General features: G+C 46.6%; 31 protein-coding genes, 10 tRNA genes, 10 rRNA genes and 1 pseudogene (2 of these 52 cut by a window edge). 10 read left to right on the top strand and 42 right to left on the bottom strand.

Annotated features, from left to right (window positions below):
- From J4N44_RS15890 to J4N44_RS15905, 4 genes are all read right to left on the bottom strand, one after another.
- Nucleotides 1–816, bottom strand: a 16S ribosomal RNA gene (locus tag J4N44_RS15890) (it extends 735 nt beyond the left edge of the window).
- A gap of 370 nt (nucleotides 817–1,186) precedes the next feature.
- Nucleotides 1,187–1,303 (bottom strand): 5S ribosomal RNA (gene rrf, locus J4N44_RS15895).
- A gap of 129 nt (nucleotides 1,304–1,432) precedes the next feature.
- Nucleotides 1,433–4,322 (bottom strand): 23S ribosomal RNA (locus tag J4N44_RS15900).
- Nucleotides 4,323–4,599: 277 nt separating this feature from the next.
- Nucleotides 4,600–6,151: ribosomal RNA gene (locus tag J4N44_RS15905) — 16S ribosomal RNA — on the bottom strand.
- Together the 16S, 23S and 5S rRNA genes form the textbook arrangement of a ribosomal RNA operon.
- Nucleotides 6,152–6,823: 672 nt before the next feature.
- On the opposite strand from J4N44_RS15905, the gene adhP reads away from it, so the two are divergent.
- A complete protein-coding gene (adhP, locus tag J4N44_RS15910; RefSeq protein ID WP_252044643.1) occupies nucleotides 6,824–7,840 on the top strand; it encodes an alcohol dehydrogenase AdhP in 1,017 nt (338 codons plus the stop codon).
- 275 nt (nucleotides 7,841–8,115) lie between these two features.
- Here the strand turns inward: adhP and J4N44_RS15915 are convergent, their stop codons facing one another.
- The 4 genes from J4N44_RS15915 to zntR all read right to left on the bottom strand — a co-directional run bounded on the left by J4N44_RS15915 (nucleotide 8,116) and on the right by zntR (nucleotide 14,668).
- Nucleotides 8,116–10,251, bottom strand: coding sequence for a lysine decarboxylase CadA (locus tag J4N44_RS15915; RefSeq protein WP_005451159.1), 2,136 nt, complete (start codon nucleotides 10,249–10,251; stop codon nucleotides 8,116–8,118).
- Between the two features lie 117 nt (nucleotides 10,252–10,368).
- The gene (cadB, locus tag J4N44_RS15920; RefSeq protein WP_005434864.1) at nucleotides 10,369–11,712 is read right to left on the bottom strand and encodes a cadaverine/lysine antiporter; all 1,344 of its coding nucleotides are present in this window, start codon (nucleotides 11,710–11,712) and stop codon (nucleotides 10,369–10,371) included.
- A gap of 829 nt (nucleotides 11,713–12,541) precedes the next feature.
- Nucleotides 12,542–14,113 carry a lysine decarboxylation/transport transcriptional activator CadC gene (cadC, locus tag J4N44_RS15925; protein WP_252044645.1) on the bottom strand — a complete coding sequence of 524 codons (1,572 nt, stop codon included), beginning with the start codon at nucleotides 14,111–14,113 and terminating at the stop codon, nucleotides 12,542–12,544.
- 156 nt (nucleotides 14,114–14,269) lie between these two features.
- Nucleotides 14,270–14,668 (bottom strand): Zn(2+)-responsive transcriptional regulator, encoded by a 399-nt coding sequence (zntR, locus tag J4N44_RS15930; RefSeq protein ID WP_005451151.1) that lies wholly within the window; start codon nucleotides 14,666–14,668, stop codon nucleotides 14,270–14,272.
- A gap of 266 nt (nucleotides 14,669–14,934) precedes the next feature.
- On the opposite strand from zntR, the gene purH reads away from it, so the two are divergent.
- Both purH and purD read left to right on the top strand, forming a co-directional pair.
- Nucleotides 14,935–16,542, top strand: a complete 1,608-nt coding sequence (gene purH / locus J4N44_RS15935) for a bifunctional phosphoribosylaminoimidazolecarboxamide formyltransferase/IMP cyclohydrolase (protein WP_252044646.1) — start codon at nucleotides 14,935–14,937, stop codon at nucleotides 16,540–16,542.
- 133 nt (nucleotides 16,543–16,675) lie between these two features.
- Nucleotides 16,676–17,965, top strand: coding sequence for a phosphoribosylamine--glycine ligase (gene purD, locus J4N44_RS15940; RefSeq protein WP_005451146.1), 1,290 nt, complete (start codon nucleotides 16,676–16,678; stop codon nucleotides 17,963–17,965).
- 90 nt (nucleotides 17,966–18,055) lie between these two features.
- Here purD and J4N44_RS15945 read toward each other — a convergent pair whose 3' ends face one another.
- On the bottom strand, nucleotides 18,056–18,754 hold the full coding sequence (locus J4N44_RS15945; protein WP_009697538.1) for a DUF1481 domain-containing protein: 699 nt from the start codon (nucleotides 18,752–18,754) through the stop codon (nucleotides 18,056–18,058).
- A gap of 39 nt (nucleotides 18,755–18,793) precedes the next feature.
- Nucleotides 18,794–19,066, bottom strand: a complete 273-nt coding sequence (hupA, locus tag J4N44_RS15950) for a nucleoid-associated protein HU-alpha (RefSeq protein ID WP_005433627.1) — start codon at nucleotides 19,064–19,066, stop codon at nucleotides 18,794–18,796.
- 253 nt (nucleotides 19,067–19,319) lie between these two features.
- On the opposite strand from hupA, the gene J4N44_RS15955 reads away from it, so the two are divergent.
- On the top strand, nucleotides 19,320–20,453 hold the full coding sequence (locus J4N44_RS15955) for a CNNM domain-containing protein (RefSeq protein WP_005451141.1): 1,134 nt from the start codon (nucleotides 19,320–19,322) through the stop codon (nucleotides 20,451–20,453).
- Nucleotides 20,454–20,532: 79 nt separating this feature from the next.
- Here the strand turns inward: J4N44_RS15955 and J4N44_RS15960 are convergent, their stop codons facing one another.
- Complete coding sequence (locus tag J4N44_RS15960) at nucleotides 20,533–21,120, bottom strand: YjaG family protein (RefSeq protein WP_005451139.1); 588 nt, start codon at nucleotides 21,118–21,120, stop codon at nucleotides 20,533–20,535.
- A 66-nt stretch (nucleotides 21,121–21,186) separates the two neighbouring features.
- On the opposite strand from J4N44_RS15960, the gene J4N44_RS15965 reads away from it, so the two are divergent.
- On the top strand, nucleotides 21,187–22,110 hold the full coding sequence (locus J4N44_RS15965) for a D-2-hydroxyacid dehydrogenase (RefSeq protein ID WP_252044648.1): 924 nt from the start codon (nucleotides 21,187–21,189) through the stop codon (nucleotides 22,108–22,110).
- Nucleotides 22,111–22,117: 7 nt separating this feature from the next.
- Complete coding sequence (locus J4N44_RS15970) at nucleotides 22,118–22,690, top strand: uracil-DNA glycosylase family protein (protein WP_222327401.1); 573 nt, start codon at nucleotides 22,118–22,120, stop codon at nucleotides 22,688–22,690.
- Nucleotides 22,691–22,910: 220 nt separating this feature from the next.
- Here the strand turns inward: J4N44_RS15970 and hemE are convergent, their stop codons facing one another.
- From hemE to nudC, 4 genes are all read right to left on the bottom strand, one after another.
- Nucleotides 22,911–23,978, bottom strand: coding sequence for a uroporphyrinogen decarboxylase (gene hemE, locus J4N44_RS15975; RefSeq protein WP_005433634.1), 1,068 nt, complete (start codon nucleotides 23,976–23,978; stop codon nucleotides 22,911–22,913).
- Nucleotides 23,979–24,282: 304 nt separating this feature from the next.
- On the bottom strand, nucleotides 24,283–25,023 hold the full coding sequence (locus J4N44_RS15980) for a hypothetical protein (RefSeq protein ID WP_045490586.1): 741 nt from the start codon (nucleotides 25,021–25,023) through the stop codon (nucleotides 24,283–24,285).
- 4 nt (nucleotides 25,024–25,027) lie between these two features.
- Nucleotides 25,028–25,519: a hypothetical protein gene (locus J4N44_RS15985; protein ID WP_005451133.1), complete on the bottom strand. Its 492-nt coding sequence runs from the start codon at nucleotides 25,517–25,519 to the stop codon at nucleotides 25,028–25,030.
- A 121-nt stretch (nucleotides 25,520–25,640) separates the two neighbouring features.
- A complete protein-coding gene (nudC, locus tag J4N44_RS15990) occupies nucleotides 25,641–26,423 on the bottom strand; it encodes an NAD(+) diphosphatase (protein ID WP_252044650.1) in 783 nt (260 codons plus the stop codon).
- Nucleotides 26,424–26,601: 178 nt separating this feature from the next.
- Here nudC and J4N44_RS15995 point away from each other — a divergent pair, with 178 nt between their 5' ends.
- Nucleotides 26,602–27,093, top strand: coding sequence for an Rsd/AlgQ family anti-sigma factor (locus J4N44_RS15995; protein ID WP_005451131.1), 492 nt, complete (start codon nucleotides 26,602–26,604; stop codon nucleotides 27,091–27,093).
- Nucleotides 27,094–27,414: 321 nt separating this feature from the next.
- Here J4N44_RS15995 and rpoC read toward each other — a convergent pair whose 3' ends face one another.
- The 13 genes and pseudogenes from rpoC to J4N44_RS16060 form a co-directional block, all read right to left on the bottom strand.
- A complete protein-coding gene (gene rpoC, locus J4N44_RS16000; protein ID WP_005451130.1) occupies nucleotides 27,415–31,617 on the bottom strand; it encodes a DNA-directed RNA polymerase subunit beta' in 4,203 nt (1,400 codons plus the stop codon).
- Nucleotides 31,618–31,722: 105 nt separating this feature from the next.
- The gene (rpoB, locus tag J4N44_RS16005; RefSeq protein ID WP_005451129.1) at nucleotides 31,723–35,751 is read right to left on the bottom strand and encodes a DNA-directed RNA polymerase subunit beta; all 4,029 of its coding nucleotides are present in this window, start codon (nucleotides 35,749–35,751) and stop codon (nucleotides 31,723–31,725) included.
- 250 nt (nucleotides 35,752–36,001) lie between these two features.
- Complete coding sequence (rplL, locus tag J4N44_RS16010) at nucleotides 36,002–36,370, bottom strand: 50S ribosomal protein L7/L12 (protein ID WP_005433642.1); 369 nt, start codon at nucleotides 36,368–36,370, stop codon at nucleotides 36,002–36,004.
- Between the two features lie 57 nt (nucleotides 36,371–36,427).
- The gene (gene rplJ / locus J4N44_RS16015) at nucleotides 36,428–36,922 is read right to left on the bottom strand and encodes a 50S ribosomal protein L10 (protein ID WP_005451126.1); all 495 of its coding nucleotides are present in this window, start codon (nucleotides 36,920–36,922) and stop codon (nucleotides 36,428–36,430) included.
- A 293-nt stretch (nucleotides 36,923–37,215) separates the two neighbouring features.
- Nucleotides 37,216–37,917, bottom strand: a complete 702-nt coding sequence (gene rplA, locus J4N44_RS16020; protein WP_005384683.1) for a 50S ribosomal protein L1 — start codon at nucleotides 37,915–37,917, stop codon at nucleotides 37,216–37,218.
- A 4-nt stretch (nucleotides 37,918–37,921) separates the two neighbouring features.
- Nucleotides 37,922–38,350 carry a 50S ribosomal protein L11 gene (gene rplK / locus J4N44_RS16025; RefSeq protein WP_005451125.1) on the bottom strand — a complete coding sequence of 143 codons (429 nt, stop codon included), beginning with the start codon at nucleotides 38,348–38,350 and terminating at the stop codon, nucleotides 37,922–37,924.
- Nucleotides 38,351–38,493: 143 nt separating this feature from the next.
- Nucleotides 38,494–39,042, bottom strand: a complete 549-nt coding sequence (nusG, locus tag J4N44_RS16030) for a transcription termination/antitermination protein NusG (RefSeq protein WP_005451123.1) — start codon at nucleotides 39,040–39,042, stop codon at nucleotides 38,494–38,496.
- A 13-nt stretch (nucleotides 39,043–39,055) separates the two neighbouring features.
- A complete protein-coding gene (secE, locus tag J4N44_RS16035; protein ID WP_005451121.1) occupies nucleotides 39,056–39,436 on the bottom strand; it encodes a preprotein translocase subunit SecE in 381 nt (126 codons plus the stop codon).
- Between the two features lie 267 nt (nucleotides 39,437–39,703).
- A pseudogene (tuf, locus tag J4N44_RS16040) lies at nucleotides 39,704–40,838 on the bottom strand (elongation factor Tu).
- Between the two features lie 153 nt (nucleotides 40,839–40,991).
- Nucleotides 40,992–41,067 (bottom strand) — tRNA-Thr (locus tag J4N44_RS16045).
- A 13-nt stretch (nucleotides 41,068–41,080) separates the two neighbouring features.
- Nucleotides 41,081–41,155: transfer RNA gene (locus tag J4N44_RS16050), tRNA-Gly, on the bottom strand.
- Between the two features lie 35 nt (nucleotides 41,156–41,190).
- Nucleotides 41,191–41,275: transfer RNA gene (locus tag J4N44_RS16055), tRNA-Tyr, on the bottom strand.
- Between the two features lie 53 nt (nucleotides 41,276–41,328).
- Nucleotides 41,329–41,404: transfer RNA gene (locus J4N44_RS16060), tRNA-Thr, on the bottom strand.
- Nucleotides 41,405–41,610: 206 nt separating this feature from the next.
- Between J4N44_RS16060 and coaA the strand changes: the two genes are divergently transcribed.
- Nucleotides 41,611–42,534: a type I pantothenate kinase gene (coaA, locus tag J4N44_RS16065; protein WP_017817494.1), complete on the top strand. Its 924-nt coding sequence runs from the start codon at nucleotides 41,611–41,613 to the stop codon at nucleotides 42,532–42,534.
- 25 nt (nucleotides 42,535–42,559) lie between these two features.
- On the opposite strand, the gene birA is transcribed toward coaA, so the two are convergent.
- Together birA and murB are read right to left on the bottom strand one after the other, a co-directional pair.
- On the bottom strand, nucleotides 42,560–43,525 hold the full coding sequence (birA, locus tag J4N44_RS16070; RefSeq protein ID WP_005451112.1) for a bifunctional biotin--[acetyl-CoA-carboxylase] ligase/biotin operon repressor BirA: 966 nt from the start codon (nucleotides 43,523–43,525) through the stop codon (nucleotides 42,560–42,562).
- A complete protein-coding gene (gene murB, locus J4N44_RS16075; protein ID WP_005451110.1) occupies nucleotides 43,522–44,565 on the bottom strand; it encodes a UDP-N-acetylmuramate dehydrogenase in 1,044 nt (347 codons plus the stop codon). Before murB ends, birA begins: the two co-directional genes overlap by 4 nt.
- 101 nt (nucleotides 44,566–44,666) lie before the next feature.
- On the opposite strand from murB, the gene J4N44_RS16080 reads away from it, so the two are divergent.
- On the top strand, nucleotides 44,667–45,098 hold the full coding sequence (locus J4N44_RS16080; RefSeq protein WP_017191164.1) for a GNAT family N-acetyltransferase: 432 nt from the start codon (nucleotides 44,667–44,669) through the stop codon (nucleotides 45,096–45,098).
- Nucleotides 45,099–45,169: 71 nt separating this feature from the next.
- Nucleotides 45,170–46,510, top strand: a complete 1,341-nt coding sequence (gene pssA / locus J4N44_RS16085; protein WP_005451105.1) for a CDP-diacylglycerol--serine O-phosphatidyltransferase — start codon at nucleotides 45,170–45,172, stop codon at nucleotides 46,508–46,510.
- Between the two features lie 593 nt (nucleotides 46,511–47,103).
- Here pssA and J4N44_RS16090 read toward each other — a convergent pair.
- From J4N44_RS16090 to J4N44_RS16145, 12 genes are all read right to left on the bottom strand, one after another.
- Nucleotides 47,104–47,180, bottom strand: a tRNA-Trp gene (locus J4N44_RS16090).
- Nucleotides 47,181–47,248: 68 nt separating this feature from the next.
- Nucleotides 47,249–47,325 (bottom strand) — tRNA-Asp (locus J4N44_RS16095).
- Nucleotides 47,326–47,393: 68 nt separating this feature from the next.
- A 5S ribosomal RNA gene (gene rrf, locus J4N44_RS16100) occupies nucleotides 47,394–47,510 on the bottom strand.
- Nucleotides 47,511–47,599: 89 nt separating this feature from the next.
- Nucleotides 47,600–50,489, bottom strand: a 23S ribosomal RNA gene (locus J4N44_RS16105).
- 319 nt (nucleotides 50,490–50,808) lie between these two features.
- A tRNA-Val gene (locus J4N44_RS16110) sits at nucleotides 50,809–50,884 on the bottom strand.
- A gap of 30 nt (nucleotides 50,885–50,914) precedes the next feature.
- A tRNA-Lys gene (locus tag J4N44_RS16115) sits at nucleotides 50,915–50,990 on the bottom strand.
- Between the two features lie 2 nt (nucleotides 50,991–50,992).
- Nucleotides 50,993–51,068 (bottom strand) — tRNA-Glu (locus tag J4N44_RS16120).
- A gap of 88 nt (nucleotides 51,069–51,156) precedes the next feature.
- A 16S ribosomal RNA gene (locus J4N44_RS16125) occupies nucleotides 51,157–52,707 on the bottom strand.
- A gap of 316 nt (nucleotides 52,708–53,023) precedes the next feature.
- Nucleotides 53,024–53,140, bottom strand: a 5S ribosomal RNA gene (gene rrf, locus J4N44_RS16130).
- 89 nt (nucleotides 53,141–53,229) lie between these two features.
- Nucleotides 53,230–56,119: ribosomal RNA gene (locus J4N44_RS16135) — 23S ribosomal RNA — on the bottom strand.
- Nucleotides 56,120–56,384: 265 nt separating this feature from the next.
- A tRNA-Glu gene (locus J4N44_RS16140) sits at nucleotides 56,385–56,460 on the bottom strand.
- Nucleotides 56,461–56,549: 89 nt separating this feature from the next.
- Nucleotides 56,550–57,671 (bottom strand): 16S ribosomal RNA (locus J4N44_RS16145); it runs 430 nt beyond the window's last position.

Here is a 57,671-nt window from a genome sequence, read left to right on the forward strand (position 1 = left end):
GGACTACCAGGGTATCTAATCCTGTTTGCTCCCCACGCTTTCGCATCTGAGTGTCAGTATCTGTCCAGGGGGCCGCCTTCGCCACCGGTATTCCTTCAGATCTCTACGCATTTCACCGCTACACCTGAAATTCTACCCCCCTCTACAGTACTCTAGTCTGCCAGTTTCAAATGCTATTCCGAGGTTGAGCCCCGGGCTTTCACATCTGACTTAACAAACCACCTGCATGCGCTTTACGCCCAGTAATTCCGATTAACGCTCGCACCCTCCGTATTACCGCGGCTGCTGGCACGGAGTTAGCCGGTGCTTCTTCTGTCGCTAACGTCAAATGATAGTGCTATTAACACTACCACCTTCCTCACGACTGAAAGTGCTTTACAACCCGAAGGCCTTCTTCACACACGCGGCATGGCTGCATCAGGCTTGCGCCCATTGTGCAATATTCCCCACTGCTGCCTCCCGTAGGAGTCTGGACCGTGTCTCAGTTCCAGTGTGGCTGATCATCCTCTCAGACCAGCTAGGGATCGTCGCCTTGGTGAGCCATTACCTCACCAACTAGCTAATCCCACCTAGGCATATCCTGACGCGAGAGGCCCGAAGGTCCCCCTCTTTGACCCGTAGGTATTATGCGGTATTAGCCATCGTTTCCAATGGTTATCCCCCACACCAGGGCAATTTCCTAGGCATTACTCACCCGTCCGCCGCTCGACGCCGTTATCGTCCCCCGAAGGTTCAGATAACTCGTTTCCGCTCGACTTGCATGTGTTAGGCCTGCCGCCAGCGTTCAATCTGAGCCATGATCAAACTCTTCAATTTAAAGTTTTTGATTCCCTAAATAAATAGGGAGAGGCTCAATGAATACTGACTTCAAAACTACTAATGTAATTTTAAAGCTATTATCGTTCCAACAGAACGATAATGAATTGACTGTGCTGAATCTTTCGATTCAATGGTCACTTCGTTTCATTGAAACCTAATTTGATACCGAAGTATCTAATTGGATTATCATCAACGAGTGCCCACACAGATTGATAGGTCTATATTGTTAAAGAGCTTGGCTTTCAGTGCCTTAGCACTTAAGCGAGGTGCGTATAATACGCTTTCCACTTTGAAAGTCAACATAAAACTCTAAATTTATTTAGAACTTTATGGTGACTCGTCTGTATTCAGACAAGTCGGAAATAAAGCCTGGCGATGTCCTACTCTCACATGGGGAAGCCCCACACTACCATCGGCGCTAATTCGTTTCACTTCTGAGTTCGGAATGGAAATCAGGTGGGTCCAAATCGCTATGGTCGCCAAGCAAATTCTTGCTTTTACTTTCAGCTTTTTCTAAAAACTGAAGGCAAAAAACTTGGAAAACTGATTTAAGTTCTACTTACACACATTCAATGTTCTTACATTGAGTCCATCAAAACCCCTTGGGTGTTGTATAGTTAAGCCTCACGGGCAATTAGTACAGGTTAGCTCAACGCCTCACAACGCTTACACACCCTGCCTATCAACGTTCTAGTCTCGAACAACCCTTTAGGATACTTAAAGTATCAGGGAAGACTCATCTCAGGGCTCGCTTCCCGCTTAGATGCTTTCAGCGGTTATCGATTCCGAACTTAGCTACCGGGCAATGCGTCTGGCGACACAACCCGAACACCAGAGGTTCGTCCACTCCGGTCCTCTCGTACTAGGAGCAGCCCCCTTCAATCTTCCAACGCCCACGGCAGATAGGGACCGAACTGTCTCACGACGTTCTAAACCCAGCTCGCGTACCACTTTAAATGGCGAACAGCCATACCCTTGGGACCGACTTCAGCCCCAGGATGTGATGAGCCGACATCGAGGTGCCAAACACCGCCGTCGATATGAACTCTTGGGCGGTATCAGCCTGTTATCCCCGGAGTACCTTTTATCCGTTGAGCGATGGCCCTTCCATTCAGAACCACCGGATCACTATGACCTGCTTTCGCACCTGCTCGAACCGTCATTCTCGCAGTCAAGCGGGCTTATGCCATTGCACTAACCTCACGATGTCCAACCGTGATTAGCCCACCTTCGTGCTCCTCCGTTACGCTTTGGGAGGAGACCGCCCCAGTCAAACTACCCACCAGGCACTGTCCGCAACCCCGATTAGGGGTCGACGTTAGAACATCAACACTACAAGGGTGGTATTTCAAGGACGGCTCCACACAATCTAGCGACCGTGCTTCAAAGCCTCCCACCTATCCTACACATGTAGGGTCAATGTTCAGTGCCAAGCTGTAGTAAAGGTTCACGGGGTCTTTCCGTCTAGCCGCGGGTACACTGCATCTTCACAGCGATTTCAATTTCACTGAGTCTCGGGTGGAGACAGCGTGGCCATCATTACGCCATTCGTGCAGGTCGGAACTTACCCGACAAGGAATTTCGCTACCTTAGGACCGTTATAGTTACGGCCGCCGTTTACCGGGGCTTCGATCAAGAGCTTCGACCGAAGTCTAACCCCATCAATTAACCTTCCGGCACCGGGCAGGCGTCACACCGTATACGTCATCTTACGATTTTGCACAGTGCTGTGTTTTTAATAAACAGTTGCAGCCACCTGGTATCTGCGACTCTCAATAGCTCCATCCGCGAGGGACTTCACCGTCGAGAGCGTACCTTCTCCCGAAGTTACGGTACCATTTTGCCTAGTTCCTTCACCCGAGTTCTCTCAAGCGCCTTGGTATTCTCTACCCGACCACCTGTGTCGGTTTGGGGTACGATTCCTTACAATCTGAAGCTTAGAGGCTTTTCCTGGAAGCATGGCATCAATGACTTCACTACCGTAGTAGCTCGACGTCGTGTCTCAGCCTTAAAAAGAGCCGGATTTACCTAACTCTTAAGCCTACGCACTTGAACCTGGACAACCGTCGCCAGGCCCACCTAGCCTTCTCCGTCCCCCCATCGCAATTGTAAGAAGTACGGGAATATTAACCCGTTTCCCATCGACTACGCCTTTCGGCCTCGCCTTAGGGGTCGACTTACCCTGCCCCGATTAACGTTGGACAGGAACCCTTGGTCTTCCGGCGAGGAGGTTTTTCACCCCCTTTATCGTTACTCATGTCAGCATTCGCACTTCTGATACGTCCAGCATGCGTTACCACACACCTTCAACCGCTTACAGAACGCTCCCCTACCCAATGCACTAAAGTGCATTGCCGCAGCTTCGGTTTACTACTTAGCCCCGTTACATCTTCCGCGCAGGCCGACTCGACCAGTGAGCTATTACGCTTTCTTTAAATGATGGCTGCTTCTAAGCCAACATCCTGGCTGTCTGAGCCTTCCCACATCGTTTCCCACTTAGTAGTAATTTGGGACCTTAGCTGGCGGTCTGGGTTGTTTCCCTCTCCACGACGGACGTTAGCACCCGCCGTGTGTCTCCCGGATAGTACTTACTGGTATTCGGAGTTTGCAAAGGGTTGGTAAGTCGGGATGACCCCCTAGCCTTAACAGTGCTCTACCCCCAGTAGTATTCGTCCGAGGCGCTACCTAAATAGCTTTCGGGGAGAACCAGCTATCTCCAGGTTTGATTGGCCTTTCACCCCTAGCCACAAGTCATCCGCTAATTTTTCAACATTAGTCGGTTCGGTCCTCCAGTTGATGTTACTCAACCTTCAACCTGCCCATGGCTAGATCACCTGGTTTCGGGTCTATATCCAGAGACTGAACGCCCAGTTAAGACTCGGTTTCCCTACGGCTCCCCTAGATGGTTAACCTTGCCACTGAATATAAGTCGCTGACCCATTATACAAAAGGTACGCAGTCACACCACGAAGGTGCTCCTACTGCTTGTACGTACACGGTTTCAGGTTCTATTTCACTCCCCTCACAGGGGTTCTTTTCGCCTTTCCCTCACGGTACTGGTTCACTATCGGTCAGTCAGTAGTATTTAGCCTTGGAGGATGGTCCCCCCATATTCAGACAGGATATCACGTGTCCCGCCCTACTCGATTTCACTTTAAATGCGTTGCCGGTTACGGGGCTATCACCCTGTATCGCACAACTTTCCAGAAGTTTCACCTGACGCATAAAAAGCTTAAGGGCTAGTCCAATTTCGCTCGCCGCTACTTTCGGAATCTCGGTTGATTTCTTTTCCTCGGGGTACTTAGATGTTTCAGTTCCCCCGGTTCGCCTCGCTGCGCTATGTATTCACGCAGCGATACTAGCTTATGCTAGTGGGTTTCCCCATTCGGAAATCCCAGACTCAAATGGTTTTTACTACCTAATCTGGGCTTATCGCAAGTTAATACGTCCTTCATCGCCTCTGACTGCCAAGGCATCCACCGTGTACGCTTAGTCACTTAACCATACAACCCGAAGGAGTTTCGAGTTGATGAACAAGTCACCAAAGTTGTCTGCAATTTTTATACATGATGCAGACTCGATTTTGCCGGACTCAAATTCCAAGAACACTTGAATGTGTTGTATTGGTGTTTGTCATAAAGACAAACATTGAGAACTTTACAAACAAACTTAAAAGTTTGTTTTGTCAGCTTTCCAAATTGTTAAAGAGCTATGTTAGCTACAAGCTTGCGCTTGTGAACTATCAATCTGTGTGGACACTCATCGTGAATAATCATCGTATAAGGAGGTGATCCAGCGCCAGGTTCCCCTAGCGCTACCTTGTTACGACTTCACCCCAGTCATGAACCACAAAGTGGTAAGCGTCCTCCCGAAGGTTAAACTACCTACTTCTTTTGCAGCCCACTCCCATGGTGTGACGGGCGGTGTGTACAAGGCCCGGGAACGTATTCACCGTGGCATTCTGATCCACGATTACTAGCGATTCCGACTTCACGGAGTCGAGTTGCAGACTCCGATCCGGACTACGACGCACTTTTTGGGATTCGCTCACTCTCGCAAGTTGGCCGCCCTCTGTATGCGCCATTGTAGCACGTGTGTAGCCCTACTCGTAAGGGCCATGATGACTTGACGTCGTCCCCACCTTCCTCCGGTTTATCACCGGCAGTCTCCCTGGAGTTCCCACCCGAAGTGCTGGCAAACAAGGATAAGGGTTGCGCTCGTTGCGGGACTTAACCCAACATTTCACAACACGAGCTGACGACAGCCATGCAGCACCTGTCTCAGAGTTCCCGAAGGCACCAATCCATCTCTGGAAAGTTCTCTGGATGTCAAGAGTAGGTAAGGTTCTTCGCGTTGCATCGAATTAAACCACATGCTCCACCGCTTGTGCGGGCCCCCGTCAATTCATTTGAGTTTTAATCTTGCGACCGTACTCCCCAGGCGGTCTACTTAACGCGTTAGCTCCGAAAGCCACGGCTCAAGGCCACAACCTCCAAGTAGACATCGTTTACGGCGTGGACTACCAGGGTATCTAATCCTGTTTGCTCCCCACGCTTTCGCATCTGAGTGTCAGTATCTGTCCAGGGGGCCGCCTTCGCCACCGGTATTCCTTCAGATCTCTACGCATTTCACCGCTACACCTGAAATTCTACCCCCCTCTACAGTACTCTAGTCTGCCAGTTTCAAATGCTATTCCGAGGTTGAGCCCCGGGCTTTCACATCTGACTTAACAAACCACCTGCATGCGCTTTACGCCCAGTAATTCCGATTAACGCTCGCACCCTCCGTATTACCGCGGCTGCTGGCACGGAGTTAGCCGGTGCTTCTTCTGTCGCTAACGTCAAATAATGCAGCTATTAACTACACTACCTTCCTCACGACTGAAAGTGCTTTACAACCCGAAGGCCTTCTTCACACACGCGGCATGGCTGCATCAGGCTTGCGCCCATTGTGCAATATTCCCCACTGCTGCCTCCCGTAGGAGTCTGGACCGTGTCTCAGTTCCAGTGTGGCTGATCATCCTCTCAGACCAGCTAGGGATCGTCGCCTTGGTGAGCCATTACCTCACCAACTAGCTAATCCCACCTAGGCATATCCTGACGCGAGAGGCCCGAAGGTCCCCCTCTTTGACCCGTAGGTATTATGCGGTATTAGCCATCGTTTCCAATGGTTATCCCCCACACCAGGGCAATTTCCTAGGCATTACTCACCCGTCCGCCGCTCGACGCCGTTATCGTCCCCCGAAGGTTCAGATAACTCGTTTCCGCTCGACTTGCATGTGTTAGGCCTGCCGCCAGCGTTCAATCTGAGCCATGATCAAACTCTTCAATTTAAGATTTTGTTCGGCTCAATGAATACTGAACATTACATAAGTAATGTTTGAATTGACTGTGCTGAATCTTTCGATTCAATGGTCACTTCGTTTCATTGAAACCTAATTTGATACCGAAGTATCTAATTGGATTATCATCAACGAGTGCCCACACAGATTGATAGGTTCTTATTTTTAAAGAGCTTTTCTAACATTTTCAGCAACTTAGTTGCTCGTCGTTAGGGGTGCGTATCTTACTTCACACCGTGAGAGAGTCAAGCATTTTTTTAAATTCTTTTTCTCTCTTCCGACTCGCTGCGTGACTTTCGTCTCACTCCGTGTCGGTGGATGCGCAGTATAGGGAGTTGAGAAATTAGCACAAGCGTTTTTTGCAAAAAAACTTTCAACCGAACAAATAACAAACACTTTGTTCGGATATACGGCAAAACAGAGGATCTTTGACGTAATTATTCGATCCTAGAGAGGAGTAAAGTCAGACTTCATTGCAGTCTTCTCGTAGTTTTTCGTCACGTTCTCCTCTTCTTTTCACAGAAATTAAAGGTAAGCCATCTTACCAATAACCAGTTTCGACTATGGTCTACTTAAACAAAAATCGATTTTTGATTCAGATCACTGCACTTCCTTACATATCGATCAAGAATGATTCTCGTTATCACTATTGGAGAGTTATTCATGAAAGCCGCAGTTGTTAGTGAATTTAAAGGTCCGCTTATTATCAAGGATATTCCTTTACCCAACGTTAAACCTCGTGATGTACTCGTAAAGGTTCATGCATGTGGTGTTTGTCATACTGATCTGCACGCTTGTCATGGCGATTGGCCGGTAAAACCCAAAATGCCTCTGGTACCAGGACATGAAGGTGTGGGTGAAATCGTCGAAGTTGGCAGCGAGATACATCATCTCAAAGCAGGTGATCGTGTTGGTGTTCCTTGGTTGTATAGTGCATGTGGTCATTGCGACTATTGTTTAGAAGGGCAAGAGACGCTGTGTTTAGATCAACATAACGCTGGTTATTCCGTTGATGGCGGTTATGCAGAGTTCTGTCTTGCTCATGGTGAGTACGTCGTGAAGATTCCAGATGGCTTAAGCTATGTGGATGCAGCTCCCCTCTTCTGTGCAGGTGTTACCACTTATAAAGCGCTCAAAGTAACAGATGTAAAACCAGGTCAATGGGTGGCAATTGTCGGCGCAGGTGGTTTAGGTCATTTAGCCATTCAATATGCTGTAGCTATGGGCATGAATGTTATTGCTGTAGATACTGGTGATGAAAAGCTCGCACTCGCTAAAAGTCTAGGTGCGCAACACACCATCGACTTTATGAAAGAGAAACCATCAAAGCGTATTAAGACCATCACTAATGGCGGCGTGCATGGCGTTGTATGTACTGCAGTATCGAAGCCTGCATTCCAAGAGGCTTATCACTCCATACGCCGTGGTGGCGCATGCGTTCTTGTTGGTCTTCCTCCTGAAGAGATGCCAATCCCTATCTTTGATACGGTGCTAAATGGTGTCAAAGTGATTGGCTCTATTGTTGGCACACGCAAAGACTTGCAAGAGTGCTTACAATTCGCAGCAGAAGGAAAAGTAAAAGCCATTACCGAAGTTAAACATCTTGAAGATATCAATGACATCTTTGCTGATATGGAGAAAGGAGAAATTAATGGGCGTATCGTGATGGAGTTTGCCTAGCTTTGGCTGTTGATATCTTTTCTATATAGATAGCAAAAAAAGAGCGGCACTTTCATGCTGCTCTTTTGGTCTTTGCTTTTTACTTGGGGTACTTCAGGTGAAGTCTTGGAAAAGTTATTCTTCTATATAGAAGAAAAGATCAGAGCATCCTTGCCCTTCTCTTTACGACAGAATAGTTAGGGGTATATCTAAATGCCGTTATTGTTCGATGACGCATTGAGCTCGTAAGAGTGGAGCATGCTTGCATTCCCAATAGCGTCATCTTCGAGAGGAACTTAGTTCTTCAATACTTTTACGGTGTAGCTACCATCTTTTTGTTGGTATAGACCGTGGATGTCGGTTTCGAAACCTGGGTAATGCGCACCGATCTCACAAAGCATCTCTAGGAAGTCCAGCACAGGGCGAGACTCTTGAGTCACCATTTCACCAGGAAGTACTAGTGGCACACCTGGAGGGTAAGGAAGGATCATGTTCGCACTTACGCGACCAACCATTTCTTCCAGTTTGATTTCTTCTACGTTACCGCGAAGCTCTTCTTGCCATGCTGCGTGTGGTGTTACTTTCATTTCTGGAAGAACATCGAACGCTTTGTACATTAGCTCTGGTAGGTTGTATTTCTTAGTTAGGTCATGAATTGCTTGTGCTAGTTCTTGAACGCGCATGCCTTCATAAAAGCTTGGATCTTCGTTGTATAGCGAAGGTAGGAAGCTCTTGATGGTTAGGTTCAAGTCGTAGCCACGTTTAAATTCAGTTAGACCGCGTAGCAATTGCATTGCTTTTGATTTGTCGATACCGATTGAGAATAGGAACAACAAGTTGTATGGACCTGTTTTCTCTACCACGATGCCGCGCTCGTCTAGGAATTTAGCCACCAGCGAAGCAGGAATACCTGATTCTTCTAGTTCGCCTTCTTTATTCATCCCTGGAGTCAGTAGCGTTACTTTGATTGGGTCAAGATACATGTGGTTGTCATCCATGTTCTTGAAGCCGTGCCATGTGTCGCTAGGGTCTAGTTTCCAACATTCTGTGGTATCGATGTTTTCTGGTTGCCATACATCGAAGAACCAGCTGTCGCTTTCTGCTTCTAGACGTTTGATCTCTTTACGGAAGCGGATTGCGCGATCGATAGAGTCTTGCATCAACTTCTTACCAGTGTTGCCGCGCATCATTGCCGCAGCAGTTTCAGTAGAAGCAACAATGCCGTACTGAGGTGAAGTTGAAGTGTGCATCATGAATGCTTCGTTGAAAGATTCTTTATCAAAGTCGCCTTTCACGTGAATCATTGAAGCTTGTGAGAACGCTGCCAACAGTTTGTGTGTTGATTGTGTCTCGTAGAACACTTTGCCTGGCATCGCTTCACCACTCATACCACATTTACCTTCGTAAATTGGGTTGAAGTTAGTGTAAGGCACCCAAGCACTGTCGAAGTGGATGTGTTTACAATCTAGCGACTCTTTGATGAATTGTGTGTTGTACAACAAGCCATCGTAAGTTGAGTTAGTCACTACTGCGTAAGTTGGTGCTGTTGCACCTGGTGTTTTCGCCACTTTCTCTGCAATGACATCGCGGCTGAATTCGCTTTGTGGGATACCACCAAGGATGCCGTATGCGTTACGAGTTGGGCGGAAGTAGATTGGTGTCACGTCGCTCATCATCATTAGGTGAGTCAGAGATTTGTGACAGTTACGGTCAATCAGTACTGTGCTGCCTGCTGGCGCTGAGTACATACCAACGATTTTATTCGATGTAGACGTACCGTTAGTTACGATGTACGAACTGTCTGCATTGAATGTACGTGCGATGTATTCTTCTGCATCTTTATGTGGACCTGAGTGGTCTAGTAGAGAGCCTAGCTCAGGCATTGAGATTGATACGTCCGCTTTGAATGTGTTTGGACCGTAAAAATCGTAGAAGATGCTACCAGCAGGGCTTTTCTGGAATGCAGTACCGCCCATGTGACCTGGAGTACAGAAGGTGTATTTACCTTCTTCTACGTATTTGAATAGCGCTTTAGTGAATGGAGGCATGATGGCATCTTTGTATGCCTCAGTCGCTTGGTTGATTTTGATAGCGATGTCGTCAGCCATACCTAAAGCGTACTCGAAGAAGCTCACGTTTAGACGTAGGTCTGTTAGTGAAATGTCTAGAGTAGACTGTTCGTTAGCAAATGCGTGAACAGGCAGTTTTTCGTTGATTTGGCTGATACGTTCACATAGCTCTAGTGAGTATTTATCCCAGTCGAACAGCACACCGCAAATGCGTGGGTTCATCTCAATCATTTTGATCAAGTCTTTATCATCTACTGGGTAAACCACTTCGTAGCCCGCTTTCTCAAGAGCAGCGTGAAGTTGACGAACTGGCTCTTCTTTAAAGAACACACCCATGTGGTTCAAGATAGCGAATATATTCATTTGGACATCTCCAAGGCGAATGAGGGCGCTCTTTGCCATTTACAGGCAATGAGTAAGGTGAGCGCCGCGTGAATTTGGGTTTTATGGGCTGGCACCGTAGTGCCAGCGTTTTGGGGATTAGTTGCTTGCTTGGGCAGGCATGTCGTCAGCGTGCATTTTCACGTACTGAGCAAGACCTGCTTTTTTGCTGTAGAACATCAAGATAACTAGAGAAACGATGAAGGTTGCTGTTAGCGTACCGCCCTCTGCACCTGCTAGTGCGATGAAGCAGAACAGACAAGCCACACCAGAGAACAGCATTACGAAGCCGTTGCGTGTTGTCATACCTTCGAAGCGAATCAAGTTAATGCTTGAGTAGAAGTAAGGCAGCATAGTTAGTAGAACTGCGTCAGTCGTTAGTTGGTTGAACAGGTCTGATGCATGCGCTGTTTTAGAGCTGAAGAACATCAGTACAACCATCAGTGCAGTCATCTTGATTGACGCAAGGATTAGACCTTTCTTAGGCACACCGTTTTTGTCAGTTTCGCCGTAGATTTTAGGGAAGTTGCCGTCGTTTGCTGCGCGTTTACCCGCTTCACCTACTAGCATCATCCAAGAACCTAGCGAAGTGAAACATGCTAGTGCTGTAAATGCTGATACGAATGGCGCTGTCCAGCTACCGAATAGCTCAGTTGTTGCTAGTGCAAATGGCGCACCTGATGCCGCAACTTCTGACGCAGGGAACATGCCGCTGATCATTTGAGTTGATAGGATGTAAATCACACCTGCGATACCAGTACCCAACATAGTTGCTAGTGGTACGGTACGTTTAGGGTTTTCTACCATACCAGTCGATACCGCTGCTGATTCCACACCTACGAATGACCATAGACAGATAAGAACCGCAGTTACTACCGCGTGGCTGTCAGTGCCTGCTGATACGTTCCAGTTTTGGCTGTAAAGCGCAGTATCAAAGTGCGTCCAACCAAATGCGGCTGTACCAACAACTGGGATAAGGATAAGAACTAGACCAAGCGTACATAGACGGCTTACCCAGCTACCACCAAGTAGGTTGACGAAAGTGAAGATCCATACCGATGCAATCGTCGCAATACCTGCTGGGATTGGGTTATTAAGCACAGGGAAGAATACTGAAAGGTAAGAAACACCTGTAATGGCAATAGCCAGGTTACCGATCCAGTTCGCGTGGTAATAAAGAACGCCCGTTTGGAAACCAAATACCGGAGACACTTCGCCAGCATAAGCGATAGGACCACCTTCTTGTGGGTTTTTGGTTGCCAGACGAGCGTAAACGAACGCCAGACTCAGTGCACCGACCAAACAGATCAGCCAACTGAAGATTGAAACAGAGCCTACAGAGGCAAGACTAGAAGGTAATAGTGCAATACCACTACCCATCATGTTACCGGCTACGACACCCGTACAGGCAATAAGGCCGATTTTTTTCGCATTCGATGACATAACATCTCCAAATCTATTCTACTCGAGTCAACATGACTCAAACTGAATGGTTATTAGCGAGATGCTATGAGGAGGAATCTGCTCGACCTCGCTAAATTTCGAAGTGAAGACTACGCCCAAAAACTGGGAAAAAAATAAACTTGGCGTTATCAATAAAACAATTAGCCCATCGGTATAAAGTTGAGATAAACCTTATAAACACAAAAATATAAAACCAATAAATACAGAAAGTTAGCCCAATAACATCAAACGCTCTTACCGGAAACCTAAAAACATCAACCTCAACAAATTTTCCATCAAGCTTATCAACCTCTATCAACATCAAAAGAAACCATGGCTAATTACCCAAACTGTTGACGCCGCTTTTTCCTACCTTTATTGCTCCGTTGACTTACATCAAACTTCCCTCTTCTTTTCCCCTCGTTCTGCATAGATACCAACGTAAGTACACATAAACAACAGTGTGGTTGTGACAGACAATAAGTACACAAACCAAAGGTAGAGCAATGGGGAAAAAAGGTAGATCTAGCAAAAACTCGATAAGAGCCGCTCATTAAACACAAGCAAAATACAAAGATGGTGAGATAGAAGATAGAAGATAGAAGATAGAAGATAGAAGATAGAAGATAGAAGATAGAAGATAGAAGATAGAAGATAGAAGATAGAAGATAGAAGATAGAAGATAGAAGATAGAATGAAAAGCCTACCCCCCCCTGTAAAGCAAGCTCTATTCAAAAAGCAAGAAGATAGCGATTTAATAACGTAGAGACAAAAAAGCCCCTCACCGAAGTGAAGGGCTAAGTGTCTCTGATTGATAAAAGAGGGCTTACTACAACATACGAACCACAGAAGGGTGCACTGCTCGATACATGGCGTAATCAATCGCCTTCATATTGCTTGGAAAGACCAAGTTTTCGCATAGCAAATAGGTCTCTACAGATGTATCTATATAGAAGGCTTCACTGTAAGACTCACTTGCCCAATCCAAATCACCATCCAATTCCGCGTGCTTGCCTCTAATGACATAAGACAGAACTGAGTCTCGAACCTCGAGAGCTTGATTCAAATGCTGCTTAGCCAAATCGATGTCACCTGTAATGGTCTCATGCAGCGCTAACGCTTCATAAATACGTGGCTGAATTGGTCCCACCATCATCTTTGAACTGGTTTCCAATTTCTCACTCAACTGCTGAACTCTGCCTTTTCTCAGCTCCAATGCAGGATCAAGCGCCTTTTGCACATGATAGGCAATCAACAGCTCAGCTTGTACATAAGCGTTATCCGGTTCAATCTCGAGAATTCTCTCCATCAAGTCGATACCGTGCTGGAATTGATTCGCATCCGACACATTCAAGTAGTGGTTTGCCTCAACAAACAGCTCCAATGCGTCTGGGTTCATTGGCATACCCGCCACCAGCACCTTGGATTTTAATTTTGCATCTGGCACTTTTAATGCGCGCATCAAATCTAGAGAGGCTTGCTGCATAACCGACTTCAAATGGCTATTGGTTAACGCGTATTGGCGGCTGAACAAAACCTTTTCTGAGGAGTTATTGCGATATTCCACCTCAAGGAAGCTGCCACCGTCGTTTTCTTTAACACGTACCACCACAGACTTACCCGGTACAATACCAGTAGTAAAGGTCGCCTTTTTCAACATGACTCGATAATCACTGACTTGAGCCACATCTGCCATCAACTTCTGTGCAAACCCGTCGGCTAAGTCATAGCTACGACCTTCTTTTCTGAAGTTATCCTGAAACTTGAATTCGATAAGGTGAGTATCAATGGCTTGTGTAATGCGCACTTCAGATTGCTTATAGGTAAACACCCCCATCACCACGACCAAAATACTGATCCAAATGAAGTTCATGAAACCTAATCGCCAAGGGCTGATTTTATTCGGCTTGCGCGGTGCTTTTTTCTCTTTTGACATCTCGCATACAGCGCGAGTTAACGGACCTGCCGGAAATGCAATCGTAGAAGTTGAGATTTCTGATTGTTCTTCTTCGATTTCTTCTACGATCGGAGCAAGAATCTCTGTATCACAATGACGGCTAGCGAGGAATTCCTCATGCGTCATCGGCGTCACATTTGCTACCAGCTTGTAACCACGTTTAGGCACAGTGATCACATAGCTGGTGTTTTCTTCTCGACCGTCGCGCAGCAGTTTACGCAGTTCAAAAATGGATTGCGTCACAACTTGGTCAGTCACAATCGCACCCGCCCAAACGTATTGGATCAGCTCTTCGCGGTTGAATACTTCACTAGCGTGCTCTGCAAGAAAATGCAGCAAATTAATTAAGCGTGGCTCAACGGTAACTTCCCTGTCTTGTCGATACAGCTTATTTTCATCAACGCTCAAAACCCAGTCATTGATTTGAAAATAGACTCCAACCATGTATGAAAACTCTCGTATCTAATAGACAGCGTCGCTTTAGGAATAGATAGGACTACACATTCTTACAGTCGACTAAAGCCGAGATTATAGGTGGGAAAACGGCTTGAACCTAGAAAAGCAAGCCGCCAAAAATGCAAACTTAAATTAAGTAGCACGCTACTCAAGGGCTGCGAGGATAGAACAGTGGCTGGCATCGTCATTGTTATGCCCACAGCAAGCGTCATTGATCTTCTTTAATGCGGTGCGAATCTTTGTCAGTTCCGCTATTTTTTCATCAATTAAAGTTAACTTTGCAGAAGTGATAGCTTTTACTTCTGCACAGCTGTGTTCTGTCGCTTCTAATTTGATTTCTAGAAGCTCTTTTATTTCCTCTAAACTTAAGCCAAGCTCTTTCGCTTTGAGAATGAAGCGTACCTGTTTTTGGTTTTCTTCGTTGTATAAGCGATAGCCCGATTCACTTCGCCCTGCGGGCTGGATCAGTGTATTTTTTTCGTAGAAACGTAATGTATCGGCAGTCACACCACAGCGTTTCGCCAGTTCACCTATCTGAAACATAACTTTCCTTATTAACTATCTCGTTACTTTTAAAGCCAAAGATCGAGTTTTTTACAATTATTTTTGAGATGCCAAACGATTGCGCGAGCTTTTTTGTAATAAATTGGTTAGAATACGCGCCATCAAATAGTGGAGACTGTTTTCTAAGCATGAAAACACCTGCAAAGGTCTTTACCAAAACTGGCCAATATTTTACCCCATGAGGTAAAAACAAGTTCATTTTTGGCAAACATCTTTAACTCCGTGAATTTGAGGAAAATGGAAGCATGAACAACGCTCGTCCTATTCGCCGTGCGCTTATCAGCGTATCAGACAAAACAGGTATTGTTGAGTTTGCACAAGCTCTTGCTGAGCGCGGTGTCGATATCCTATCTACTGGTGGTACGGCTCGTCTACTTGCTGAGCAAGGCATCGCAGTAACCGAAGTCTCTGACTACACTGGTTTCCCAGAAATGATGGACGGTCGCGTTAAGACGCTTCACCCGAAAGTTCACGGTGGTGTACTGGGTCGCCGTGGTCAAGATGATGACGTGATGGAAAAACACGGCATCAACCCTATCGATATGGTTGTTGTTAACCTATACCCATTCGCAGAAACCGTAGCAAAAGAGGGTTGTACTCTAGCTGACGCAGTTGAAAACATCGATATCGGCGGTCCAACTATGGTTCGCTCTGCTGCGAAAAACCACAAAGACGTGACTATCGTCGTTAACGCAGGTGATTACCAGCGCGTAATCGCAGAGATGGATGCAAACGACAAATCCCTTACTCTAGATACCCGTTTCGACCTTGCTATCGCAGCATTTGAGCACACTGCGGCTTACGATGGCATGATCGCAAACTACTTCGGCACTATGGTTCCATCTTACGGTGAGAACAAAGAAGGTGATGAACCTTCTCCTGAAAACAAGAGCAAATTCCCTCGAACATTCAAACAACAGTTCGAGAAAAAACAAGATATGCGCTACGGTGAGAATAGCCACCAAGCAGCTGCTTTTTACGTAGAAGCAAACCCACAAGAGGCGTCTGTTTCTACTGCTCGCCAAATCCAAGGTAAAGCCCTTTCTTACAACAACATCGCAGACACAGATGCAGCACTTGAGTGTGTGAAAGAGTTCAACGAACCAGCATGTGTGATCGTAAAACACGCGAACCCATGTGGTGTGGCTCTAGGTAAAGACATCCTAGAAGCGTACAACCGCGCTTACCAAACTGACCCAACATCTGCATTCGGCGGCATCATTGCATTCAACCAAGAGCTAGATGCTGAAACAGCAACCGCTATTGTTGAACGTCAATTCGTTGAAGTCATCATCGCACCTTCTGTTTCTGCTGAAGCGATTGAAGTGGTTGCAGCGAAGAAGAACGTGCGTCTACTTGAGTGTGGCGAATGGTCAACGAAGACAACGGGCTTTGACGTGAAACGCGTGAATGGCGGTCTACTGGTTCAAGACCGTGACCAAGGCATGGTAAGCCTAGACGACCTAAAAGTGGTTTCTAAGCGCCAGCCAACAGAAGAAGAGCTGAAAGATGCACTGTTCTGCTGGAAAGTAGCGAAATACGTGAAATCTAACGCGATTGTTTACGCGAAAGGTGACATGACCATCGGCGTAGGCGCAGGTCAAATGAGCCGCGTTTACTCAGCGAAAATTGCGGGAATCAAAGCAGCAGACGAAGGTCTAGAAGTCGCAGGTAGCGTAATGGCATCTGATGCGTTCTTCCCATTCCGTGATGGTATCGATGCAGCAGCAGAAGCTGGCATCAAGTGTGTGATTCAACCTGGCGGCTCGATGCGTGATGACGAAGTTATCGCAGCAGCAGACGAACACGGCATGGCAATGATCTTTACAGGTATGCGTCACTTCCGCCACTAGAAAGAAAAGATGCGAGAGCGCTTCGCTACTGGATACAAGAGCGTTGCGCTCCGAGATGAGCAACACTTTCCTTTCGTGTTGCTCAAACATTTTCTAGTTCTACTACTATCAATTTTGATTGAAGGTTTAAAACATGAATGTACTTATCATTGGTTCAGGCGGTCGTGAACACGCACTAGGTTGGAAAGCGGCGCAAAACCCAAATGTTGAGACTATCTTCGTTGCTCCGGGTAACGCAGGCACAGCACTAGAGCCTAAACTAGAGAACGTAAATATCGCAGTAGAAGACATCGCGGGTCTGGTTGCATTCGCAAAAGAGAAAGCCATTGAGCTGACCATCGTTGGTCCTGAAGCACCATTGGTTATCGGTGTTGTGGATGCTTTCCGAGAAGCAGGTCTGCCAATCTTTGGTCCAACACAAGCAGCAGCGCAGCTTGAAGGCTCTAAAGCGTTTACTAAAGACTTTCTTGCTCGTCACCAAATCCCGACGGGAGCATACGCAAACTTCACTGAAATCGAGCCTGCACTCGCTTACGTACGTGAACAAGGTGCACCAATTGTAGTCAAAGCTGATGGTCTTGCCGCTGGCAAAGGCGTGATTGTGGCAATGACACTAGAAGAAGCTGAAGACGCCATCAAGGATATGCTAGCGGGTAATGCATTTGGTGATGCTGGCAGTCGTGTGGTTATCGAAGAATTCCTAGATGGGGAAGAAGCAAGCTTCATCGTGATGGTGGATGGTGAGAACGTTTTGCCAATGGCCACCAGCCAAGACCACAAACGCGTAGGCGACAAAGATACCGGTCCAAACACAGGCGGCATGGGCGCTTATTCTCCTGCTCCAGTGGTAACATCTGAAATTCATAACCGCATCATGGAAGAAGTGATTTACCCAACAGTGCGTGGGATGGCTTCAGAAGGCAACCCTTACACAGGTTTCCTATACGCGGGTTTAATGATCGATAAAGACGGTACGCCGAAAGTGATCGAGTACAACTGCCGCTTTGGTGATCCAGAAACGCAACCGATCATGATGCGCATGGAATCGGATCTTGTTGATCTATGTCTGGCTGCTATTGATGCCAAACTGGATCAAGTGGAATCAAAATGGGATCCACGAGCATCGATTGGTATTGTGTTAGCCGCCGGAGGCTATCCTGCTGCGTACAACAAGGGCGACATTATCTCAGGTCTTCCACAAGTTGAAATTGAAGGTGAGAAGGTCTTCCACGCAGGTACACACAACAAAGACGGCGACATTGTGACAAACGGCGGCCGTGTACTTTGTGCAACAGCACTTGGTAACAGCGTATCAGAAGCACAGCAACGCGCTTATGAACTTGCAAAACAGATCAGTTGGGATGGCATGTTCCATCGCAACGATATCGGCTACCGTGCAATCGCACGTGAGCAAGAAAAATAAAAACAACTTCAGTTGGCTAAAAAGACAAAAGGCGCATTAAGCGCCTTTTTTATTCATGTGACTCCACTAGCATGAAGCTAAGCTCAGAACTTACTCAGAGATCAGCTTTGGTCGTGGGATACAATCAAAGTTGTCATCATTGAGCATCAACAATTCGTCAACAGTTGCTGTATTACGTGACTCTTTGCCGATAAACGCAATGTAGCTATCTACCGATGCCAATCTATCAATCACAAACTTAGGTAAAGTCTGGTTAAATTCCAGCGTCGCGAACTCACGTCCTTTGCAGGTTTCGAACGTCTCGCCATCCCAAAAACCTTGAATCAAACTCTGACCTTCGCGAGATTGACTCTTGATCGAAGCAACCACATCATTCGCTTCTGTCTTGTAACGCTCTAGCTGATCACGTCGTAAAGGCAGCACTTTCCCGTTCACACGGTATTGCTGATAGATCGCATCGCCATCTTTATTGAATCGAATGTGGATTTGAAAAGGCACCAATCCTTGTTTTGTATCGAGTTGCTCACCTTTTCGAATCAACTCTCTTAGCTCACCATCGTCCCAGCGATAATCACTCTGATACGAGCCGGAATCACCCATAGCTACGTAGTCTGCAGCCGTACTAACGCGTGTCAGACGTTCTGTCATCCAATACAAACTGGTGGCATCACCCATGATTTTCCCGCCAGAGAAATGGGTAAATTGGTCAAGGTTTGGGGTTTCAACAGAAGAACAGCCAACAAGAGCGAGGCTTGATAAAAGGAGTGAAGTGAGTAGATGTTTTTTCATGAAATTGCACCGAGGCAGGATACCTCGGTGCATTTTAACTTAGTTTACTGATTCTTTCAGCGCTTTACCTGCTACGAATGCTGGTACGTTAGCTGCTGCGATTTGAATCTCGTCACCAGTCTTAGGGTTACGACCAGTACGTGCAGCGCGGTGGTTTACTTTGAATGTACCAAAACCAATTAGTTGAACTTGGTCACCCTCTTTAAGAGCGCCAGTAACACCCTCAAGAGTTGCTTCAAGAGCAGCTTTAGCTTGTGCTTTAGATAGGTCTGCTTTCTCTGCAATAAAGTCGATTAATTGGGTCTTGTTCATTAGGTTTCCCTTCTCATATGTTATCGAATTCATCTCACTCTAAAACATAAATGCCCCATCTGGCAAAGGTTTGTAAGCGATCTTTCGATTTTCTGACGTAGTTTTAGCCATAATATGAGTAATAACTCACAATTTGTTACTACTTGTACGGGCAAAGCGCTTGCTTTCTAATGCAATTAGAACGATTTATAGGGCGCTTTTGCGGTTATAATCGCTTAAAATCCCGACTATCACATTACATTCAAGGGCAACTATGCTGCTGTTATCCATTTATATCTCTATTGCTATCGGCATTTCGTTTATCTGTTCGGTACTGGAGGCGGTACTTCTTAGTATCAGTCCGAGCTACATTGCGCAGCTCAAACAACAGGGGCACCCTGCTTCTGCTCAGTTAGAAAAACTGAAAGCAGACATCGACCGACCACTGGCTTCGATCCTGACCCTGAACACCATTGCTCACACTATCGGTGCAGCAACGGCAGGTGCACAAGCGGCGGTAGTGTTCGGTAGCGAAGCACTAGGTATCTTCTCTGCGGTACTGACACTGGCGATTCTTGTTCTATCAGAAATTGTGCCTAAGACGATTGGTGCAACTTACTGGCGCCAACTTGCACCATCTGCGGCGGTATCGCTGCGCTGGATGGTATGGGCACTAACGCCATTCGTATGGTTCTCTGAGCAAATCACTAAGCGCCTAGCTCGTAACCACGAAGCACCGAAGATGCGCGATGAGTTATCTGCTATGGCCATTCTGGCAAAAGAGAGCGGAGAGTTCGCAGAAGGCGAATCAAAGATCCTGAGCAACCTACTGGGCATTCAAGACGTGCCAGTAACACAAGTCATGACACCGCGTCCGGTCGTATTCCGCGTAGACGCAACCATGACCATCAACGACTTCCTAGAGAAGCATAAAGAGACGCCTTTCTCTCGCCCACTGGTTTACAGCGAACAGAAAGATAACATCATTGGTTTTGTGCACCGTCTAGAGCTGTTCAAGCTGCAACAATCGGGCAGTGGTCAAAAACAACTCGGTTCGGTCATGCGTCCAATCCAAGTGGTACTGAACAACACAGCTCTACCAAAAGTGTTTGACCAAATGATGACTCACCGTCTGCAGCTAGCGCTTGTGGTTGACGAATACGGCACAGTACAAGGCTTGGTAACGCTAGAAGACATCTTTGAGCACCTATTGGGTGAAGAGATCATCGATGAAGCGGATAAGAGCACAGACATGCAAGAACTGGCTTACCAACGCTGGGAAAGCTGGAAAGAAAAGCACGGCGTAATTGAAAGCCGCGATGACGATGAAGAAGAGGAAGGGCTGGAGAAACAGGACAAAGAGCCAGAAGCTCAAGAGCCAACGAAGCCAGAATCTAAAGAATCGTAATCAGTACTGGGCATAACAGCCCATATGCAAAAATAAAAAGGCATCCAATTTGGATGCCTTTGTTCTGTCTATTCAATAATTAAAGTGTGATGCCGATATTGCTCACGGCGTCTTCACGTAGCTCTTCACGCAAATCTTTAATCAAGCAGATGTCGCGTTCCACCGCTTCACGCAGTGGACGGAAGATCGCCCATTGAACATCCCACTCTTCACATACGGCTTCATTTTCTTTTTGATTGTCGTTGGTGATTGGCTCCGCACCTTGTGCTTGTTCTAGGTCAGCAACGGTTTTTACCGACTGTTGGCTCACTTTAAGCATTGAGTCGAAAAGGTAGTCGCGATCCAACAGACCATGCAACAATGTTGACAGGCTCTGACACGCGTCCATCGCTGGGTAAACACCGTAAAAATCGAATTCATCCGCACTTGGGAACAACTCTTCTAACTTCTCTAATTGACGTTCGAAGTTAATTTTCGCGTTCTTAACCGTCAGAATTTCCCATACACTATCAAGAATCGCTCGGTAAGCACGTGGCTCAGCAAATTCTGTATTCTCACAAAACATCGCATAGTTTGGATACATGCGTTCACACAGACACGCCATGAAGGTAATTTGTTGCCAAGGTTCTAGTTTTTCCAAACGAACCTGAAGAGGATTCTTAAGCATAGTCACTCAATCATTGAAGAAAAAAACAGCGAAAGTGTACTTGATTCATCACAGGGAAAAAAGTTAATGCGGCATCCAAATCAGATTTTCCTGCTCTCAGAGCATCGCGACACCTACGAAACGTTACTGGCAGAGAAAAATCTGCCCGATCTTTGCCTCACCGACCAACCTGAAGAAGCTCAGATCGTACTGGCGGATCCACCATTACTATCACAAAGGTTAGACGAGTTTTCACAGCTTGAGTGGGTGCAATCCACATTTGCTGGTGTGAATGCCTTAATGTCACCAAATCTACGCCAGGATTACACTTTAACCAACGTACGCGGCATTTTCGGACCATTAATTGCCGAGTACGTAATTGGCTACTGCATTGCTCACTTCCGCCACTTTATGCAATACCACCAGCAACAGCAGAACAAGCAGTGGCAACCGCATCTGTACACCTCGCTGCAAAGCAAAACTATGGTGATTATTGGTACAGGCAGCATTGGTAGCTACTTGGGGAATGCAGCGCAATTGATGGGAATAAAGACTATCGGAGTGAATCGTACCGGGATTCCAACCTCTGGCGGTGAATTTACTCAAACCTATCACATCAATGAACTAGCAAGCGCTTTTCACCAAGCGGATATTGTCGTGAATACGCTACCGAGCACACCGGATACGCAGCGCTTACTCAATAGTGAAGTGTTAAGCCACCTTAATCAGGCACTGTTATTTAATGTCGGAAGAGGTGATGTGATTGATGATGCAGGTCTATTGCTCGCGCTAAAGAATCGCTGGGTGGAACATGCTTTTCTCGATGTATTTGAACAAGAACCACTCTCGCCGCAACATCCGTTTTGGAAACTTCCGCAGGTAACCATCACACCCCACATCGCAGCATTGAGTTTCCCTGAGCAAGTGGTCGACATTTTTGCAGATAACTACTTGAGTTGGCGAGACGGTTTCTCTCTTAATAATCAGGTCGATTTCGATAAAGGGTATTAACCATCTTATGTCTTTAGAAACATTGCTAAAGCAAGTACGTGCCTGCCAGATCTGTGCAGACGATTTACCTTTGGGTGCAAACCCTATCGTACAAGCCGCAAAAGACGCACGCATTCTAATCATCGGACAAGCGCCGGGAATGCGCGTACACAAAACCTCGATACCTTGGAACGATCCAAGCGGCGATCGGTTACGCCAATGGCTCGATATCGACAAAGACATTTTCTACGACCCAAGCAAAATTGCCATTGTCCCAATGGGCTTCTGTTATCCAGGTAAAGGAAACTCAGGTGATCTACCACCTCGTAAAGAATGTGCGCCAGCTTGGCATAAACAGATTCTTGAGCAGTTGCCCAATATAGAGCTGACGCTACTGATTGGTCAGTACTCACAGCAGTACTATCTCACCAACAAACCAAAGACGCTCACGCAAACTGTTCAGCAATGGCAGGATTGGGAACCTGACTTTATTCCACTTCCCCACCCTTCTCCACGCAACACATTGTGGTTAAAGAAGAACCCTTGGTTTGAATCTGACGTCGTGCCATATCTTAAAAAACGCGTTCATTCGATGCTTTAGGCTACCCATGATCTAATTGCTTGTTTATCTGTACAAGAAAATTAGAACATAAAGCCAGCAATCATAAACCTTTGTTTATATTAAACTTTAATGTCTAACGTGCAGCTAGAATAGTAATTAGATCATGGCAGACCAAATACTATCAGAGCTGTACTATCTTGAATTTCAGGTAAAAAAATACCGGCACTGATTGCCGGTATTTAATTTCAAAAAGTCGAAGTTACTTGTGGTATGGCTTAGATAGCTCGTGTACCGCTTCCACAAACACACCTGCGTTTTCTGGCGGCACATCCAAGTGGATACCGTGACCTAGGTTGAACACGTGACCAGTACCTGCATCGCCAAAGCCTTCTAGAATACCCGCGACTTCTTCACGGATACGCTCTGGTGAAGCGTAAAGCATTGATGGGTCCATGTTACCTTGTAGAGCCACTTTATCACCGATACGCGCTTTCGCGTCTGCGATGTTGATTGTCCAGTCTAGACCTACCGCATCGCAGCCCGTTGCTGCGATTTGCTCAAGCCACATACCACCGTTCTTAGTGAACAGCGTTACTGGTACACGGCGGCCGTCGTTTTCACGAATCAGACCATCTACAATCTTGTGCATGTATTGCAGAGAGAACAGGTTGTAGTCACGAGGTGTCAGTACACCACCCCATGTATCAAATACCATCACCGATTGTGCACCCGCTTTAATTTGCGCGTTTAGGTACTCGATAACGCTGTCTGCTAGCTTATCTAGAAGTAGATGCAGAGTTTGTGGTTCTGCGTACATCATCTTCTTGATCTTGGTGAACGCTTTCGAGCTACCGCCTTCAACCATGTAAGTCGCCAGTGTCCACGGGCTACCAGAGAAACCAATCAGTGGAACATCACCATTCAAGTCTTTGCGGATTTGACGCACTGCGTTCATTACGTATTGCAGTTCGCCTTCTGGATCCGGCAAACCGATCTTTTCAACGTCTGCTTTGCAAGTGATTGGTTTATCGAAAACCGGACCTTCACCAGCAGCAAAACGAAGTTCTAAGCCCATTGCATCTGGGATAGTTAGGATGTCAGAGAACAAGATCGCTGCATCAAGAGGAAAACGGCGTAGTGGTTGAAGCGTTACTTCTGACGCCAACTCCGCGTTTTTACACAAAGACATGAAATCGCCCGCTTGCGCACGAGTTGCTTTGTATTCTGGTAGGTAACGACCTGCCTGACGCATCATCCATACTGGCGTGTAATCTACTGGCTCTTTTAAAAGGGCACGCAGATAACGATCATTTTTTAATTCAGTCATTCCGTAATTCCAATTGTTAGGCTTTCTTTGAAAGGGGGTATTCTATCACTGATTTAAGGCTAATAGCTGTGTGCTTTGCAACCTGGATCAAGTTATTAACTTTTAAATCAGTGCTTAATTTGCACCCAATCAGTATCAGTGTTAAAAATTTGTTCGCTAGCGAAAACTACAATTATAAACTGAGTACCCGGTACTCAGCATCTCATAACGACATCTTACTTACCCCCTCCCTCTCGGAGGGTTTTTTTTATCTATTTTTCAATGAATTAAAAAAGCCACCTTGCGGTGGCTTCATATTTCATAATCATGATTGGCAAACTTTTTTCATGACCCCTTTTACATATCCTTTGGATAGGTAAGTCGGACACAAGGTCTCCCGCACCGATTGCGAGTCAATAATGTAATTCTCAAAGTTTGTTAGTGCCGTGTTAGCACACCCATTTGTTGCGACTTCTTTTGCCAATGCAAACTGAGAATTACTCGGTCGATCAAGCGTATACAGCAGCGCATTCGAGACCTTTTCATCTGCACAGTATTCCGGAGACTGCTTGACTGCAGCGGCATAGAATGGAATCGCGAGAGATTTAGAGACATTTTGGAACACCTTAGTCCCTTCTTCAAAACTTACGTTACCCGCAGGAGAGAGTTCGGCGAGCAGTTGTCCGTAGCTCTCTACACACCCTTCCATCGAATACTTGATACAAGATTGCGCTGCCGGAACTAAGGCTTTTGCAAAACTTTGAGTAAAATCACTGGATTGAGACAGAAACGCATACTCAGTGAGTAGCTGCTGCCCTAAACCAATAGCGCTATCAGCGGCTCCGGAAGAAACGTAACTATTGAAAGCTCCTGTTGCAGCATCTGCCACCAGTCCTTGCCAAGCATCATCTCGCTGTGATGGACGAATATCATTGGCATGATAGAGCAGCTCATTCCAGCTTTGTGCTTTATGAAGAGCGGTTAAATCTTCCATAGAGTAACGCTCTTCAGCGACCGCAGAAAAGCTTGAAGCCATGGCAACTAAGGGGAAGAGTATTTTTTTCATTACCTTAGTTCCACGCTTGCTTGAGATATTTCAGCGTTGAAGAGTCGTAAGCCGCGTTCGGGTTCAAAGCGACTTTAAGCACACTGCCACCATCATCAAGAGAGAAACCTGCTTTACGCGCCTTCACAGAGTCTTGACCAACAAATTGGATTTGTTGAACTTTTTGGAACTCTTCTTTATAAAGTGCGGCATGTTCAGTCGTCGTGCATAGCTTAACCATATCATCGTAGATATAGTTGATTAAGCCACCCAGCCAACCTGTGGTTTTTACTTTGTCTAAACGAGCTTCAGCAAAGTCGTAGTCATCCCACGCAGCCCAGTCAAAGTTTGTTTCAAGAACTTCATTGCCACAAGCGGTTTGCACTTTTGCGACGTTTTCCGTCATTGTATTTTCGGTCAACATACGCTTCGCTTTCACTTCAATACTTGCCTGTGCCGAAACACTTACCAAAGAAAAAGACGCAATACCTAGCCATAACGCTGATCTGTATTTCATTAGACATACTCCTTTATTAATCATTGTGTCATTACAGAATGCTGTGCTAGGTCAGTCTAACAATCCCCTTTGTCTCAAAAGTGATTCTACATTTTCCTTTAATCGCTTTACGAGTCGGCTCTCAAGCCTGCTGAATATCACTAATTGTTTGCTCAATTAATGCTCTTGCGATTGTCCCTTTTGGGGCTACTGGTGGCATATCATCAACGCCAAACCATTGAGCATCAGACAGCTCGGTGTAATCAGGATTCAATTCACCAGACTCGTAATCCGCAAGAAATGCCATCATCATACTGGATGGAAAGGCCCATGGTTGGCTGCCAAAATAGCGAATATTTTTAACGTGTACGCCGGTTTCTTCGCGCACCTCGCGTGTCACACACTCCTCCAAGGTTTCACCCACCTCTAAAAAGCCCGCTATTACGGTATACATGCCATTTCGATGGCGAGGGTGCTGAGCTAGCAAGATTTGGTTGTCTTTACGCACAGCGACAATGATGCACGGGAAAATACGCGGATAATGCAAAGTACGGCACTCACCACACTGCATTGCCAATTGATTGTTATTGAGGAAATTGCGACCACCGCATTGCGGACAAAAACGCAGGCTTTGTGTCATATGACCATACTGAATGGCTTTACTGATCAAAAGAAAAAGGGAGTCTGAGAAATGGAGACAATCACGCAAAGATACAAGCTCTAAATCGTGGTCTAAATCCGACAGGTTTACCCACATCACCGGGACATCTTGGTATTCACCTATCTGCCTTGCACTCGCTTCTGGCAGTGAGAACTGCTCTGCATTGCCAAATGGTATAGCACCATCCACCAGCCAAACATCGCTTCCTGAGACAACACACCAATAGGCGTTTTTCGTACGGTTAACTTCACCTTTTCTTAACATTACAGCGTCCCTTTGCTTGAAGTTCATTCATTTTACTGGCAATCTAATTTCATACCAGAGTTTGTCGTTCGCTAAATTTGCAACTATAAATTCTAGTAAGGACAAGAGTTTGTAATCACTTTACTAACTTTGCTTTGCAAAGGATACGTTCGCCAACGGGCGATCAGATCATGAGGGCATGGTCATGCTAAAAAAATTCAAACAAACACAAGACCAATGGGGCGGCTCCAGTGACGTTATTGACCATTGGCTGGAAACGAGACAATCTCTGATTGTCGAATATTGTAAGCTTGCAGCACTGCAACCTTGTTCGAAATCCAACGTCGTTGAACTCCCTTCCCCTGACGAACTTCAGCACTTCTGCCAACACCTTGTGGATTATATCTCTGAAGGTCATTTTAAAATCTACGATATGGTGATGGATAAGTGGAAAGCCACTGGCTTTGTTGCTACTGATGAAATTAACCAAACTTACGCGAAGATCGTCCTCACTACTGAGCCGTTGTTGAACTTTACCGACAAATACTCTGATGTTTCAGCCGAAGATGAACTGGCTGATTTTGACGAAGATATGTCTTTGATTGGGGAAATCATTGAGACGCGCTTCGCGGTAGAAGACCACTTGATTCAGTTGATTGCCGACAGTTTAGCGATGCCACCTGGCGCATAGCGAGAAACGAGAAACGAGAAACGAGAAACGAGAAACGAGAAACGAGAAACGAGAAACGAGAAACGAGAAACGAGAAAATTCTTAAGGGTTGGCGTGTGCACGTCAACCCTTTTTGTTTTTCGGGATTCGCTTCTATTTTATCTTTCTAGGGATAAATCCAGTCAACGCCCTCTTCGTCAATCACTTTCACGGTTCTCCAAAGGCACACCTCTCGATTCCGTAAACGAAGCATACCTACATGTCGAAGCGTAGCGTTCTAACCTTTGCTCCCAAAAACAAAAAAGGCACCCGAGGGTGCCTTTTCTTTTAAGCTCTTAACGATTACTCGTCAGAAGAGAAGCCTGCGTTTAGAAGTGCAGCTAGGTTATCTGTTGCTTGTTCAGCAGATGGACCTTCTTGCGCTTCAGCACGTTTAGCTTGACGATCTTGGTGGTATGCGAAACCAGTACCAGCTGGGATCAGACGACCAACAATTACGTTCTCTTTCAGACCACGTAGGTCATCACGCTTACCAGAAACCGCAGCTTCTGTTAGTACGCGAGTTGTCTCCTGGAACGATGCCGCAGAGATGAATGACTCAGTCGCTAGAGATGCCTTAGTGATACCTAGTAGCTCACGCTCGAAACGTGCTGGCTCTTTGCCTTCAGCTTCTAGGTTACGGTTAGAAATCTTAACTTGTGAGTATTCAACTTGCTCGCCAGGTAGGAACTCAGAGTCACCAGCGTGAGTAATTGTACACTTACGTAGCATTTGACGAACGATAGTCTCGATGTGCTTATCGTTAATCTTAACGCCTTGTAGACGGTAAACTTCTTGTACTTCGTTAGCGATGTACTGAGTTACAGCGTGTACGCCACGTAGACGTAGAATGTCATGTGGAGACTCTGGACCATCTGCGATCACGTCACCACGTTCAACACGCTCACCTTCAAATACGTTCAACTGACGATGCTTAGGAATCATCTCTTCGTAAGTATCACCGCTGTCGCGAGTGATAACTAGACGACGCTTACCTTTCGTTTCTTTACCGAAGCTCACAGTACCTGTGTGCTCAGCAAGGATCGCAGGCTCTTTAGGCTTACGAGCTTCGAATAGGTCAGCTACGCGTGGTAGACCACCGGTGATATCTTTGTTACCGCCAGATTTCTGAGGGATACGAGATAGTGTGTCACCAATGCCAACTTCAGCGCCATCTTCGATGTTTACAATCGCTTTACCAGGTAGGAAGTAGTGAGCTGGCATTTCTGTACCAGGGATCATTACGTCGTTACCTTGCTCATCAACAAGCTTGATAGCTGGACGCATATCTTTACCTGCTGCTGGGCGAGCTGCTGGGTCAGTTACTTCGCTTGAAGATAGACCTGTTAGGTCATCTGTTTGACGAGAAACTGTAACACCGTCGATCATGTCTACGAACTGGATGCGACCTGCCACTTCAGTGATGATTGGCATGGTGTGCGCTTCCCAGTTAGCAACAACTTCACCAGCTGTTACGGCGTCGTTGTCGCCTTTGCTTAGCATCGAACCGTAAGGAAGTTTGTGCTTCTCTTTAGTACGACCGAATTCATCAATGATAGTTAGCTCAGATGCACGAGACGTGATTACCAGCTTCTTATCTTTGTTGATTACGAACTTAGCGTTGTGCAGTTTAACTGTACCAGTTGTCTTCGCTTGGATGCTGTTCTCTGCTGCTGCAGTAGATGCCGCACCACCGATGTGGAACGTACGCATCGTAAGCTGTGTACCCGGTTCACCGATAGACTGAGCAGCGATTACACCAACTGCTTCACCTTGGTTCACTAGGTGACCACGTGCTAGGTCACGACCGTAACACTGTGCACAACAACCGAAGTCAGAATCACAAGTAACTACAGAGCGCACTTTCATGCTGTCTACTGAGTTCTCTTCCATGATCTGACACCACTTCTCATCAATTAGAGTGTTACGTGGGATCAGAACATCTTCTGTACCTGGCTTAAGAACGTCTTCAGCTACTACACGACCTAGCGCTAGCTCAGTTAGTGCAACTTTAACATCACCACCCTCGATGTGAGGCATCATGTCAACACCCTCGTGAGTGCCACAGTCATGTTCAGTTACAACAACGTCTTGAGCAACGTCTACTAGACGACGAGTTAGGTAACCCGAGTTCGCTGTTTTCAGTGCCGTATCCGCAAGACCCTTACGAGCACCGTGCGTTGAGATAAAGTACTGAAGTACGTTTAGACCTTCTTTAAAGTTCGCTGTGATCGGCGTTTCGATGATTGAACCATCTGGACGCGCCATCAGACCACGCATACCCGCTAGCTGACGAATCTGAGCTGCAGAACCACGAGCACCCGAGTCAGCCATCATGTAGATGCTGTTAAACGATTCTTGTTGCTCTTCTTCACCGTCACGGTTAACTACCGTTTCAGATGAAAGGTTTGCCATCATCGCTTTCGCTACGCGATCGTTGGTCGATGCCCAGATATCGATAACTTTGTTGTATCGTTCGCCCGCAGTAACAAGACCAGATTGGTATTGTTCCTGGATTTCACGTACTTCTTCTTCCGCTTCTGCGATTTCAGTGTACTTAGCTGGCGGTACAACCATATCGTCGATACCAACAGATACACCAGATAGTGCCGCGTATGCGAAACCTGTGTACATGATTTGGTCAGCGAAGATTACAGTGTCTTTCAGACCTAGTTTACGGTACGCCTCGTTTAGTAGGTTAGAGATTTGCTTCTTACCTAGCTTTTGGTTAACGATGCTGTACGGTAGACCAGCTGGCACGATTTGCCATAGCATTGCACGACCGATAGTTGTATCAACCATCTTAGTCTCTGTTGTGCTGTTGCCGTCTTCGTCTACAACTGTTTCTGTAATACGTACTTTAACGCGTGCGTGAAGTTCAGCTTGCTTAGTGCGGTATGCTTTCTCAGCCTCTGCTGGGCCAGAAAGGTACATGCCTTCACCTTTCACGTTGATCTTGTCACGAGTCATGTAGTACAGACCCAATACAACGTCCTGAGAAGGTACGATGATCGGATCACCTGACGCTGGCGACAGAATGTTGTTTGTCGACATCATCAGAGTACGAGCTTCAAGCTGTGCCTCTAGAGTTAGAGGTACGTGAACCGCCATTTGGTCACCATCGAAGTCCGCGTTGTACGCCGCACACACTAGTGGGTGTAGCTGGATCGCTTTACCTTCGATTAGTACTGGTTCGAACGCCTGGATACCTAGACGGTGAAGTGTAGGTGCACGGTTCAATAGTACTGGGTGTTCACGGATTACTTCGTCTAGGATATCCCAAACTACCGCTTCTTCACGCTCTACCATTTTCTTAGCAGCTTTGATTGTAGTCGCAAGACCGCGAGTCTCTAGCTTGCTGTAGATGAATGGTTTGAATAGCTCAAGTGCCATCTTCTTAGGAAGACCACACTGGTGTAGACGAAGGTATGGACCTACTGTGATTACAGAACGACCAGAGTAGTCTACACGTTTACCTAGAAGGTTCTGACGGAAACGACCTTGCTTACCCTTGATCATATCAGCAAGAGATTTCAGAGGACGCTTGTTAGAACCAGTGATCGCACGACCACGACGACCGTTGTCTAGTAGCGCATCAACAGACTCTTGCAGCATACGTTTTTCGTTACGTACGATGATGTCCGGAGCTGCTAGCTCTAGAAGACGCTTCAAACGGTTGTTACGGTTGATCACACGACGGTATAGGTCGTTTAGATCAGAAGTCGCAAAACGACCGCCATCTAGTGGTACTAGAGGACGCAGATCTGGCGGAAGTACTGGAAGTACAGTTAGGATCATCCACTCTGGGTTGTTACCAGATGCGATGAACGCTTCTACCAGCTTCAGACGCTTAGTTACTTTCTTACGCTTAGTTTCAGAGTTAGTAGTTTCTAGCTCTTCGCGCATTTGTTCTGCTTCAGCGTGCATGTCCATAGAACCTAGTAGGTCCTTGATAGCTTCTGCACCCATCTTAGCAGTGAACTCGTCGCCCCACTCTTCTAGACGGTCTAGATACTCTTCTTCCGTAAGCATCTGACCTTTTTCTAGATCAGTCATACCCGGCTCAGTTACTACGTACATTTCGAAGTAAAGAACACGTTCGATATCACGTAGAGGGATATCCATTAGTAGACCGATACGAGACGGTAGCGATTTTAGGAACCAGATGTGAGCTACTGGTGAAGCAAGCTCGATGTGGCCCATACGGTCACGACGAACTTTAGTTTGTGTAACTTCTACACCACACTTCTCACAGATAACACCACGGTGCTTCAAGCGCTTGTACTTACCACAAAGACACTCGTAGTCTTTAACTGGACCAAAGATACGCGCACAGAACAGACCATCGCGTTCAGGTTTGAACGTACGATAGTTGATCGTTTCAGGTTTTTTAACTTCACCGAAAGACCATGAACGGATCATGTCTGGTGAAGATAGACCGATTTTGATTGCATCAAATTCTTCGGTCTTATGCTGTGCTTTTAGAAAGTTTAATAAGTCTTTCACAATCAGCTCCTGTAAGGAGTTAAAAGGAGCTCACTCGCTAAAGTGAGCACCTTCTACCAAATAATCGCTTTAGATTCTCTCAACCTTAGTCAAGAGAGAAAGAGATTACTCTTCGTCTTCTAGCTCGATGTTGATACCTAGCGAGCGAATCTCTTTCAACAGTACGTTGAACGATTCTGGCATACCAGGTTCCATGCTGTGGTTACCGTCTACGATGTTTTTGTACATCTTAGTACGGCCGTTAACGTCATCCGACTTAACCGTTAGCATTTCTTGTAGAGTGTAAGCCGCACCGTATGCTTCTAGTGCCCATACTTCCATCTCACCGAAACGCTGACCACCGAACTGAGCTTTACCACCAAGTGGCTGCTGAGTTACTAGGCTGTACGAACCAGTTGAACGAGCGTGCATCTTGTCATCAACAAGGTGGTTCAGTTTCAGCATGTACATGTAACCTACTGTTACAGGGCGCTCAAACTGGTCACCTGTGCGACCATCAAACAGTTTTAGCTGACCAGATTCTGGTAGGTCTGCTAGTTTCAGTAGCGCTTTAATAGACGCTTCTGGTGCACCGTCAAATACTGGAGTCGCGATTGGTAGACCGCCACGTAGGTTCTTGATCAGAGTACGAACTTCGTCATCAGATAGAGAAGCAATATCTACTTTCTGGCGAGTCTCGCCTAGATCGTAAACTTTTTGTAGGAACTCGCGGAATTTCGCTAGTTCTTGCTGCTCTTTAACCATCTGGTTGATCTTGTCACCAATACCTTTCGCTGCCAGACCTAAGTGTACTTCTAGGATCTGACCGATGTTCATACGCGAAGGTACACCCAGTGGGTTAAGTACGATGTCTACAGGCTGACCTTTCTCATCGTATGGCATGTCTTCAACAGGGTTAATCTTAGAGATTACACCCTTGTTACCGTGACGACCCGCCATCTTATCACCAGGCTGAATACGACGTTTAACCGCTAGGTAAACCTTAACGATCTTCAGTACGCCAGGTGCTAGATCATCACCTTGAGTGATCTTGCGACGCTTAGTTTCGAATTTCTTATCGAAGTCAGCTTTTAGCTCGTCCCACTGCTCTGCTAGTTGTTCTAGCTGAGTTTGTAGAGCGTCATCTTCTAGCGTTAGTTCTAGCCACTTCTTACGATCAGTTGTGTCTAGTTTCGCTTCAGAGTAACCACCTTCAATCAGTACAGCTTTAACACGGTTTAGAAGGCCACCCTCAAGAATCTGGAATTCTTCAGTTAGGTCTTTCTTCGCTTCTTTAAGCTGCATTTGTTCGATTTCAAGCGCACGCTTGTCTTTCTCTACGCCATCGCGAGTGAAGACTTGAACGTCGATGATCGTACCTGATACAGAGTTAGGTACACGTAGTGAAGTATCTTTAACGTCAGATGCTTTTTCACCGAAGATTGCACGTAGTAGCTTCTCTTCAGGCGTTAGCTGAGTTTCACCTTTAGGTGTTACTTTACCAACTAGGATGTCGCCACCCTTAACTTCAGCACCGATGTAAACGATACCTGACTCGTCTAGTTTAGACAGAGCAGACTCACCTACGTTTGGAATATCAGCTGTGATCTCTTCAGAACCAAGCTTAGTATCACGCGCCACACAAGTAAGTTCTTGGATGTGGATAGTCGTGAAACGGTCTTCTTGAACTACGCGCTCAGATACTAAGATCGAGTCTTCGAAGTTGTAACCATTCCAAGGCATGAACGCGATACGCATGTTTTGACCAAGCGCTAGTTCACCAAGGTCTGTTGAAGGACCATCAGCAAGAACGTCACCGCGTGATACAGGTTCACCTGGCATCACACATGGGCGCTGGTTAATACATGTGTTCTGGTTAGAACGTGTGTATTTAGTCAGGTTGTAGATGTCGATACCAGCTTCACCTGGTACTAGCTCTTCTTCGTTCACTTTAACAACGATACGAGAAGCATCTACAGACTGGATTACACCACCACGTTTAGCAACTGCAGTTACACCTGAGTCAACTGCTACGTTACGTTCAATACCAGTACCAACAAGCGGTTTGTCAGCTTTCAGTGTTGGAACTGCCTGACGTTGCATGTTCGCACCCATCAATGCACGGTTCGCATCATCGTGTTCTAGGAACGGGATAAGCGATGCAGCAATAGATACAACCTGGTTTGTCGCAACGTCCATGTACTGAGCGTGCTCACGAGGGTGTAGACCAGATTCACCTTTTTGACGAGCTGTGATCAGCTCATCTGCAAAACCGCCTTCTTCAGTTAACGCAGCATTAGCCTGTGCGATAACGAATTGACCTTCTTCGATTGCAGATAGGTAATCTACTTCGTCTGTTACAATGCCATCTACAACGCGACGGTATGGTGTCTCTAGGAAACCGTACTCGTTACAACGCGCAAACGCAGATAGAGAGTTGATCAGACCGATGTTTGGACCTTCCGGCGTTTCGATAGGACATAGACGACCGTAGTGAGTTACGTGTACGTCACGTACTTCGAAGCCAGCACGTTCACGAGTTAGACCGCCAGGACCCAATGCAGAAATACGACGCTTATGCGTTACTTCTGATAGCGGGTTGTTTTGGTCCATGAACTGTGAAAGCTGTGAAGAGCCAAAGAATTCTTTAACAGCTGCAGAGATTGGTTTCGCGTTGATCAAGTCTTGAGGCATGATTGCGTCAAGATCGCCTAGGCTTAGACGCTCTTTAACTGCACGCTCAACACGTACTAGACCTACACGGAACTGGTTCTCAGCCATTTCGCCTACAGAGCGGATACGACGGTTACCTAGGTGGTCGATATCGTCCACTTCGCCTTTACCGTTACGAATCGCGATAAGCTTCTTCATCACTTCAACGATATCTAGCTCGTCAAGTGTGCCTTGCTCTTGAGCATCTTCACGACCGATAGAGCTGTTGAACTTCATACGACCAACAGTCGATAGATCGTAACGCTCTTCAGAGAAGAATAGGCTTTCGAATAGTGCTTCTGCAGCTTCTTTTGTTGGTGGCTCACCAGGGCGCATCATGCGGTAGATTTCTACCAAAGCAGAAATACGATCAACAGTGCTGTCGATGCGTAGCGTTTCTGACATGAATGGACCATGGTCTAGATCGTTGGTGAACAACGTTTCTAGTGATTTGTGGCCAGCCTGAGATAGGTTCGCTAGAGCTTCCAGGCTGATTTCCTGGTTAGCGTTAACAATGATCTCGCCTGTTGCTTCGTTGACGTAATCTTTCGATGCAACTTTACCAACGATGTACTCAACTGGTACTTCGATGTGATCAACGCCATCTTTCTCTAGTTGGCGGATATGACGAGCTGTTACACGACGACCTTGCTCAACGTAAGTTTTACCGTTCGCTTCGATGTCGAATGACGCAGTTTCACCACGTAGACGATCAGGAACCAACTCCATTAGTAGAGTTTGGTCTTTCACTTCGAAGTTCACTTTTTCGAAGAAGATATCTAGGATTTCTTCTGACGTTTTACCAAGTGCACGAAGGATGATCGAAGCTGGTAGCTTACGACGGCGGTCAATACGTACGTATAAGTTATCCTTAGGGTCGAACTCAAAGTCTAACCATGAGCCACGGTAAGGAATAACACGTGCGTTGTATAGAACTTTACCTGAAGAGTGGGTCTTACCCTTATCGCTGTCGAAGAACACGCCTGGGCTTCGGTGCAGCTGGGATACGATAACCCTCTCGGTACCGTTAATTACGAAGGTACCATTGTCTGTCATAAGCGGAATTTCGCCCATGTAGACTTCTTGTTCTTTAATGTCTTTTACAGTACCTGCTGGCGCGTCTTTATCAAAGATTACTAGACGTAGTTTTACGCGTAGTGGCTTTGAGTAAGTTACACCGCGGATTTGACATTCTTTAACGTCAAAAACTGGCTCACCAAGACGGTAGCTAACGTATTGCAGCTCAGAATTGCCGTTGTAGCTCTGAATTGGGAATACAGAACGGAAAGCAGCTTCAAGACCGTATTGACCTTCAGGATCCTGTTCGATGAATTTGTCGAACGAATCGAGCTGGATCGATAGCAGGTATGGAATGTCCAAAACTTGTGGACGAGTACCAAAGTCCTTACGGATGCGCTTTTTCTCGGTATAAGAGTAAACCATGGGGTTCCTCAGCTCGCTGATAAGTGACCCAAACTGTCCGCCCGCTCCTAGTTACTTAAGGGGGGTAAGGGACAGTGACTAAATAGCTGTTTACTGTAGTGACATTTCATTGCGTAGGAATGAAATGTTTTTTGCTTGGGAACAGGCGCTTAAACAGCGGGAAAATTCGCCTATACCCTACAGCGCAAAAAGGCCGGTGGTTAAAAAACCACCAGCCAATTAGCCGTTAGGCTAAGAAACTATGCAATAATTACTTAACAGCAACAGTTGCACCAGCTTCTTCTAGCTGAGCTTTAAGTGCGTCAGCTTCTGCTTTGTCAACACCTTCTTTAAGAGGTGCTGGAGCGCCGTCTACAAGAGCTTTAGCTTCTTTAAGACCTAGGCCAGTTGCGCCACGTACTGCTTTGATTACAGCAACTTTGTTGCCGCCAGCAGATTCTAGGATTACGTCAAATTCAGTTTGCTCAGCTGCAGCTTCGCCGCCTGCTGCGCCACCTGCAACTACTGCAGCAGCAGCAGATACACCGAATTTCTCTTCCATAGCTTCGATTAGTTCAACAACTTGCATTACAGACATTTCTGCAACTGCGTCTAGGATTTGCTCGTTAGTAATAGACATAACAATTCTCTTTTAAGTCAACAATAAGTTTATTTTGCAACCAGTAAAAAGCAAGGCTTAAGCCGCTGCTTCTTCTTTTTGATCGCGGATAGCAGCGATAGTACGTACCAGCTTGCCAGCAGAAGCTTCTTTCATGCACATCATTAGGCGTGCGATTGCTTCGTCGTAAGTTGGTAGTGTTGCTAGTACTTCAGCGTCAGTTAAAGCGCCTTCAAATGCAGCAGCTTTGATCTCGAAATCTTTGTTCTCTTTAGCGAAGTCTTTGAAAAGACGCGCTGCAGCACCTGGGTGCTCGTTAGAGAACGCGATTAGAGTAGGACCAGTGAAAGTGTCAGTTAGACACTCGTAGTCTGTACCCTGAACCGCACGACGTGCTAGAGTGTTACGCACGACTTTCATGTAAACACCCGCTTCGCGAGCTTGTTTACGTAGAGAAGTCATCGCGCCAACTTCAACGCCACGAGAATCAGCTACAACTGCAGAAAGTGCACCACTGGCAGCTTCGTTGACTTGAGCAACAATTGCTTTTTTGTCTTGAAGGTTTAAAGCCATCTTGGATTTACTCCTGGTTGTCGTTACACCACTCACTATCATCACGACAGTGAGAGCTATTGAGGTGCATTCCCAGAAGAAAGTTAACTATTTACATAGAGCTTTCTGTCAGTTCGGGCACCATCTACGTAGGATGATTAAGTTTGTTTTGAGAACAAACACCTACGGTCTTGGACGGAGACTGGGTCTTAATTCATTTCGAACTAGGAGACAGTTCAAAGAACCAATGTTCAGCCCCAACCACAAATATTAGGCGCAAAATTATACACAAATTTTGCGCCTAAGCAAATAAATTATGCTTGAGTGTTCAGGCTAGCCTGATCAACAGCAACACCAGCACCCATAGTAGTAGAGATGCTTACTTTCTTCAGGAAAGTACCTTTCGCTGAAGATGGCTTAGCTTTCTTCAGAGCAACTAGAAGAGCTTCTAGGTTCTCTTTGATCTGCTCAGCAGAGAAGTTTGCTTTACCGATAGTAGTGTGGATGATGCCGTTTTTGTCGTTACGGTAACGAACCTGACCAGCTTTAGCGTTCTTAACCGCTTCAGCAACGTTAGGAGTTACAGTACCAACTTTAGGGTTTGGCATTAGACCGCGAGGACCTAGGATAGTACCTAGTTGACCTACAACGCGCATTGCATCAGGAGAAGCAACAACTACGTCGAAGTTCATTTCGCCTTTCTTAACTTGCTCAGCAAGATCTTCCATACCAACGATGTCTGCGCCAGCTTCTTTAGCTGCTTCAGCGTTTGCACCTTGAGTGAACACTGCAACGCGGATTTCGCGGCCAGTACCGTGAGGTAGTACAGTTGCACCACGTACGTTCTGGTCAGATTTACGAGCATCGATGCCTAGGTTAACAGCAACGTCAACAGACTCTACGAATTTAGCAGTAGCTAGTTCTTGAAGAAGAGCAACAGCTTCGTTGATTTCGTACTCTTTAGTTACGTCAACTTTTTCGCGGATTACGCGCATGCGCTTAGTTAGTTTAGCCATCTTATTAACCCTCTACCACTAGGCCCATTGAACGAGCAGTACCAGCGATTGAACGCTTCATTGCTTCGATGTCAGCACCAGTCATATCAGCAGCTTTAGTTTCTGCGATTTCTTGGATTTGAGCGTCAGTTACAGTACCCACTTTTTCAGTGTTTGGACGACCTGAACCAGACTTAACGCCAGCAGCTTTCTTAAGAAGAACAGCAGCAGGTGGAGTCTTAGTTACGAACGTGAAAGAACGGTCGTTGTATACAGTGATAACAACAGGAGTAGGTAGACCTTTCTCTAGAGATTCTGTTTTCGCGTTGAACGCTTTACAGAATTCCATGATGTTAACACCGTGTTGACCTAGTGCAGGACCAACTGGTGGACTTGGGTTCGCCATACCAGCTGCAACTTGTAGCTTGATGTAAGCTTCAACTTTCTTAGCCATGATAATTCCTAAGTTTGGGTACAAACGCTAATCATCGATCAGCTCCCCGTTTAATGAAAAAACTCTTTACTTCACCAGAAGTAAAAAGGCGCGAAATTATAGTCATAATTCGCGCCTTAGACAACCCTTAAAAAGGTGTTTTTTTAATCAAGTTTTTCAACCTGACCAAATTCAAGCTCAACTGGTGTTGCACGACCAAAGATCGACACAGACACTTTCAGGCGGCTCTTCTCGTAATCCACTTCTTCAACAGTACCATTGAAGTCAGCAAATGGACCTTCATTAACACGTACCACTTCGCCCGCTTCGTACATAGTACGTGGACGAGGAGCTTCACTTGCTTTCTCAAGACGATTAAGAATCGCATCAGCTTCTTTGTCTGTGATAGGTGCTGGACGGTCTGAGGTACCACCAATGAAGCCCATGACACGCGGCACACTGCGTACTAGGTGCCATGATTCATCGTTCATAATCATCTGAACAAGGACGTAACCTGGGAAGAACTTACGCTCAGATTTACGACGCTGACCCGCGCGCATTTCCACTACTTCTTCAGTAGGAACCAGTACTTCACCGAATAGCTCTTCCATGCTGTGCATTTTGATATGCTCGCGAAGAGATTGAGCTACACGACCTTCAAATCCAGAGAAGGCTTGAACCACATACCAGCGTTTTTTTGGAGCTTCACTCATGAATTAAAACCCTCTATACCCCAGTCGCTAGAGCTACTAGACGAACCATGATGCCGTCAATACCCCATAGCGCTAGAGCCATTACAATACTTACAGCTAAAACGATCAGTGTTGTTTGCATAGTTTCTTGGCGTGTAGGCCAAACAACTTTACGAACTTCCATACGAGATTCTTTTGCAAAACTGATCGCTGCTTTACCTTTAGTCGTTGTTGCTGCAACGCCAAGAGCAGCTGCAATTAGAACAACAACGCCTGCAGCGCGAACTACTACAGACATTTCACCATACAGGTAATTACCCACAACAGCGGCCGCTGCTAATACGAAAGCGGCAATCCACTTAAACGTATCTGCTGCGTTTGAGCTATCAGGAGTTTCAGCATTATTTGCTTTCATAAACCAACCTGTCACAAGTCTTAATATAGACGACAACAACCCCGCTGTTGCAGGGCAAACTCCATATCGCTGAAAAAATCAGCGTTACTCTCTTAAGATTAAGCCTCTCCGGCCAATCTTGCTCTGCTCTCAACCAAAATCTGAACAAGAAAACAGCTAAAATAATGTTGAGTGCAGAAAAAGGGCATCAAATGATGCCCTTTTTGCTACTGGTTCGTCAAATCTAATTCAAGATTTTCCGAAGACATTCGTTTAATTCTTTAAGAATTAGTCGAAGATCTTAGCAACAACACCAGCACCTACAGTACGGCCACCTTCACGGATAGCGAAACGTAGGCCTTCATCCATAGCGATAGGAGCGATTAGCTCAACTTGCATTTGGATGTTGTCACCTGGCATTACCATTTCTACGCCTTCTGGTAGAGAGATGTCACCAGTTACGTCAGTTGTACGGAAGTAGAACTGTGGACGGTAGCCTTTGAAGAATGGAGTGTGACGACCACCTTCATCTTTAGAAAGTACGTATACTTCTGACTCGAACTTAGTGTGTGGAGTGATTGAACCAGGCTTAGCTAGTACTTGACCACGTTCAACTTCATCACGCTTAGTACCACGTAGAAGTGCACCAACGTTCTCACCAGCACGACCTTCGTCAAGAAGCTTACGGAACATCTCAACACCAGTACATGTTGTAGTAGTCGTTTCTTTGATACCAACGATAGCAACTTCGTCACCTACGTTTAGGATACCACGTTCGATACGACCAGTTACTACTGTACCACGACCTTGGATTGAGAATACGTCTTCGATAGGCATTAGGAATGGCATATCTACTGCACGCTCTGGCTCAGGGATGTATGAATCTAGCGCTTCTGCTAGTTCAACAATCTTAGCTTCCCATTGCTCTTCGCCGTTTAGTGCGCCTAGAGCAGAACCTTGGATAACTGGTAGGTCATCACCTGGGAAGTCGTACTCAGATAGAAGTTCACGAACTTCCATTTCTACTAGTTCTAGTAGCTCTTCATCGTCAACCATGTCACATTTGTTCATGAATACGATGATGTATGGGATACCAACCTGACGGCCTAGTAGGATGTGCTCACGAGTTTGTGGCATTGGACCATCAGTTGCAGCAACTACAAAGAATACCACCGTCCATCTGTGCAGCACCAGTGATCATGTTCTTAACGTAGTCCGCGTGTCCTGGACAGTCAACGTGCGCGTAGTGGCGAGTTGGAGTGTCGTACTCTACGTGAGAAGTAGCGATTGTGATACCGCGCTCACGCTCTTCTGGAGCGTTATCGATAGATGCGAAGTCACGAGCAGCACCGCCGTATACTTTAGCAAGTGTTGTACAGATAGCTGCAGTTAGAGTAGTTTTACCGTGGTCAACGTGGCCGATAGTACCAACGTTTACGTGCGGTTTTACACGTTCAAATTTTTCCTTTAGACATGAGTAGTCCCTCTAGGTACGGATTTAGGTGGCCCGAATTGACCACGCAACCAAAAAAGATAATTGGTAAATCTTATATCAAAAGGAGATAACTTTGAGAGCTGGTGCTGATAGGCAGACTCGAACTGCCGACCTCATCCTTACCAAGGATGCGCTCTACCACCTGAGCTATATCAGCACTCAAATTAGAGTGGAGCGGGCAGCGGGAATCGAACCCGCATCATCAGCTTGGAAGGCTGAGGTAATAGCCATTATACGATGCCCGCAACACGTAACTCTGAGAGCTATTTCCTAAAGAATATGGTGGAGGGGGACGGATTCGAACCATCGAAGGCAGTGCCGGCAGATTTACAGTCTGCTCCCTTTGGCCACTCGGGAACCCCTCCAAATTTTTTAAGCCATTCTTACTACAATTGTTTCCACTAGAAACAGGAAAGAATGGTGCCGACTACCGGAATCGAACTGGTGACCTACTGATTACAAGTCAGTTGCTCTACCTACTGAGCTAAGTCGGCATAAGTGGTGCGCATTCTATTGAATGATTTTCTAGGTTGCAATAGCTATTTCAAAAAAAATCGTAAAATTCGACTTTTTAGAATCGATTGCTGCAAAATCATACAAACCTCGCTTTTTAAAGCAAACTTTCGAGCTTTGTCGTTTGCTTTGCACGGAGCTTGTTGTATGTTCTTGCTCTCGATGAAACCAAGGATAAAAGAGACCCATGAGTCCATTTTTGTCATTTGACCGTGCCGAATGGGCAGAATTGCGCAATTCTGTTCCGATGACACTCTCTGAAGACGATCTGAAAGCGCTTCAAGGCATTAATGAAAACCTCACTATGGAGGAAGCGGTAGAGATCTACCTTCCTTTGTCTCGTCTTTTAAATCTGTACGTTCAGGCTCGCCAAAGTCGTAACTCTGTACTTCAGCAGTTCCTCAACACGGAAGAACATGCTCCACCCTTTGTTATCGGCATTGCCGGCAGTGTGGCGGTAGGAAAGAGTACTACCGCACGACTTCTAAAAGCATTGCTCTCTCGTTGGGAGAACCATCCGAAAGTCGCCCTTGTGACAACAGATGGTTTCTTATATCCAAAGAAAGTGCTGGAAGAGAGAGGCATCATGCATCGTAAAGGCTTTCCGGAATCTTACGATATTAAACGCTTGGTAGAATTCGTTTCAGATGTAAAAGCAGGTCAACCAAACTTAGAAGTCCCAGTTTATTCACACATTACGTACGACATTACTGAAGAACGAAAGAAAGTAGATCGTCCAGATGTACTGATTATCGAAGGGTTAAACGTTCTGCAAAGTGGTATGGACTATCCGCATGATCCACATCGCGTGTTTGTCTCTGATTTCCTAGACTTCTCTATTTATGTTGATGCAGAAACTGAGACCATTGAGCAATGGTATGTAGAACGATTTTTGAAATTCCGCCAAGGTGCATTTACTCAACCAGGCTCTTATTTTAGTCATTACACGCAATTGTCTGTCGAAGAGGCGAAAAACAAAGCTAAAGAAATTTGGCAAAGCATTAACGGGCTCAATCTAGAACATAACATTCTGCCAACTCGCGAGAGAGCCCATCTAATTCTGCACAAAGGTCCTAGTCATCTCGTCGACAAGGTGTCGTTGAGAAAGTAACCTCTATTAGGCACTAGACTAGAGGTTAATCACCTTTCCTTAGGGAGATCTCACCACCAACGTAGGTCTCCAATCCATTAGTGGTTTCTAATACTACACCACCTTGCTGATCGATGCCCTTTACTACCCCATGGATTTCTCTAGGTCCCATCAATAGCTTTACAGGGCGTCCAATAAAGTTGTCTAAACGATTCCAACGCTCTACAAACCCACCGAGCCCTGTCATTTCATATTCTTCTAGTGCTTTCTTCCAGTGTTCAATCAGGTTAATCGCTAACTGGTTACGATCGATATCTAGGCTATCGCTCACTTGGTTTAAGGTTGTCCACGGTTGATCGATTTCAGGTTGCAAGTCTGGCATACCGATATTAAGCCCCATGCCAATAACTAGATGCGCTGCCCCACCGGCTTGCCCTGACATTTCAACTAAAATGCCTGCAAGCTTTTTATCTTCGTAGTAAATATCGTTCGGCCATTTGAGTTTCACGCCTTGGATACCCATCTCTTCAATAGCTTCCACTGCTGCGATACCAACAACTAAGCTCAACCCCATAGCCGCTGCCATACCAGCATCCAAACGCCAGTACATCGACAAATACAAGTTAGTCCCAAAAGGCGATATCCATTGGCGCCCACGTCGTCCTCTTCCTTTTGCTTGATATTCAGCCAAACATACGCGCCCCTTATCGGAGTCATCGACTTTCTCGAGCAGATATTGGTTGGTTGAATCTATAACCGAGATGAGTTCAAGTTGAGTATCAACATGAGCTTGAAGCCTTTGCTCATCAAGCAGTTGTAAAGGCTGAGCTAGCTGGTAGCCACGTCCTTGAATCCGGTAAATGTCTACGCCCCAATCATTAAGACCTTTGATGTGCTTTGCAATAGCAGCGCGTGATATACCCAATTCTTGCCCTAAGGCTTCCCCAGAATGAAAATCACCGTCACTTAGCGCTTTGAGAATATGCAGTTTTGCAGAGTGTTCCTTTCTCATCGCGTAGCCTCAATCTCAGTTAGGTTAGTCTCGCCCTTGTTATTCATAAAACGAACTTCATGTTCTAGTTCAATTTGGTATTTATCCCAAACGGTCCTTTTTACCAAAGACGCAAGCTCGACAACGTCATTGGCACTACAATTATCAACATTAGTTAGAACCAAAGCTTGGAGTGGATTTACTTGAGCACCGTTCACTGATACCCCCTTCAAACCACATTGGTCGATTAACCAACCCGCAGCGACTTTCATTCCTCCTTTCGCAGGGTAAGCCACCATATTGCTGTGCTTTTTGATAAGTTGATCGTAATGATCTTGGCTGATCACTGGATTTTTAAAAAAGCTTCCTGCGTTACCAACTTTTGCAGGGTCTGGCAATTTTTCCATTCGCACTTGGCATACACGCTCAAAAATGGTTAGGGGACTAAGCTCTTCTTCAGGAATACTTTGCAAAGGACCATATTGATTGATCGCCTTCCATTGCTTTGGCAGTTTGAGACCGACCGCAGTAATAAAGCATTTTTCATATAATGCATGCTTGAAGATCGAATCACGATAGCCAAATTGGCACTCTTCTGCAGTCATGCGTTTGGTCGTGAAGTTCTCCAAATCGAGGATATCTACGTATTCGCACACATTTTGCAATTCCAATCCATAGGCTCCGATATTTTGAATAGGTGCCGAGCCTGCACAGCCAGGGATGAGTGCGAGGTTCTCAATACCTCCCATACCTTGTTCTACACACCATTGAACAAGCGCCGGCCAATCCTCACCGCCTTCAATGTGCAATAGATAATGAGCACCTTCTTCAGTAACAGTTTTGCCCATTAAGCGGTTAATGATGACCATGCCTTCATAGTGTTGAGTAAACAGCATGTTACTGCCCTTACCTAAAAATAGCTTCGGTAACTCTAGGTAAGCTTCATCTTTAAATAGCTGAATAACATCATCGATAGTTTCAACGATCGCTAAATAAGCACAAGTTTGTTCGATACCAAATGTGTGGAAAGCCTTGAGGCTCGCATGTTTCTTAATTTCCATAGTGGATTTGCAACGCCAGATGAGATTCTCTTAAACTGTAGCCATTCTACCTTAGTTATGTTTTAGCCGCAGTGACAATACCTAGCTCATTAATCATAGAAGTGTTAAATCCGATCAAACTACCTCTGATCAAGAGATTATACAAAGCACATTACCCTGCCGGAAAAGCCAAGCGTGATGAGCTGATCATCACCGCAAGTTTAGAAGGAAAAATCGTTGCTCTCCTTAGAATGAAAGCGGTCGAAAAGTCTCGCTTGCTGACTGGTATGCTTGTTGTTCCGGAATGTAGGGGAACAGGGGTCGGTCAAGCATTACTTACTCATTGCGAAAACACTGTTTTCAACAATGGAGATTATTGCTTTGCTTTTAATCATTTAGAGGCATATTACTCTCAACATGGATTCAAAACCATTGATAGCTCTGAGCTTCCAAACTCATTGAAAATGGCTTATTTACGGTACGTGGACAGTGGCAAAGATCTCATTCCAATGCAATTCATTACTTCTAGTGCTTCAAACAGTGCGCTTTTGTAGCCAGAGAAATCATATCTTTGGTAAAATATCAGGTTCGCAATATTGCACTTAATTAAGGTACTCACACCGGTATGATAGTAAGTAGGAACCCATTCGAACAGTTGCCAAGTCTCGCAGTTAAGCCTGAAGACTTCGAAGTTCTGCACGCAGCAGATGCTTTCAGAGCTCGTCTTCTTGATGCGATCAGCAAAGCAACGTCACGAATTTACCTAGTCGCTCTATATCTGGAAGATGATGAAGCTGGACGTGAAATTTTCACAGCGCTTTATGAAGCGAAACAGCGCAATCCTGGATTGGACATCAATATCTGTGTAGATTGGCACCGAGCGCAACGTGGTCTCATTGGTGCAGAATCATCTGAAGGCAACGCAGCACTTTACAAGGCATTCGCAAAAAAATACCAGCACTCAATTCCTGTATACGGTATTCCTGTACGAGGCAGAGAAGTCTTTGGTGTACTTCATCTTAAAGGCTTCATCGTAGATGACACCGTCATTTACAGCGGAGCAAGTCTTAACAACGTATACCTACAATACAATGGTCGTTACCGCTTCGATCGCTACCATGTCATTCAACACAAAGCATTAGCAGACTCGATGGTAGGATTCATTCAGGATGAAATGATCGCCCACCCTGCAGTTAATGATCTTGCAGATAAAGATAAACCTGAGACAAAAGAGATCAAAGCGGACATTCGCCAACTTCGCTCTTCTTTAGCTCGTGCTAATTACGAATTTAAACCCGAAGTAGCCAGCGAAGACGAAGTGAAAGTTACACCGCTGGTAGGTTTAGGGAAGCGCCGTAATTTACTCAACCAGAAAATCGTTAAGCTGCTTGCAGCTGCTCAGAACGAAATCTTTATCTGTACACCTTACTTTAACTTCCCGAAAGCGATTAATCGTGAAGTAAAACGTGCAATGAAACGTGGTGTAAAAGTAACAATCGTGGTTGGTGACAAGACTGCAAACGACTTTTACATCTCTCCTGAAGAAGAGTTCAAAACTATTGGTGGTTTACCATATCTGTACGAACTCAACTTACGTCGTTTCGCTAAAGCGAATGAAGCAAGCATTGCTGCTCGCAAATTATCTATTCACCTTTGGAAACATGATAACAATAGCTTCCACCTCAAAGGTATCTGGGTTGATAAGCGCTACATGCTTATGACAGGCAACAACCTAAACCCTAGAGCATGGTCACTAGATCTTGAAAATGGTCTTTTAGTACAAGACAACTTCGCGAAGATGACAGACAAATTTGAACAAGAGGTGGCAAACATTCTAGAGCACACTCAGCTTATTTGTACTTACAAGCAATTAGAGAAAGTGGAAGACTATCCAGTCAGTGTTCAGAAGCTGGTCCGTAAGATCACACGTATCAAAGCTGATGGTGTACTAAAACGCATTCTTTAAAATGCTTCGATAGTAAACTTACAGAGCCCAGTATGAAAATACTGGGCTTTTTTATTATGTACAGCTAGCGACATAGATTACAACATTGTTGCTTTCTTTAAGTATTTAAACTGACAGTTCGATATACAATGGGATGAGACGACTTTGTATTCTAAGAAATTCAACAAGATAACAGGTCCAGATTGTAACGAAAAGGCTCCAGCATTTCTGCTGGAGCTTTAAATATGACAGAGGTAGATTGGATCAATACTCCGAGATTCGATAGGACTTACTGCCAAGCGATCTGGAGATCTAATCTCAACACGCACGATTCTGGCGTTAGGAGAATCAGATACTCTTCCAACTAGACTGGTACTCTTTTCTTCATATACGAAAGAGGCTCTAGCATTTCAGCCAGAGTCTTAAATATGGCAGGGGTAGATTGGACCGGCACTCCGGAGATTCGATATGGCTTGCTGCCAAGCGGACTGGCGGCTCAGTTCCCAACACGCACTATTTGGGCATTAGGGGAATCCCCTGCTCTTCCAACTAGACTGGTACTCGTTCCTCCATATACGAAAAAGGCTCTAGCATTTCTGCTAGAGCCTTAAATATGGCAGGGGTGGAGAGATTCGAACTCCCAACACGCGGATTTGGAATCCGCTGCTCTGCCAATTGGAGCTACACCCCTGTAGAAACTACAGTTTATCACATTGTAGATTCAAAAAAACCTCGCAAAAGCGAGGTCTTTGAAATAAGTGGCGGAGCGGACGGGACTCGAACCCGCGACCCCCGGCGTGACAGGCCGGTATTCTAACCAACTGAACTACCGCTCCGCACTGGTTAGACCTAAAGTCTAAGTTTTTGTCTTCACTTTTTCATAAAAAGTGAAAATAAAATACAAGCCTGGCGATGTCCTACTCTCACATGGGGAAGCCCCACACTACCATCGACGCTAATTCGTTTCACTTCTGAGTTCGGAATGGAAGTCAGGTGGGTCCAAATCGCTATGGTCGCCAAGCAAATTCTTTAATTCGGAAAGCTGTTTTAGGTTCTATTTACACATTCAATGTTCTTACATTGAGTCCATCAAAACCCCTTGGGTGTTGTATGGTTAAGCCTCACGGGCAATTAGTACAGGTTAGCTCAACGCCTCACAACGCTTACACACCCTGCCTATCAACGTTCTAGTCTCGAACAACCCTTTAGGATACTTAAAGTATCAGGGAAGACTCATCTCAGGGCTCGCTTCCCGCTTAGATGCTTTCAGCGGTTATCGATTCCGAACTTAGCTACCGGGCAATGCGTCTGGCGACACAACCCGAACACCAGAGGTTCGTCCACTCCGGTCCTCTCGTACTAGGAGCAGCCCCCTTCAATCTTCCAACGCCCACGGCAGATAGGGACCGAACTGTCTCACGACGTTCTAAACCCAGCTCGCGTACCACTTTAAATGGCGAACAGCCATACCCTTGGGACCGACTTCAGCCCCAGGATGTGATGAGCCGACATCGAGGTGCCAAACACCGCCGTCGATATGAACTCTTGGGCGGTATCAGCCTGTTATCCCCGGAGTACCTTTTATCCGTTGAGCGATGGCCCTTCCATTCAGAACCACCGGATCACTATGACCTGCTTTCGCACCTGCTCGAACCGTCATTCTCGCAGTCAAGCGGGCTTATGCCATTGCACTAACCTCACGATGTCCAACCGTGATTAGCCCACCTTCGTGCTCCTCCGTTACGCTTTGGGAGGAGACCGCCCCAGTCAAACTACCCACCAGGCACTGTCCGCAACCCCGATTAGGGGTCAACGTTAGAACATCAACACTACAAGGGTGGTATTTCAAGGACGGCTCCACACAATCTAGCGACCGTGCTTCAAAGCCTCCCACCTATCCTACACATGTAGGGTCAATGTTCAGTGCCAAGCTGTAGTAAAGGTTCACGGGGTCTTTCCGTCTAGCCGCGGGTACACTGCATCTTCACAGCGATTTCAATTTCACTGAGTCTCGGGTGGAGACAGCGTGGCCATCATTACGCCATTCGTGCAGGTCGGAACTTACCCGACAAGGAATTTCGCTACCTTAGGACCGTTATAGTTACGGCCGCCGTTTACCGGGGCTTCGATCAAGAGCTTCGACCGAAGTCTAACCCCATCAATTAACCTTCCGGCACCGGGCAGGCGTCACACCGTATACGTCATCTTACGATTTTGCACAGTGCTGTGTTTTTAATAAACAGTTGCAGCCACCTGGTATCTGCGACTCTCAATAGCTCCATCCGCGAGGGACTTCACCGTCGAGAGCGTACCTTCTCCCGAAGTTACGGTACCATTTTGCCTAGTTCCTTCACCCGAGTTCTCTCAAGCGCCTTGGTATTCTCTACCCGACCACCTGTGTCGGTTTGGGGTACGATTCCTTACAATCTGAAGCTTAGAGGCTTTTCCTGGAAGCATGGCATCAATGACTTCACTACCGTAGTAGCTCGACGTCGTGTCTCAGCCTTAAAAAGAGCCGGATTTACCTAACTCTTAAGCCTACGCACTTGAACCTGGACAACCGTCGCCAGGCCCACCTAGCCTTCTCCGTCCCCCCATCGCAATTGTAAGAAGTACGGGAATATTAACCCGTTTCCCATCGACTACGCCTTTCGGCCTCGCCTTAGGGGTCGACTTACCCTGCCCCGATTAACGTTGGACAGGAACCCTTGGTCTTCCGGCGAGGAGGTTTTTCACCCCCTTTATCGTTACTCATGTCAGCATTCGCACTTCTGATACGTCCAGCATGCGTTACCACACACCTTCAACCGCTTACAGAACGCTCCCCTACCCAATGCACTAAAGTGCATTGCCGCAGCTTCGGTTTACTACTTAGCCCCGTTACATCTTCCGCGCAGGCCGACTCGACCAGTGAGCTATTACGCTTTCTTTAAATGATGGCTGCTTCTAAGCCAACATCCTGGCTGTCTGAGCCTTCCCACATCGTTTCCCACTTAGTAGTAATTTGGGACCTTAGCTGGCGGTCTGGGTTGTTTCCCTCTCCACGACGGACGTTAGCACCCGCCGTGTGTCTCCCGGATAGTACTTACTGGTATTCGGAGTTTGCAAAGGGTTGGTAAGTCGGGATGACCCCCTAGCCTTAACAGTGCTCTACCCCCAGTAGTATTCGTCCGAGGCGCTACCTAAATAGCTTTCGGGGAGAACCAGCTATCTCCAGGTTTGATTGGCCTTTCACCCCTAGCCACAAGTCATCCGCTAATTTTTCAACATTAGTCGGTTCGGTCCTCCAGTTGATGTTACTCAACCTTCAACCTGCCCATGGCTAGATCACCTGGTTTCGGGTCTATATCCAGAGACTGAACGCCCAGTTAAGACTCGGTTTCCCTACGGCTCCCCTAGATGGTTAACCTTGCCACTGAATATAAGTCGCTGACCCATTATACAAAAGGTACGCAGTCACACCACGAAGGTGCTCCTACTGCTTGTACGTACACGGTTTCAGGTTCTATTTCACTCCCCTCACAGGGGTTCTTTTCGCCTTTCCCTCACGGTACTGGTTCACTATCGGTCAGTCAGTAGTATTTAGCCTTGGAGGATGGTCCCCCCATATTCAGACAGGATATCACGTGTCCCGCCCTACTCGATTTCACTTTAAATGCGTTGCCGGTTACGGGGCTATCACCCTGTATCGCACAACTTTCCAGAAGTTTCACCTGACGCATAAAAAGCTTAAGGGCTAGTCCAATTTCGCTCGCCGCTACTTTCGGAATCTCGGTTGATTTCTTTTCCTCGGGGTACTTAGATGTTTCAGTTCCCCCGGTTCGCCTCGCTGCGCTATGTATTCACGCAGCGATACTAGCTTATGCTAGTGGGTTTCCCCATTCGGAAATCCCAGACTCAAATGGTTTTTACTACCTAATCTGGGCTTATCGCAAGTTAATACGTCCTTCATCGCCTCTGACTGCCAAGGCATCCACCGTGTACGCTTAGTCACTTAACCATACAACCCGAAGGAGTTTCGAGTTGATGAACAAGTCACCAAAGTTGTCTGCAATTTTTATACATGATGCAGACTCGATTTTGCCGGACTCAAATTCCAAGAACACTTGAATGTGTTGTATTGGTGTTTGTCATAAAGACAAACATTGAGAACTTTACAAACAAACTTAAAAGTTTGTTTTGTCAGCTTTCCAAATTGTTAAAGAGCTATGTTTCTTCACAAGGAAGTACATTTTCTAAAGACTTTCAGAGACGAAGATTCTAACCACGTACGTTTTACTGAAGTGGTTTGGAATTCCTATCCAAAAATACTTAGAGAATGGTGGGCGATACCGGGCTCGAACCAGTGACCCCCTGCTTGTAAGGCAGGTGCTCTCCCAACTGAGCTAATCGCCCACGTAAGTTTTGATTCTTCGTGGAGAAGAATGGTGGGTCGTGCAGGATTCGAACCTGCGACCAATTGATTAAAAGTCAACTGCTCTACCAACTGAGCTAACGACCCAATGGTATCCCGTAGGGGAGTCGAACCCCTGTTACCGCCGTGAAAGGGCGGTGTCCTAGGCCTCTAGACGAACGGGACACTGGATTGAAGAGTTTGGGAACTCTTCCTCTCTTACTTTATAAACCGTATCAATCTGTGTGGACACTCATCGTGAGTAATCATCGTATAAGGAGGTGATCCAGCGCCAGGTTCCCCTAGCGCTACCTTGTTACGACTTCACCCCAGTCATGAACCACAAAGTGGTAAGCGTCCTCCCGAAGGTTAAACTACCTACTTCTTTTGCAGCCCACTCCCATGGTGTGACGGGCGGTGTGTACAAGGCCCGGGAACGTATTCACCGTGGCATTCTGATCCACGATTACTAGCGATTCCGACTTCACGGAGTCGAGTTGCAGACTCCGATCCGGACTACGACGCACTTTTTGGGATTCGCTCACTCTCGCAAGTTGGCCGCCCTCTGTATGCGCCATTGTAGCACGTGTGTAGCCCTACTCGTAAGGGCCATGATGACTTGACGTCGTCCCCACCTTCCTCCGGTTTATCACCGGCAGTCTCCCTGGAGTTCCCACCCGAAGTGCTGGCAAACAAGGATAAGGGTTGCGCTCGTTGCGGGACTTAACCCAACATTTCACAACACGAGCTGACGACAGCCATGCAGCACCTGTCTCAGAGTTCCCGAAGGCACCAATCCATCTCTGGAAAGTTCTCTGGATGTCAAGAGTAGGTAAGGTTCTTCGCGTTGCATCGAATTAAACCACATGCTCCACCGCTTGTGCGGGCCCCCGTCAATTCATTTGAGTTTTAATCTTGCGACCGTACTCCCCAGGCGGTCTACTTAACGCGTTAGCTCCGAAAGCCACGGCTCAAGGCCACAACCTCCAAGTAGACATCGTTTACGGCGTGGACTACCAGGGTATCTAATCCTGTTTGCTCCCCACGCTTTCGCATCTGAGTGTCAGTATCTGTCCAGGGGGCCGCCTTCGCCACCGGTATTCCTTCAGATCTCTACGCATTTCACCGCTACACCTGAAATTCTACCCCCCTCTACAGTACTCTAGTCTGCCAGTTTCAAATGCTATTCCGAGGTTGAGCCCCGGGCTTTCACATCTGACTTAACAAACCACCTGCATGCGCTTTACGCCCAGTAATTCCGATTAACGCTCGCACCCTCCGTATTACCGCGGCTGCTGGCACGGAGTTAGCCGGTGCTTCTTCTGTCGCTAACGTCAAATAATGCAGCTATTAACTACACTACCTTCCTCACGACTGAAAGTGCTTTACAACCCGAAGGCCTTCTTCACACACGCGGCATGGCTGCATCAGGCTTGCGCCCATTGTGCAATATTCCCCACTGCTGCCTCCCGTAGGAGTCTGGACCGTGTCTCAGTTCCAGTGTGGCTGATCATCCTCTCAGACCAGCTAGGGATCGTCGCCTTGGTGAGCCATTACCTCACCAACTAGCTAATCCCACCTAGGCATATCCTGACGCGAGAGGCCCGAAGGTCCCCCTCTTTGACCCGTAGGTATTATGCGGTATTAGCCATCGTTTCCAATGGTTATCCCCCACACAGGGCAATTTCCTAGGCATTACTCACCCGTCCGCCGCTCGACGCCGTTATCGTCCCCCGAAGGTTCAGATAACTCGTTTCCGCTCGACTTGCATGTGTTAGGCCTGCCGCCAGCGTTCAATCTGAGCCATGATCAAACTCTTCAATTTAAGATTTTGTTCGGCTCAATGAATACTGAACATTACATAAGTAATGTTTGAATTGACTGTGCTGAATCTTTCGATTCAATGGTCACTTCGTTTCATTGAAACCTAATTTGATACCGAAGTATCTAATTGGATTATCATCAACGAGTGCCCACACAGATTGATAGGTCTATATTGTTAAAGAGCTTGGCTTTCAGTGCCTTAGCACTTAAGCGAGGTGCGTATAATACGCTTTCCACTTTGAAAGTCAACATAAAACTCTAAAATAATTTAGAACTTTATGGTGACTTGCTTATTAAATAAGCAAGTGCAAAATAAAGCCTGGCGATGTTCTACTCTCACATGGGGAAGCCCCACACTACCATCGACGCTAATTCGTTTCACTTCTGAGTTCGGAATGGAAGTCAGGTGGGTCCAAATCGCTATGGTCGCCAAGCAAATTCTTTAATTCGGAAAGCTGTTTTAGGTTCTATTTACACATTCAATGTTCTTACATTGAGTCCATCAAAACCCCTTGGGTGTTGTATGGTTAAGCCTCACGGGCAATTAGTACAGGTTAGCTCAACGCCTCACAACGCTTACACACCCTGCCTATCAACGTTCTAGTCTCGAACAACCCTTTAGGATACTTAAAGTATCAGGGAAGACTCATCTCAGGGCTCGCTTCCCGCTTAGATGCTTTCAGCGGTTATCGATTCCGAACTTAGCTACCGGGCAATGCGTCTGGCGACACAACCCGAACACCAGAGGTTCGTCCACTCCGGTCCTCTCGTACTAGGAGCAGCCCCCTTCAATCTTCCAACGCCCACGGCAGATAGGGACCGAACTGTCTCACGACGTTCTAAACCCAGCTCGCGTACCACTTTAAATGGCGAACAGCCATACCCTTGGGACCGACTTCAGCCCCAGGATGTGATGAGCCGACATCGAGGTGCCAAACACCGCCGTCGATATGAACTCTTGGGCGGTATCAGCCTGTTATCCCCGGAGTACCTTTTATCCGTTGAGCGATGGCCCTTCCATTCAGAACCACCGGATCACTATGACCTGCTTTCGCACCTGCTCGAACCGTCATTCTCGCAGTCAAGCGGGCTTATGCCATTGCACTAACCTCACGATGTCCAACCGTGATTAGCCCACCTTCGTGCTCCTCCGTTACGCTTTGGGAGGAGACCGCCCCAGTCAAACTACCCACCAGGCACTGTCCGCAACCCCGATTAGGGGTCAACGTTAGAACATCAACACTACAAGGGTGGTATTTCAAGGACGGCTCCACACAATCTAGCGACTGTGCTTCAAAGCCTCCCACCTATCCTACACATGTAGGGTCAATGTTCAGTGCCAAGCTGTAGTAAAGGTTCACGGGGTCTTTCCGTCTAGCCGCGGGTACACTGCATCTTCACAGCGATTTCAATTTCACTGAGTCTCGGGTGGAGACAGCGTGGCCATCATTACGCCATTCGTGCAGGTCGGAACTTACCCGACAAGGAATTTCGCTACCTTAGGACCGTTATAGTTACGGCCGCCGTTTACCGGGGCTTCGATCAAGAGCTTCGACCGAAGTCTAACCCCATCAATTAACCTTCCGGCACCGGGCAGGCGTCACACCGTATACGTCATCTTACGATTTTGCACAGTGCTGTGTTTTTAATAAACAGTTGCAGCCACCTGGTATCTGCGACTCTCAATAGCTCCATCCGCGAGGGACTTCACCGTCGAGAGCGTACCTTCTCCCGAAGTTACGGTACCATTTTGCCTAGTTCCTTCACCCGAGTTCTCTCAAGCGCCTTGGTATTCTCTACCCGACCACCTGTGTCGGTTTGGGGTACGATTCCTTACAATCTGAAGCTTAGAGGCTTTTCCTGGAAGCATGGCATCAATGACTTCACTACCGTAGTAGCTCGACGTCGTGTCTCAGCCTTAAAAAGAGCCGGATTTACCTAACTCTTAAGCCTACGCACTTGAACCTGGACAACCGTCGCCAGGCCCACCTAGCCTTCTCCGTCCCCCCATCGCAATTGTAAGAAGTACGGGAATATTAACCCGTTTCCCATCGACTACGCCTTTCGGCCTCGCCTTAGGGGTCGACTTACCCTGCCCCGATTAACGTTGGACAGGAACCCTTGGTCTTCCGGCGAGGAGGTTTTTCACCCCCTTTATCGTTACTCATGTCAGCATTCGCACTTCTGATACGTCCAGCATGCGTTACCACACACCTTCAACCGCTTACAGAACGCTCCCCTACCCAATGCACTAAAGTGCATTGCCGCAGCTTCGGTTTACTACTTAGCCCCGTTACATCTTCCGCGCAGGCCGACTCGACCAGTGAGCTATTACGCTTTCTTTAAATGATGGCTGCTTCTAAGCCAACATCCTGGCTGTCTGAGCCTTCCCACATCGTTTCCCACTTAGTAGTAATTTGGGACCTTAGCTGGCGGTCTGGGTTGTTTCCCTCTCCACGACGGACGTTAGCACCCGCCGTGTGTCTCCCGGATAGTACTTACTGGTATTCGGAGTTTGCAAAGGGTTGGTAAGTCGGGATGACCCCCTAGCCTTAACAGTGCTCTACCCCCAGTAGTATTCGTCCGAGGCGCTACCTAAATAGCTTTCGGGGAGAACCAGCTATCTCCAGGTTTGATTGGCCTTTCACCCCTAGCCACAAGTCATCCGCTAATTTTTCAACATTAGTCGGTTCGGTCCTCCAGTTGATGTTACTCAACCTTCAACCTGCCCATGGCTAGATCACCTGGTTTCGGGTCTATATCCAGAGACTGAACGCCCAGTTAAGACTCGGTTTCCCTACGGCTCCCCTAGATGGTTAACCTTGCCACTGAATATAAGTCGCTGACCCATTATACAAAAGGTACGCAGTCACACCACGAAGGTGCTCCTACTGCTTGTACGTACACGGTTTCAGGTTCTATTTCACTCCCCTCACAGGGGTTCTTTTCGCCTTTCCCTCACGGTACTGGTTCACTATCGGTCAGTCAGTAGTATTTAGCCTTGGAGGATGGTCCCCCCATATTCAGACAGGATATCACGTGTCCCGCCCTACTCGATTTCACTTTAAATGCGTTGCCGGTTACGGGGCTATCACCCTGTATCGCACAACTTTCCAGAAGTTTCACCTGACGCATAAAAAGCTTAAGGGCTAGTCCAATTTCGCTCGCCGCTACTTTCGGAATCTCGGTTGATTTCTTTTCCTCGGGGTACTTAGATGTTTCAGTTCCCCCGGTTCGCCTCGCTGCGCTATGTATTCACGCAGCGATACTAGCTTATGCTAGTGGGTTTCCCCATTCGGAAATCCCAGACTCAAATGGTTTTTACTACCTAATCTGGGCTTATCGCAAGTTAATACGTCCTTCATCGCCTCTGACTGCCAAGGCATCCACCGTGTACGCTTAGTCACTTAACCATACAACCCGAAGGAGTTTCGAGTTGATGAACAAGTCACCAAAGTTGTCTGCAATTTTTATACATGATGCAGACTCGATTTTGCCGGACTCAAATTCCAAGAACACTTGAATGTGTTGTATTGGTGTTTGTCATAAAGACAAACATTGAGAACTTTACAAACAAACTTAAAAGTTTGTTTTGTCAGCTTTCCAAATTGTTAAAGAGCTAATCACTTCTAATGAAGTAACCATTTTTAAAAACTCTCAAGAGAGAATGTTTAAAGATGGTATCCCGTAGGGGAGTCGAACCCCTGTTACCGCCGTGAAAGGGCGGTGTCCTAGGCCTCTAGACGAACGGGACACTGGATTGAAGAGTTTGGGAACTCTTCCTCTCTTTACTTTATAAACCGTATCAATCTGTGTGGACACTCATCGTGAATAATCATCGTATAAGGAGGTGATCCAGCGCCAGGTTCCCCTAGCGCTACCTTGTTACGACTTCACCCCAGTCATGAACCACAAAGTGGTAAGCGTCCTCCCGAAGGTTAAACTACCTACTTCTTTTGCAGCCCACTCCCATGGTGTGACGGGCGGTGTGTACAAGGCCCGGGAACGTATTCACCGTGGCATTCTGATCCACGATTACTAGCGATTCCGACTTCACGGAGTCGAGTTGCAGACTCCGATCCGGACTACGACGCACTTTTTGGGATTCGCTCACTCTCGCAAGTTGGCCGCCCTCTGTATGCGCCATTGTAGCACGTGTGTAGCCCTACTCGTAAGGGCCATGATGACTTGACGTCGTCCCCACCTTCCTCCGGTTTATCACCGGCAGTCTCCCTGGAGTTCCCACCCGAAGTGCTGGCAAACAAGGATAAGGGTTGCGCTCGTTGCGGGACTTAACCCAACATTTCACAACACGAGCTGACGACAGCCATGCAGCACCTGTCTCAGAGTTCCCGAAGGCACCAATCCATCTCTGGAAAGTTCTCTGGATGTCAAGAGTAGGTAAGGTTCTTCGCGTTGCATCGAATTAAACCACATGCTCCACCGCTTGTGCGGGCCCCCGTCAATTCATTTGAGTTTTAATCTTGCGACCGTACTCCCCAGGCGGTCTACTTAACGCGTTAGCTCCGAAAGCCACGGCTCAAGGCCACAACCTCCAAGTAGACATCGTTTACGGCGTGGACTACCAGGGTATCTAATCCTGTTTGCTCCCCACGCTTTCGCATCTGAGTGTCAGTATCTGTCCAGGGGGCCGCCTTCGCCACCGGTATTCCTTCAGATCTCTACGCATTTCACCGCTACACCTGAAATTCTACCCCCCTCTACAGTACTCTAGTCTGCCAGTTTCAAATGCTATTCCGAGGTTGAGCCCCGGGCTTTCACATCTGACTTAACAAACCACCTGCATGCGCTTTACGCCCAGTAATTCCGATTAACGCTCGCACCCTCCGTATTACCGCGGCTGCTGGCACGGAGTTAGCCGGTGCTTCTTCTGTCGCTAACGTCAAATGATAGTGCTATTAACACTACCACCTTCCTCACGACTGAAAGTGCTTTACAACCCGA

The organism is Vibrio sp. SCSIO 43155 (assembly GCF_023716605.1).
Taxonomy (GTDB): Bacteria; Pseudomonadota; Gammaproteobacteria; order Enterobacterales; family Vibrionaceae; genus Vibrio; species Vibrio harveyi.

Excerpts from the sequence above, each read along its gene's own strand:
- rplJ (WP_005451126.1), bottom strand. The coding sequence starts at position 36,922 with ATGGCTTTAAACCTTCAAGACAAAAAAGCAATTGTTGCTCAAGTCAAC.
- rplL (WP_005433642.1), bottom strand. The coding sequence starts at position 36,370 with ATGTCTATTACTAACGAGCAAATCCTAGACGCAGTTGCAGAAATGTCT.
- J4N44_RS15965 (WP_252044648.1), top strand. The coding sequence starts at position 21,187 with ATGCGGCATCCAAATCAGATTTTCCTGCTCTCAGAGCATCGCGACACC.
- cadC (WP_252044645.1), bottom strand. The coding sequence starts at position 14,113 with ATGGTTGGAGTCTATTTTCAAATCAATGACTGGGTTTTGAGCGTTGAT.
- rplK (WP_005451125.1), bottom strand. The coding sequence starts at position 38,350 with ATGGCTAAGAAAGTTGAAGCTTACATCAAGCTACAAGTTGCAGCTGGT.
- J4N44_RS15980 (WP_045490586.1), bottom strand. The coding sequence starts at position 25,023 with ATGAAAAAAATACTCTTCCCCTTAGTTGCCATGGCTTCAAGCTTTTCT.
- J4N44_RS15955 (WP_005451141.1), top strand. The coding sequence starts at position 19,320 with ATGCTGCTGTTATCCATTTATATCTCTATTGCTATCGGCATTTCGTTT.
- pssA (WP_005451105.1), top strand. The coding sequence starts at position 45,170 with ATGATAGTAAGTAGGAACCCATTCGAACAGTTGCCAAGTCTCGCAGTT.
- hemE (WP_005433634.1), bottom strand. The coding sequence starts at position 23,978 with ATGACTGAATTAAAAAATGATCGTTATCTGCGTGCCCTTTTAAAAGAG.
- J4N44_RS15945 (WP_009697538.1), bottom strand. The coding sequence starts at position 18,754 with ATGAAAAAACATCTACTCACTTCACTCCTTTTATCAAGCCTCGCTCTT.
- J4N44_RS15995 (WP_005451131.1), top strand. The coding sequence starts at position 26,602 with ATGGTCATGCTAAAAAAATTCAAACAAACACAAGACCAATGGGGCGGC.
- birA (WP_005451112.1), bottom strand. The coding sequence starts at position 43,525 with ATGAGAAAGGAACACTCTGCAAAACTGCATATTCTCAAAGCGCTAAGT.
- rpoB (WP_005451129.1), bottom strand. The coding sequence starts at position 35,751 with ATGGTTTACTCTTATACCGAGAAAAAGCGCATCCGTAAGGACTTTGGT.
- J4N44_RS15970 (WP_222327401.1), top strand. The coding sequence starts at position 22,118 with ATGTCTTTAGAAACATTGCTAAAGCAAGTACGTGCCTGCCAGATCTGT.
- rplA (WP_005384683.1), bottom strand. The coding sequence starts at position 37,917 with ATGGCTAAACTAACTAAGCGCATGCGCGTAATCCGCGAAAAAGTTGAC.
- cadB (WP_005434864.1), bottom strand. The coding sequence starts at position 11,712 with ATGTCATCGAATGCGAAAAAAATCGGCCTTATTGCCTGTACGGGTGTC.
- zntR (WP_005451151.1), bottom strand. The coding sequence starts at position 14,668 with ATGTTTCAGATAGGTGAACTGGCGAAACGCTGTGGTGTGACTGCCGAT.
- secE (WP_005451121.1), bottom strand. The coding sequence starts at position 39,436 with ATGAAAGCAAATAATGCTGAAACTCCTGATAGCTCAAACGCAGCAGAT.
- murB (WP_005451110.1), bottom strand. The coding sequence starts at position 44,565 with ATGGAAATTAAGAAACATGCGAGCCTCAAGGCTTTCCACACATTTGGT.
- J4N44_RS15960 (WP_005451139.1), bottom strand. The coding sequence starts at position 21,120 with ATGCTTAAGAATCCTCTTCAGGTTCGTTTGGAAAAACTAGAACCTTGG.
- J4N44_RS15915 (WP_005451159.1), bottom strand. The coding sequence starts at position 10,251 with ATGAATATATTCGCTATCTTGAACCACATGGGTGTGTTCTTTAAAGAA.
- purD (WP_005451146.1), top strand. The coding sequence starts at position 16,676 with ATGAATGTACTTATCATTGGTTCAGGCGGTCGTGAACACGCACTAGGT.
- coaA (WP_017817494.1), top strand. The coding sequence starts at position 41,611 with ATGAGTCCATTTTTGTCATTTGACCGTGCCGAATGGGCAGAATTGCGC.
- adhP (WP_252044643.1), top strand. The coding sequence starts at position 6,824 with ATGAAAGCCGCAGTTGTTAGTGAATTTAAAGGTCCGCTTATTATCAAG.
- purH (WP_252044646.1), top strand. The coding sequence starts at position 14,935 with ATGAACAACGCTCGTCCTATTCGCCGTGCGCTTATCAGCGTATCAGAC.
- J4N44_RS15985 (WP_005451133.1), bottom strand. The coding sequence starts at position 25,519 with ATGAAATACAGATCAGCGTTATGGCTAGGTATTGCGTCTTTTTCTTTG.
- nusG (WP_005451123.1), bottom strand. The coding sequence starts at position 39,042 with ATGAGTGAAGCTCCAAAAAAACGCTGGTATGTGGTTCAAGCCTTCTCT.
- hupA (WP_005433627.1), bottom strand. The coding sequence starts at position 19,066 with ATGAACAAGACCCAATTAATCGACTTTATTGCAGAGAAAGCAGACCTA.
- nudC (WP_252044650.1), bottom strand. The coding sequence starts at position 26,423 with ATGTTAAGAAAAGGTGAAGTTAACCGTACGAAAAACGCCTATTGGTGT.